The 57,671-nt window shown below is 73.7% G+C and carries 48 protein-coding genes and 2 pseudogenes; 39 read left to right on the top strand and 11 right to left on the bottom strand.

Going from position 1 to position 57,671, the window contains the following annotated elements; genetic code table 11:
- The first annotated feature begins 434 nt into the window (after positions 1-434).
- The 5 genes from IE286_RS21360 (at position 435) to IE286_RS21340 (ending at position 7,079) form a co-directional block, all read left to right on the top strand.
- Positions 435-1,526 carry a quaternary amine ABC transporter ATP-binding protein gene (locus IE286_RS21360; RefSeq protein WP_189798380.1) on the top strand — a complete coding sequence of 364 codons (1,092 nt, stop codon included), beginning with the start codon at positions 435-437 and terminating at the stop codon, positions 1,524-1,526.
- The gene (locus IE286_RS21355) at positions 1,519-4,137 is read left to right on the top strand and encodes an ABC transporter permease/substrate binding protein (RefSeq protein WP_189798379.1); all 2,619 of its coding nucleotides are present in this window, start codon (positions 1,519-1,521) and stop codon (positions 4,135-4,137) included. The genes IE286_RS21360 and IE286_RS21355 overlap by 8 nt, the downstream gene beginning before the upstream one ends.
- A 574-nt stretch (positions 4,138-4,711) precedes the next feature.
- On the top strand, positions 4,712-5,278 hold the full coding sequence (locus tag IE286_RS21350; RefSeq protein ID WP_125499172.1) for a helix-turn-helix domain-containing protein: 567 nt from the start codon (positions 4,712-4,714) through the stop codon (positions 5,276-5,278).
- Positions 5,278-5,997 (top strand): helical backbone metal receptor, encoded by a 720-nt coding sequence (locus IE286_RS21345; RefSeq protein WP_189798378.1) that lies wholly within the window; start codon positions 5,278-5,280, stop codon positions 5,995-5,997. The genes IE286_RS21350 and IE286_RS21345 overlap by 1 nt, the downstream gene beginning before the upstream one ends.
- A gap of 41 nt (positions 5,998-6,038) precedes the next feature.
- Entirely contained in the window at positions 6,039-7,079 is a 1,041-nt protein-coding gene (locus tag IE286_RS21340) for a LysR family transcriptional regulator (protein ID WP_267969278.1), read from the top strand.
- Positions 7,080-7,092: 13 nt separating this feature from the next.
- Here the strand turns inward: IE286_RS21340 and IE286_RS21335 are convergent, their stop codons facing one another.
- Together IE286_RS21335 and IE286_RS21330 are read right to left on the bottom strand one after the other, a co-directional pair.
- Entirely contained in the window at positions 7,093-7,899 is an 807-nt protein-coding gene (locus tag IE286_RS21335) for a gamma-glutamyl-gamma-aminobutyrate hydrolase family protein (RefSeq protein ID WP_189798377.1), read from the bottom strand.
- Between the two features lie 191 nt (positions 7,900-8,090).
- Complete coding sequence (locus tag IE286_RS21330) at positions 8,091-9,293, bottom strand: amino acid deaminase/aldolase (protein ID WP_189798376.1); 1,203 nt, start codon at positions 9,291-9,293, stop codon at positions 8,091-8,093.
- 397 nt (positions 9,294-9,690) lie between these two features.
- Here IE286_RS21330 and IE286_RS27335 point away from each other — a divergent pair, with 397 nt between their 5' ends.
- From IE286_RS27335 to IE286_RS21315, 3 genes are all read left to right on the top strand, one after another.
- On the top strand, positions 9,691-11,133 hold the full coding sequence (locus IE286_RS27335) for a hypothetical protein (protein ID WP_229863257.1): 1,443 nt from the start codon (positions 9,691-9,693) through the stop codon (positions 11,131-11,133).
- Positions 11,130-12,317: a type VII secretion-associated serine protease mycosin gene (gene mycP / locus IE286_RS21320; protein ID WP_189798375.1), complete on the top strand. Its 1,188-nt coding sequence runs from the start codon at positions 11,130-11,132 to the stop codon at positions 12,315-12,317. Before IE286_RS27335 ends, mycP begins: the two co-directional genes overlap by 4 nt.
- Before the next feature lie 62 nt (positions 12,318-12,379).
- Positions 12,380-13,117 carry an SseB family protein gene (locus IE286_RS21315; protein WP_189798374.1) on the top strand — a complete coding sequence of 246 codons (738 nt, stop codon included), beginning with the start codon at positions 12,380-12,382 and terminating at the stop codon, positions 13,115-13,117.
- Positions 13,118-13,193: 76 nt separating this feature from the next.
- Here IE286_RS21315 and IE286_RS21310 read toward each other — a convergent pair whose 3' ends face one another.
- Entirely contained in the window at positions 13,194-13,550 is a 357-nt protein-coding gene (locus IE286_RS21310; RefSeq protein WP_189798373.1) for a DUF1844 domain-containing protein, read from the bottom strand.
- Positions 13,551-13,913: 363 nt separating this feature from the next.
- On the opposite strand from IE286_RS21310, the gene infC reads away from it, so the two are divergent.
- From infC to IE286_RS21270, 8 genes are all read left to right on the top strand, one after another.
- Positions 13,914-14,543, top strand: coding sequence for a translation initiation factor IF-3 (gene infC / locus IE286_RS21305; protein WP_125499425.1), 630 nt, complete (start codon positions 13,914-13,916; stop codon positions 14,541-14,543).
- A 113-nt stretch (positions 14,544-14,656) separates the two neighbouring features.
- Entirely contained in the window at positions 14,657-14,851 is a 195-nt protein-coding gene (gene rpmI / locus IE286_RS21300) for a 50S ribosomal protein L35 (RefSeq protein ID WP_189798372.1), read from the top strand.
- Between the two features lie 110 nt (positions 14,852-14,961).
- The gene (gene rplT, locus IE286_RS21295) at positions 14,962-15,345 is read left to right on the top strand and encodes a 50S ribosomal protein L20 (RefSeq protein WP_016642495.1); all 384 of its coding nucleotides are present in this window, start codon (positions 14,962-14,964) and stop codon (positions 15,343-15,345) included.
- A 217-nt stretch (positions 15,346-15,562) separates the two neighbouring features.
- Positions 15,563-16,441 (top strand): TrmH family RNA methyltransferase, encoded by an 879-nt coding sequence (locus tag IE286_RS21290; RefSeq protein WP_189798371.1) that lies wholly within the window; start codon positions 15,563-15,565, stop codon positions 16,439-16,441.
- A 66-nt stretch (positions 16,442-16,507) separates the two neighbouring features.
- Positions 16,508-17,665: a sensor histidine kinase gene (locus IE286_RS21285; RefSeq protein WP_189798370.1), complete on the top strand. Its 1,158-nt coding sequence runs from the start codon at positions 16,508-16,510 to the stop codon at positions 17,663-17,665.
- Positions 17,666-17,814: 149 nt separating this feature from the next.
- Positions 17,815-18,933, top strand: coding sequence for a phenylalanine--tRNA ligase subunit alpha (gene pheS / locus IE286_RS21280; protein WP_189798369.1), 1,119 nt, complete (start codon positions 17,815-17,817; stop codon positions 18,931-18,933).
- Positions 18,933-21,437: a phenylalanine--tRNA ligase subunit beta gene (gene pheT / locus IE286_RS21275; RefSeq protein ID WP_189798368.1), complete on the top strand. Its 2,505-nt coding sequence runs from the start codon at positions 18,933-18,935 to the stop codon at positions 21,435-21,437. The genes pheS and pheT overlap by 1 nt, the downstream gene beginning before the upstream one ends.
- 322 nt (positions 21,438-21,759) lie before the next feature.
- On the top strand, positions 21,760-23,100 hold the full coding sequence (locus tag IE286_RS21270; protein ID WP_189798367.1) for an NsdA family TPR-like regulatory protein: 1,341 nt from the start codon (positions 21,760-21,762) through the stop codon (positions 23,098-23,100).
- Between the two features lie 90 nt (positions 23,101-23,190).
- Here the strand turns inward: IE286_RS21270 and IE286_RS21265 are convergent, their stop codons facing one another.
- On the bottom strand, positions 23,191-24,051 hold the full coding sequence (locus IE286_RS21265) for a 3-hydroxybutyryl-CoA dehydrogenase (protein ID WP_189798366.1): 861 nt from the start codon (positions 24,049-24,051) through the stop codon (positions 23,191-23,193).
- A gap of 179 nt (positions 24,052-24,230) precedes the next feature.
- On the opposite strand from IE286_RS21265, the gene IE286_RS21260 reads away from it, so the two are divergent.
- Complete coding sequence (locus IE286_RS21260; RefSeq protein ID WP_189798365.1) at positions 24,231-25,469, top strand: glycoside hydrolase family 10-like protein; 1,239 nt, start codon at positions 24,231-24,233, stop codon at positions 25,467-25,469.
- A 71-nt stretch (positions 25,470-25,540) separates the two neighbouring features.
- Here the strand turns inward: IE286_RS21260 and IE286_RS21255 are convergent, their stop codons facing one another.
- The 3 genes and pseudogenes from IE286_RS21255 to IE286_RS21245 all read right to left on the bottom strand — a co-directional run bounded on the left by IE286_RS21255 (position 25,541) and on the right by IE286_RS21245 (position 26,584).
- The gene (locus tag IE286_RS21255; protein ID WP_189798364.1) at positions 25,541-25,747 is read right to left on the bottom strand and encodes a DUF1918 domain-containing protein; all 207 of its coding nucleotides are present in this window, start codon (positions 25,745-25,747) and stop codon (positions 25,541-25,543) included.
- A 125-nt stretch (positions 25,748-25,872) separates the two neighbouring features.
- Positions 25,873-26,055 (bottom strand): annotated as a pseudogene (locus tag IE286_RS21250) (EamA family transporter); the annotation flags it as partial.
- Positions 26,056-26,140: 85 nt separating this feature from the next.
- The gene (locus IE286_RS21245; RefSeq protein WP_189798363.1) at positions 26,141-26,584 is read right to left on the bottom strand and encodes a DUF6314 family protein; all 444 of its coding nucleotides are present in this window, start codon (positions 26,582-26,584) and stop codon (positions 26,141-26,143) included.
- 561 nt (positions 26,585-27,145) lie between these two features.
- Between IE286_RS21245 and IE286_RS21240 the strand changes: the two genes are divergently transcribed.
- The 11 genes from IE286_RS21240 to IE286_RS21190 all read left to right on the top strand — a co-directional run bounded on the left by IE286_RS21240 (position 27,146) and on the right by IE286_RS21190 (position 40,150).
- Positions 27,146-29,791: a YfhO family protein gene (locus IE286_RS21240; RefSeq protein ID WP_189798362.1), complete on the top strand. Its 2,646-nt coding sequence runs from the start codon at positions 27,146-27,148 to the stop codon at positions 29,789-29,791.
- Between the two features lie 27 nt (positions 29,792-29,818).
- Complete coding sequence (locus tag IE286_RS21235; RefSeq protein ID WP_189798361.1) at positions 29,819-30,769, top strand: glycosyltransferase family 2 protein; 951 nt, start codon at positions 29,819-29,821, stop codon at positions 30,767-30,769.
- Positions 30,769-31,179 (top strand): GtrA family protein, encoded by a 411-nt coding sequence (locus IE286_RS21230; RefSeq protein ID WP_189798360.1) that lies wholly within the window; start codon positions 30,769-30,771, stop codon positions 31,177-31,179. Before IE286_RS21235 ends, IE286_RS21230 begins: the two co-directional genes overlap by 1 nt.
- A gap of 134 nt (positions 31,180-31,313) precedes the next feature.
- Positions 31,314-32,342, top strand: coding sequence for an N-acetyl-gamma-glutamyl-phosphate reductase (argC, locus tag IE286_RS21225; RefSeq protein ID WP_189798359.1), 1,029 nt, complete (start codon positions 31,314-31,316; stop codon positions 32,340-32,342).
- Complete coding sequence (gene argJ / locus IE286_RS21220) at positions 32,339-33,490, top strand: bifunctional glutamate N-acetyltransferase/amino-acid acetyltransferase ArgJ (protein WP_189798358.1); 1,152 nt, start codon at positions 32,339-32,341, stop codon at positions 33,488-33,490. The genes argC and argJ overlap by 4 nt, the downstream gene beginning before the upstream one ends.
- The gene (gene argB / locus IE286_RS21215; RefSeq protein ID WP_189798357.1) at positions 33,487-34,395 is read left to right on the top strand and encodes an acetylglutamate kinase; all 909 of its coding nucleotides are present in this window, start codon (positions 33,487-33,489) and stop codon (positions 34,393-34,395) included. The genes argJ and argB overlap by 4 nt, the downstream gene beginning before the upstream one ends.
- Positions 34,392-35,594, top strand: coding sequence for an acetylornithine transaminase (locus IE286_RS21210; RefSeq protein WP_189798356.1), 1,203 nt, complete (start codon positions 34,392-34,394; stop codon positions 35,592-35,594). Before argB ends, IE286_RS21210 begins: the two co-directional genes overlap by 4 nt.
- Positions 35,595-35,613: 19 nt before the next feature.
- On the top strand, positions 35,614-36,156 hold the full coding sequence (locus IE286_RS21205) for an arginine repressor (RefSeq protein WP_189798355.1): 543 nt from the start codon (positions 35,614-35,616) through the stop codon (positions 36,154-36,156).
- 220 nt (positions 36,157-36,376) lie between these two features.
- Positions 36,377-37,570, top strand: a complete 1,194-nt coding sequence (locus tag IE286_RS21200) for an argininosuccinate synthase (RefSeq protein ID WP_189798354.1) — start codon at positions 36,377-36,379, stop codon at positions 37,568-37,570.
- Between the two features lie 124 nt (positions 37,571-37,694).
- Positions 37,695-39,122: an argininosuccinate lyase gene (gene argH, locus IE286_RS21195; protein ID WP_189798353.1), complete on the top strand. Its 1,428-nt coding sequence runs from the start codon at positions 37,695-37,697 to the stop codon at positions 39,120-39,122.
- Between the two features lie 56 nt (positions 39,123-39,178).
- Positions 39,179-40,150 carry an aldo/keto reductase gene (locus tag IE286_RS21190; protein WP_189798352.1) on the top strand — a complete coding sequence of 324 codons (972 nt, stop codon included), beginning with the start codon at positions 39,179-39,181 and terminating at the stop codon, positions 40,148-40,150.
- A gap of 126 nt (positions 40,151-40,276) precedes the next feature.
- Here IE286_RS21190 and IE286_RS21185 read toward each other — a convergent pair whose 3' ends face one another.
- The gene (locus IE286_RS21185) at positions 40,277-40,948 is read right to left on the bottom strand and encodes a lysophospholipid acyltransferase family protein (RefSeq protein ID WP_189798351.1); all 672 of its coding nucleotides are present in this window, start codon (positions 40,946-40,948) and stop codon (positions 40,277-40,279) included.
- 335 nt (positions 40,949-41,283) lie between these two features.
- On the opposite strand from IE286_RS21185, the gene IE286_RS21180 reads away from it, so the two are divergent.
- The 3 genes from IE286_RS21180 (at position 41,284) to IE286_RS21170 (ending at position 43,716) form a co-directional block, all read left to right on the top strand.
- A complete protein-coding gene (locus tag IE286_RS21180) occupies positions 41,284-42,525 on the top strand; it encodes a glycerophosphodiester phosphodiesterase (protein WP_189798350.1) in 1,242 nt (413 codons plus the stop codon).
- 141 nt (positions 42,526-42,666) lie between these two features.
- Entirely contained in the window at positions 42,667-43,173 is a 507-nt protein-coding gene (locus IE286_RS21175) for an RNA polymerase sigma factor (protein WP_189798349.1), read from the top strand.
- 45 nt (positions 43,174-43,218) lie between these two features.
- Positions 43,219-43,716: a GNAT family N-acetyltransferase gene (locus IE286_RS21170; RefSeq protein WP_189798348.1), complete on the top strand. Its 498-nt coding sequence runs from the start codon at positions 43,219-43,221 to the stop codon at positions 43,714-43,716.
- A gap of 82 nt (positions 43,717-43,798) precedes the next feature.
- On the opposite strand, the gene IE286_RS21165 is transcribed toward IE286_RS21170, so the two are convergent.
- Positions 43,799-44,176 carry a hypothetical protein gene (locus IE286_RS21165; protein ID WP_189798399.1) on the bottom strand — a complete coding sequence of 126 codons (378 nt, stop codon included), beginning with the start codon at positions 44,174-44,176 and terminating at the stop codon, positions 43,799-43,801.
- A gap of 100 nt (positions 44,177-44,276) precedes the next feature.
- Positions 44,277-44,636 (bottom strand): hypothetical protein, encoded by a 360-nt coding sequence (locus tag IE286_RS21160; RefSeq protein WP_189798347.1) that lies wholly within the window; start codon positions 44,634-44,636, stop codon positions 44,277-44,279.
- A 595-nt stretch (positions 44,637-45,231) separates the two neighbouring features.
- On the opposite strand from IE286_RS21160, the gene IE286_RS21155 reads away from it, so the two are divergent.
- The 8 genes from IE286_RS21155 to IE286_RS21120 all read left to right on the top strand — a co-directional run bounded on the left by IE286_RS21155 (position 45,232) and on the right by IE286_RS21120 (position 57,375).
- On the top strand, positions 45,232-46,284 hold the full coding sequence (locus tag IE286_RS21155; protein ID WP_189798346.1) for a methionine ABC transporter ATP-binding protein: 1,053 nt from the start codon (positions 45,232-45,234) through the stop codon (positions 46,282-46,284).
- Positions 46,281-47,048 carry a methionine ABC transporter permease gene (locus tag IE286_RS21150; RefSeq protein ID WP_189798345.1) on the top strand — a complete coding sequence of 256 codons (768 nt, stop codon included), beginning with the start codon at positions 46,281-46,283 and terminating at the stop codon, positions 47,046-47,048. The genes IE286_RS21155 and IE286_RS21150 overlap by 4 nt, the downstream gene beginning before the upstream one ends.
- Before the next feature lie 83 nt (positions 47,049-47,131).
- Positions 47,132-47,968 (top strand): MetQ/NlpA family ABC transporter substrate-binding protein, encoded by an 837-nt coding sequence (locus IE286_RS21145; RefSeq protein WP_189798344.1) that lies wholly within the window; start codon positions 47,132-47,134, stop codon positions 47,966-47,968.
- A gap of 159 nt (positions 47,969-48,127) precedes the next feature.
- Positions 48,128-48,766, top strand: coding sequence for a GNAT family N-acetyltransferase (locus IE286_RS21140; RefSeq protein ID WP_189798343.1), 639 nt, complete (start codon positions 48,128-48,130; stop codon positions 48,764-48,766).
- A 132-nt stretch (positions 48,767-48,898) separates the two neighbouring features.
- The gene (cbiE, locus tag IE286_RS21135; RefSeq protein WP_189798342.1) at positions 48,899-50,110 is read left to right on the top strand and encodes a precorrin-6y C5,15-methyltransferase (decarboxylating) subunit CbiE; all 1,212 of its coding nucleotides are present in this window, start codon (positions 48,899-48,901) and stop codon (positions 50,108-50,110) included.
- Between the two features lie 362 nt (positions 50,111-50,472).
- The gene (gene cobT, locus IE286_RS21130; protein ID WP_189798341.1) at positions 50,473-55,092 is read left to right on the top strand and encodes a nicotinate-nucleotide--dimethylbenzimidazole phosphoribosyltransferase; all 4,620 of its coding nucleotides are present in this window, start codon (positions 50,473-50,475) and stop codon (positions 55,090-55,092) included.
- 145 nt (positions 55,093-55,237) lie between these two features.
- Positions 55,238-56,470: a uroporphyrinogen-III C-methyltransferase gene (gene cobA / locus IE286_RS21125; RefSeq protein ID WP_189798340.1), complete on the top strand. Its 1,233-nt coding sequence runs from the start codon at positions 55,238-55,240 to the stop codon at positions 56,468-56,470.
- 86 nt (positions 56,471-56,556) lie between these two features.
- A complete protein-coding gene (locus tag IE286_RS21120) occupies positions 56,557-57,375 on the top strand; it encodes a TrmH family RNA methyltransferase (protein WP_189798339.1) in 819 nt (272 codons plus the stop codon).
- Here IE286_RS21120 and IE286_RS27330 read toward each other — a convergent pair.
- Positions 57,342-57,671: pseudogene (locus IE286_RS27330) on the bottom strand (hypothetical protein); the annotation flags it as partial. The gene IE286_RS21120 and the pseudogene IE286_RS27330 overlap by 34 nt on opposite strands.

Genomic DNA, 57,671 nt, shown 5'->3' with positions numbered 1-57,671 from the left:
GCGCGTGCCCCGGCCGAGGGCGGCGAGGCGGCGCAGGCCGCCGCCGGCGCGCCGGCGGTCGTCCCCGACGCCGCGGACGTCGGACGTCCGCACGCGTGGCACGAGGTGCACACCGTGACCGCCGTGCTCGTGCGACGCGGCGCGAAGGAGGCGCGGCAGCTCGTCTCAGCACCGCGGATGTACGGGATGGACGACCGGCGCATCCGTCGGCACGTGCGAAGCTCGTCACTCTGAGTGACAGGAAGAGTGGCGCACGGTACCCCTGTGATGGCCGGTCGGCGCCTGCATGGCCGAAAACATGTGAGGTGGACCACCTTCGCGTTTGCGTCGAATGCGGTTGGGCAGGCGCGGCGACGACCGAGAGTGGTTGCGTAATTCAACTGTTACCCAGCCTTCGCGTCGTCGTGTCCTTGTTCCCTAGGTGAGAGGTACGTGTGTCACCGTTGCTAGAAGCCGAGCACCTGTTCAAGGTGTTCGGCAGACGACCGGACGAGGCGGTCGAGAAGCTGCGGCAGGGAGCCGACCGCGACGATCTGCGCGCCGACGGCACCACGGCTGCCGTGATCGACGCCTCGTTCACCGTGGACCCCGGCCAGATCTTCGTCGTGATGGGGCTGTCCGGCTCCGGCAAGTCGACCCTGCTGCGCATGCTCAACGGGCTGCTCGTGCCCACCGCCGGCCACGTCCGGTTCGCCGGGCAGGACCTGACCGCGCTCACCGACCGCGAGCTGCGCACGGTCCGCTCCCAGAAGATCAGCATGGTGTTCCAGCACTTCGCGCTCTTCCCGCACCGCAGCGTCCGCGACAACGCCGCCTACGGCCTGGAAGTGCAGGGCGTGCCCCGCGCCGAGCGCGAACGCCGCGCCGACGAGGCGCTCGCCCTGTGCGGCCTGGCCGGCTGGGAGAAGTCCTGGCCCGACGAGCTGTCCGGCGGCATGCAGCAGCGCGTCGGCCTGGCCCGCGCCCTGGCCACCGACGCGGACCTGCTGCTGATGGACGAGTCCTTCAGCGCCCTGGACCCGCTGATCCGCCGTGACATGCAGGACCAGCTGCTCCAGCTGCAGAAGACCCTCAAAAAGACCATCGTGTTCATCACGCACGACCTCAACGAGGCCATGCGTCTGGGCGACCGCATCGCCGTCATGCGCGACGGCCGCATCGTGCAGACCGGCACCGCCGAGGACATCCTGCTGCGCCCGGCCAACGACTACGTCGCCTCCTTCACCCAGGACGTCGACCGCTCCCGGGTGCTGACCGCGGAGGCGGTCATGGACCGCGACGTGCGCGGCGACGAGGCCGACTGCGGCTGCGAGACCGCGACGCCCGACACGCCGTTCGCCGAACTGTGCGCGATCTGCGCCCGGCTCAGCCACCCCGTCGCTGTCGTCGGCCCCGACCGCAGCGTCGTCGGGGTCGTCCCGCGGCAGCGGCTGCTCGGCTTCCTCGGCGACGAGCCGGCCGGCACGCCCGCCGCCTGCGACGCCCGGCGGGACAAGGGCGGCGAGAAGGAGGTCGCCCATGCCTAGGATCCCGCTCGGCGACTGGGTCAACACCGCCGTCGACTGGCTGCTGGACCACGTGTCCTGGCTGTTCGACTTCTTCAAGACCGTCTTCACCGGCGCCTACGACGGTATCGACGCCGTCCTGCAGGCACCCGAGCCGCTGCTGCTCGCCGGCATCTTCGCCGTGCTCGCCTGGTGGCTGCGCGGGGTGCTCGCCGGTGTGCTGTCCTTCGTGGGGTTCGCGTTCATCGACTCCATGGAGCTGTGGTCGGACGCGATGGTCACCCTGTCGCTCGTCCTGGTCGCCACGATCATCGCGCTGGTGATCTCGGTGCCGGTCGGCATCTGGGCGGCCCGCTCCAGCCGGGTCAGCACCGTGGTCCGGCCGATCCTGGACTTCATGCAGACGCTGCCGGCGATGATCTACCTCATCCCGGCCATCCTGTTCTTCGGCACCGGCGCCTCCGCAGGCATCGTCGCCACGCTGATCTTCGCGCTCGCGCCCGGTGTGCGCATGACCGAGCTGGGCATCCGGCAGGTCGACCGGGAGCTGGTGGAGGCCGCCGAGGCGTTCGGCACCACGCCCCGCAACGCCCTGCTGCGGGTCCAGCTGCCGCTGGCGCTGCCCACCGTCATGGCCGGCGTCAACCAGGTGATCATGCTCGGTCTGTCCATGGCCGCGATCGCCGGCATGGTCGGCACCGGCGGCCTGGGCGGCGACGTCAACGAGGCCATCGGCCAGCTCGACGTCGGCCTCGGCTCCGAGGCGGGCGTCGCCATCGTGATCCTCGCGATCTACCTGGACCGCATGACCGGCGCCCTGGGCGACCAGGTCTCCCCGCTCGGCCGCCGCGTCGCCGCCAAGGCGCAGGCGCTGAAGCGCATGAAGATCTGGTCCTACCGGCTGCGGCCGCAGGTCGCCGTGATCGGTGTCGTCGTCCTCGCGCTGGTCGCCGGCGGCATGGGCCTGTTCGGCGGCGGTGGCGGCTCGGCCACGACCGCCTCCGGCGGGCAGGACGTCGGCAAGGGCAAGAAGATCAGCATCGGCTACATCCCCTGGGACGAGGGCGTGGCCTCCACCTTCCTGTGGAAGGAGATCCTCGAACGGCGCGGCTACCAGGTCGACGCCCGGCAGTTCGACGCCGGCCCGCTGTACACCGCGCTCGCCCAGGGCAGCATCGACTTCGAGACCGACTCCTGGCTGCCGACCACCCACGCCCAGTACTGGAAGAAGTACGGCGATCAGCTCGACGACCTCGGCTCCTGGTACGGCCCGACCTCCCTGGAACTGACCGTCCCGGCCTACATGAAGGACGTCGACTCCCTGGAGGACCTCAAGGGCAAGGCCTCCCTGTTCGGCGGGAGGATCACCGGTATCGAGTCCAGCGCCGGCGAGATGGCCCTGCTCAAGAGCAAGGTGCTGAAGGACTACGGCCTGGACGAGGGGTACAAGGTCGTCGACAGCTCCACGCCGGCGATGCTGGCCGAGCTCAAGCGCGCCTACAGCAAGAAGGAACCGATCGTCGTCACCCTCTGGTCGCCGCACTGGGCCTACAGCGACTACCAGCTGAAGAAGCTGAAGGACCCCAAGGGCGCCTGGGGCAAGGGCGACGCCGTGCACACCCTGGCCCGCAAGGGCTTCGCCGGCGACGACCCGGTCGTGGCCGGCTGGCTGAAGAACTTCAAGCTGGACGAGAAGCAGCTCACCAGCTTGGAGGCGGAGATCAACAAGGCCGGCAAGGGCCGTCAGCAGGAGGCCGTGCGCACCTGGCTGAAGGACAACCCCGGCATGGTCGACAAGCTGGCCCCGGTCTCCGGCGGCTCCACCGCCGCGCCGGCCGAGGCCGAGCGCGCACTGAACGTGGCCTGGTTCCCCTGGGACGAGGACATCGCCGTCACCCACCTGTGGAAGGCCGTGCTGGAGCGCCGCGGCTACCGGCTGAACCTGAAGCAGATGGACGTCGGCCCCGTCTACACCGGCCTGGCCGGCGGGGACATCGACCTCAACTTCGACGCGTGGCTGCCGTATGCGCAGAGCAACTACTGGGACAAGAACAAGGACCGGCTCACCGACCTCGGGACCTGGTACCAGCCCACCTCGCTGGAGATCGCCGTGCCGTCCTACGTCAAGGACGTGAAGTCCCTGGAGGACCTCAAGGGCAAGTCGGACCTGTTCGGCGGGAAGATCATCGGCATCGAGGCCGGCACCGGTGAGATGAACCTGCTGAAGACCAAGGTCCTGCCCGGCTACGGCCTGGACGAGGAGTACAAGGTCGTCGACGGCTCCACCCCCGCCATGCTCGCCGAGCTGAAGCGCGCCTACGCCAAGCACCAGCCCGTGGCCGTGGTGCTGTGGTCGCCGCACTGGGCGTACAGCCGCTACGACCTGACCAAGCTGACGGACGACAAGAAGCTGTTCGGCGAGGGCAACACCATCCGGACCGTCTCCAGCAAGGCGTTCCCCGAGCAGTACCCGCAGCTCACCCGGTGGATCAAGAACTTCCGGATGAGCGAGGAGGAGCTGGGCAGCCTGGAGAGCGAGATCAACGCGCGCGGTCAGGGCCACGAGGACGAGGCGGTCACCGCCTGGCTGAAGCAGCACCCGGACGTGGAGCAGCGCATGACCACGGGCTGACCCCACGGGCGTGCTCCGGTCGGGTTCCGGCCACCGGACGACCGCCACCGCATCACCGCCCGAGGGGGCGGGCCCCGCCGCAGGACACGGCACGGGGCCCGCCCCCTCGCGCATCGCGCAAGGCCGCCGGGGCGTCGCCGCATGGGCCGGGGGAACATCCGGGGCCCGTACGTCGTTGGTTCTGCCACCCTGCGGTCACAACGGCGGAATCCGGCCGACCACGAAGAGCCACCCTCCGCCGGTCACCGTCCGCCGTCCGGCGGCACCTGTCCGGCGCTTCCGGCCGGCGCGCGGACCCCGCAGGGCGCGGCGGTCGAGCGCGGTAGGGCGCCGGTCCCCCTCGCACCGCGACCGCGCGCCCCCGCCGCCCGGCCGGTCACGCCCGCCGGGCAGCCGTCCGGCCGCCGTGGAACCATGCGGCCGGCACGTCCTGGGTCGCAACCGGTTGCACGGGCGGCATGAAACTGTTTGCCGAACATGCGTAGGGTGCAGAGAAGTCAACAGGGGGCCTGCGTCCCCACGCAGGCCGGCGGGCACAGCAGGCGGACGACGAGCGAGGGAGGGAACCGGACCGATGGGCGACCACAAGGAACAGTCCCTCCGCGTGGGCGCGGCCGTGCGGCGCCGCCGCCGCGCGCTCTCCCTCACCCTCGCCGTCGTGGCCGAGCGCAGCGGTCTGTCGGTGCCCTTCCTCAGCCAGGTCGAGAACGACCGGGCCCGGCCCAGCCAGACCTCCCTGGAGAAGATCGCCGACGCCCTGCGGACCACCGCGGTGGAGCTGCTGGCGGCGGCCGATCCGGCGTGCAGCGTGGACGTCGTGCGGGCCGAGGACACCGGGCCGGCGCCGACGCCGCGGGTGCGGTCCCTGGTGCGCGGACACCATCAGCTGCACGCCTCCGAGTTCACCGGTGAGCACGAGGCCGGCCGCGAGTTCCAGCACCGCAACGACGAACTGATGTACGTCGCCGACGGCGCGGTCGAGATCGAGGCGGAGGGCCGCGCCTACCGGCTGGCGCGCGGCGACACCATGTACCTGACCGGCGGGGTGCGACACCGCTGGCGGGCCACCGTGCCGGAGACCCGGGTGGTCGTGGTCGCGGTGGCCGAGCACATCGAGGCGGTGCGGGACCGGAGGCGCTGATGCGCGTCGTGTCCCTGGTGCCGTCGCTCACCGAGGCGATCGCCGTGACCCTGCCCGGAGTCCTCGTCGGCGCCACCGACTGGTGCACCCGTCCCGCGGACCTCGGCGTGACGCGGGTGGGCGGCACCAAGAACCCGGCGGTCGACCGCGTCGTCGCCCTCGCCCCGGACCTGGTCGTCGCCAACGAGGAGGAGAACCGGGCACCGGATCTCGACGCGCTGCGCACGGCCGGGCTTCGCGTGCTGGTGACCGAGGTGCGCAGCCTGCCGCAGGCGTTCACGGAGCTGGCCCGGGTGCTGGCCGCCTGCGGAGCGGACCGCAGGCCCCGCTGGCTCGACGAGGCTGAAGCGGCCTGGGCGGCCCTGCCGGCCCCCGCTAGGCGCAGGACGGCGGTGGTGCCGGTGTGGCGGCGGCCGTGGACGGTGCTCGGCCGGGACACCTTCGCCGGCGACCTGCTGGCCCGGCTCGGCGTCCACCACGTCCACGCTCGGCACCCCGAGCGCTACCCCCGCATCCCCCTGCGGGAGCTGCTCACGTCCGGCGCGGAACTCGTGGTGCTGCCGGACGAGCCGTACCGCTTCACCGCGGACGACGGGCCCGAGGCGTTCCCGGACCTGCCGTGCGCGCTCGTCAGCGGGCGGCATCTGACCTGGTACGGGCCGTCGCTGGTCCGGGCGCCCGAGGTGCTGGGCCGGGCGCTGCGGGCGGCGCACCGCTGACCGGGCCGCGCGACGGCGCCCCTGCCGCATAAGCTGGGCTTATGGCAAGGCCCAGCCCCGAGCAGCGTGCCGCGGACCGCGGCACCGGCACCGCGGGGTCGGGCGGCGACGCGGCCGGCGCACGCCGGACGGGTGCCGCGGCCTCCGGCGACGGCACGGGCACGTCCCGTCACACCGGCGGTGTGCTGGCGCACCGGGTGCCGGACCTGGGCGCGCTGGAGCTGCTGCTGGCGGTGGCCCGGCGGGGCAGCCTGGGCGCCGCCGCCCGGGACCTCGGCATCACCCAGCCGGCCGCCAGCAGCCGGATCCGCTCCATGGAACGACAGCTCGGGCTGGCCCTGGTGGACCGCTCCCCGCGCGGCTCCCGGCTGACGGACGCGGGCGCACTGGTCACGGACTGGGCGCGGCGGGTCGTGGAGGCCGCCGAGGCCTTCGACGCCGGCGCGCAGGCGCTGCGGGACCGGCGGGACTCCCGGCTGCGGGTCGCGGCGAGCATGACGATCGCCGAATACCTGCTGCCCGGCTGGCTGATCGCCCTGCGCGCCCGCCGTCCGGACACCGCGGTCTCCCTGCACGCCGGGAACTCGGCGGAGGTCGCCGAACGGCTGCTGACCGGCGCGGCCGACCTGGGCTTCGTGGAGGGCCTGACCGTGCCCGCCGGCCTGGACTCTGCCGTGATCGGCCACGACCGGCTGATCGTGGTGACCGCTCCCGGACACCCCTGGAGCCGCCGGCGGCGGCCGCTGTGGGCGGCGGAACTGGCCGCCACCCCGCTGATCCTGCGGGAGAAGGGCTCCGGCACCCGGCAGGTGCTGGACGCGGCGCTGGGCGGCCTGGCCCGTCCGCTGCTGGAGCTGTCCTCGACGACCGCGGTGAAGGCCTCCGCGGTCAGCGGGGCGGGCCCGGCGGTGCTGAGCGAACTCGCCGTGGGGGAGGAGCTGTCGATGCGCCGCCTGGTCACCGTGCCCGTGGAGGGCGTCGCCCTGCGGCGCGCCCTGCGTGCCGTCTGGCCCGCCGGTCACCGGCCCGCCGGACCGGCCCGGGACCTGCTGGCGCTCACACGGTGCGGCACGCCCGCCTGAGCGGCGGCGGCGCTCAGTCCTCGAACGGTCGACGCGATGCGCCGGCTCGGAGGGTGTCCGCGGATGCGCCCGCCCCCGCCGGGCCGGCGGACGGCCCGCCCGGGGAGCCGTCGCCGTCCGTCCGGCCGCCCTCGCCCGCCGCGACGACCAGGGCCCGCATCACCCGCAGGTCCCCGCCCATCTCCGGATGCCACTGCACACCCAGCACCCAGGGGCCGTCGCATGCCGGCTCCACGGCCTCCACGGTGCCGTCCGCCGCGTGCGCCGAGGCGATCAGGCCGGCGCCGAGACGGCCGACGGCCTGGTGGTGGTACGTCGGCACCACCGTCTCCTCCGGGACGGCGGCCGCGCAACGGGTGCCGGGCACCGGCCGGACCGGATGGCCGCCGAAGACCCCGGGGGCGGATCCCCCGTGCCCGTCGAGGTGCTGGACCAGCGTGCCGCCCAGGGCGACGTTCAGCAGCTGCATGCCCCGGCAGATGCCCAGCAGCGGCAGCCGCGCGGCCAGGGCGGCCTCGATCAGGGCGAGTTCCCAGGCGTCCCGGGCCCGGTCCGGCGGCCCGGTGCGCGGGTCGGGCACGGCGCCGTAACGGGCCGGTTCGACGTCCGGGCCGCCCGCGATCACCAGCCCGTCCAGGACCGCCACGGTCCGCGCGGCCCGCTCGGGCGCGTCCGGGGGCAGCAGCACGGCCAGTCCGCCCGCCCGCTGCACCAGCCGCGGATAGGCGGCCGGCAGCAGCGCGGCCTCCAGCCGCCACACCCCCCAGCGGGTGTCCGCCTCCAGATAAGTGCTCACGCCGATCAACGGTGGTACGGCCATGCTCCGCTCTCCCTGCTCCGCCAGCCCGCATCTGTCCGCATCCGCCACCGGGGAAACCCGGGCCCCGCAGCAAACCCGGTCCCCGCCGGGACAGCCCGCCGCGGCGAAAGCACCCTGCCGCACCGCTCAGGCCCGGCGTCCGCCGCGGCCGGCCCGTTACACGGGACGCGCCCGTCACACGGGTGCGCCCGTCACAGGAACGTTCGGCCCTCGCCCCGGTAGGTGGGCACGCTCCGGGTCACCCGGTCGCCCTCGACCAGGTGCAGCGTGTCGAACCGCTCGCACAGCTCGCCGGCCTTCGCGTGCCGGAACCACACCTTGTCGCCGATCAGCAGGTCGTCGGCGGCCGGGCCGAGCAGCGGCGTCTGCACCTCGCCTGGACCCTCCTGCCGGTCGTAGCGCAGTCCCTCGGGCAGATACGGCACCGGCAGCCGGTCCGCCCCGGCAGGGCCGGACGCCGGGTAGCCCCCGCCGAGCACCGTCACCACGCCGACCCCCGGCCGCCGGACCACCGGCAGCGCGAACAGCGCGGCCGGACGGCCCCGGAACGAACGGTAGGTGTCGAACAGCCGCGGCACGAACAGGCCGGATCCCGCGGCGATCTCGGTCACGGCGTCCTCCGCGGCGGTGTACTGCACGCTGCCCGTGCCGCCGCCGTTGACGAACTCCAGCTCCGGCGCCACCGCTCGGACCGCCCGCACCACCGCCGCCCGCCGCTCGGCCAGTTCCCGCCGGGCGGCCGCCTGCATCAGCCGGACCGCGCGCGACCGCACCGGGCGTCCCGGCACCGCGTCCCCCACCCCGGCGATGTGCCCCTCATACGCCATCAGCCCCACCAGCCGGAACCCCGGACGCCGCATCACCGCACGGGCCAGCTCGGCGACCTGAGCGGGGGAGTGCAGCGGGGAGCGGCGCGCCCCGATGCGGATCCGCCCCCCGAGCAGCTTCAGCGAGGTGTCCAACTCCAGGCACACGCGCACCACTTCACGTCCGCCCGCCCGGGCGGCGTCGATCAGGGCGAGCTGCGCGGGGTCGTCCACCATCACCGTGACGGCGGCGGCGAGCTTCGGATCGGCGGTCAGTTCGGCGAAGGCGGCCCGGTCCGCGGACGGATAGGCGAGCAGCACGTCGTCGAACCCGCACCGGGCCAGCCACAGTGCCTCGGCGAGCGTGAACGCCATGACGCCCGCGAACCCGTCCCGGGCCAGGACCCGTTCGAGCAGGGCCCGGCAGCGCACGGACTTGCTGGCCACCCGTACCGGCTTCCCGCCGGCCCGGCGCACCAGGTCCTCGGCGTTGGCGTCGAACGCCTCCAGGTCGACGATGGCCAGCGGGGCGTCGAGCGCGGCGGTGGCGCGGTCGTAGCGGGCCCGGTCGGCGGCACGTGCGGTCATACAGGCCTCCTTCGTGGACACCCCGGTCTCCCGGCCGGTAAGGAGCCGTCGCCGGGCGGGGCTCGGGGCGGCCGGCCGTGCGACGGCCGAGGATCTCGACGGGCGTCCCCCCGGACGGGGAGGGAGTCAAGGCGGCAGCCTGCCAGACGAGAACACCGCAGGGTAGGGGGACGTTCCGGGCAGATGCCCCCGGGGCACGGTCCGGGTTCCCGCCGGCGCCCCATCAGCCCGTAGAGTGACGCGCACGTACGGCGGAACCCCTCCGTGCCGCGTCCGTGAGCGGGGATGGCGCTTCGCGTGTACGGGTATGCGTGCCCGGTGACGGCCCGTCGGCTCCGGGCGGGGTGACGGCGACGGCCGCGCACGAGGAGCGGCCGCACGAGGAAACGGGGGGTGCATGAGCACGGAAGCGCGTCACGCGCCCCTGCCCCCGCACCCGCCCCGCGTCCCGTCCTCTGCCACCGGCCCCGCAGCCGTCCCGCAGCCCCCGGCCGGGAACAGGCCCGGGCAGCAGCCCGGCCGTAGCCCGGGTCCGGGCGCGTCCCCGGCCGCCGCCGACCGCGCCGAGGACCCGCCGCCCGCCGCCGGCTCGGCAGGGCGAGGGGCGTCGGCGTCCTCCGCATCCGCCACCGGGCCGGCCGGCGAGTCCGCCCCGGCCTCCCGGACGGACGGCCGCGCCGCCGGGGAGGACCGGGCCACGCACGAGCGTCCCCGTTTCCCCGGCGCCCGGCACACCCCCGGCCCGGCGACCCCGCCCCCGCCGCCCGCCTCGGCCCGGTTCCCCGACGCGCCGCCCACGGTCGGACGGCACCCGTCCGCGCCCGCACCGGCCCCGGCCGCCCGTCCCGGCGGCAGCGCGGACGGCGCGGGCGCCGAGAGCGACACGGAGACCACGACGCGGCTGCGTCCCGTCTCCGCCCGACGCCCCGCCGGACCCGGCGACTCCCGCACCCCGCACCCCGCCCCGCCGCCCTCCGGCGCCGCCCGCGCCTGGAACGCCCCGAGCGCCCCGGGCGCCGCACGGCCCGTCGTCTCCCTGGGGCTGCCCGAGGGATACGACGCACGCGGGCGCGGACGCGCCCTCGCCGCGGGCACCGGCGCCCGGACCGCGGCGGCCGCCGTCTGCCTCGTCCTCGGCATCGGCCTGATCGGCGGAGCGGTCACCGGCAGCTGGCTCACCGACGACTCCGGCAGCGCACGCACCGGCACCTTCGCCACCGCCCGAACGCTCTGGCACAGCGTCCCCGTCGACACCCTCTTCCCGCCCACCGTCCAGGGACCCGGCGCCGGACCCGGCGGGGCCGACCGCACCTGGACCCGTGTCGCCGTCGCGCCCGACAGCGACTGCGCCGACGCCTTCGACCCGCTGCTGCGCCGGGCCCTCGCCCCGGTCGGCTGCACCCGTCTGCTGCGCGCCACCTACACCGACGCCACCCAGACCTACGTCACCACCGTGGGCCTGCTGTTCACCAAGGCCGACGCCGCCACCATGAAGTCCCTGGCCACCCGGTTCGGCACCGAGGACCTGGCCCGCCGCGCCGACCTCATGCCGCGCCCCTACGCCGCCCCCGGCACCGTCGCCGCCTCGTTCGGAGACCGGCAGCGCGCCAGCTGGACCGTCTCCGTGCCCACCGATCTGCCCGTGGTCGTCTACGCCGTCTCCGGCTGGGCCGACGGCCGCGTCGTCGACACCCCGCAGCCCGCCGCCGAGGCGACACGGGCGGGGGCCACCTCGGCACCCGCCCAGGCCGGACTGGGCGACGAGGCCCAGGGCCTGGCCGGCCGCATCGAGAAGGCCCTGCGCACCACCGTCACCACGGCCACGGAGAAGCACTCGTGAGACATGCCCTCAGCCGCAGGCGTGCGGCCCTGAGCGTGCTGCTCGCCGCCGCCGTCGCCTTCGTGCCGTCCACGCCCGCGCACGCCGACGGCATCCGGGCCAAGCAGTGGGCCCTGGACGTGCTGCACACCCAGGAGGCGTGGCGAACCACCCAGGGTGACGGCGTCACCGTCGCCGTGCTGGACACCGGTGTCGACGCCGACCATCCCGACCTGGCCGGCAACGTGCTGCCCGGCAAGGACCTCGTCGGCTTCGGCGCCCGGCGCGGCGACGGCACCTGGGCCCGCCACGGCACCGCCATGGCCGGCATCATCGCCGGCCACGGCCACGGCGCCGGCCACGCCGACGGCGTGATGGGCCTCGCCCCGCAGGCGAAGATCCTGCCCGTCCGCGTGATCCTGGAGGACGACGACCCCGCCCGGGCCCGGGCCCGCAGCACCCGGGGCGGCGCCCTCGCCGAGGGCATCCGCTGGGCCGCCGACCATGGCGCCGACGTCATCAACCTCTCCCTCGGCGACGACTCGGCCGCCGCCCACCCGGACGCCGGCGAGGACGAGGCCGTCCAGTACGCGCTGCGCAAGGGCGCCGTCGTGGTGGCCTCGGCCGGCAACGGCGGCGAGAAGGGCGACCACGTCTCCTACCCGGCCGCCTACCCCGGGGTCATCGCGGTGACCGCCGTCGACCGCTACGGCACCCGGGCCTCCTTCTCCACCCGCAGCTGGTACGCCTCCGTCTGCGCGCCCGGCGTGGACATCGTCATCGCCGACCCGGACCGCAAGTACTACGAGGGCTGGGGCACGAGCGCCGCCTCCGCCTTCGTCTCCGGCGCCGTCGCCCTCGTCAAGGCCGCCCATCCCGGCCTGACCCCCGCCCAGATCAAGAAGCTTCTGCAGGACACGGCCCGCGACGCGCCCGCCGGCGGCCGCGACGACTCCCGCGGGTACGGCCTGATCGACCCGGCCGCCGCCCTGCGCGCCGCGGACCGCATCCGGCCCGGGGACCAGCACGTGGCGGCCTACGGCGACCGGTACTTCGGCTCCGGGCCCGACAAGGACGGGGCGGACGGCACCGCCGCCGGGTGGGCCGGCCCGCTCGCCGGCGGCACCGGGGGCGTGCTGCTGGTCGTCGCCGCGGTGCTGTGGCGCGGCCGCCGCACCCGCCGGGACCCCGCGGGCCTGCCCTAGGCCGGGTCCGGGTGCGGGGGGAGCCGTGAAGGCCGCGCACGGCCCCGGATAGGGTCGTCACCGTGGCGAACAAGAACATTCCCGACCCCGGCTTCCCCGACGACGACGGCTCCGCCGACCCCCGGCTGAGCGCCGCGCTCGCCGCCTGGGCCGAGGACCGCACCGCCGTGGACCCGGTGCTGGAGGCGCTCAGGGGCGCCCGGCTGCTCGTGCCGGTGGTGGCCGTCCTCGGCGAGGCGGAGGAGGACGAGCGGGGGCTGCGCCGCGAGAAGACCAGCGAGATGGCCGTGCCGACGCTGAAGGCGGGCAACCGCACCGCCCTGCCGGTCTTCACCTCCACCGACGCCCTGGCCCGCTGGGACCCGGCGGCCCGCCCCGTCGCGGTGCGCGTGCACCAGGCCCTTCAGGCCGCCGCGCACGAGAAGGCGGACACCGTGGTGCTGGACCTGGCCGGGCCGGTGCCCTTCGAACTGACCGGGGCCGCGCTGTTCGCGCTCGCCGAGGGACGCACCACCGCCGACCCGCTCGCCGACCCGGCGGTCGTCGAGGCCGTACGGCAGGCGGTGGCCGCCGAGCCGGCCGTGCTGCGCGCCCATCTCGGCCCCGGTAAGGCCGACGGCACCCTCGCCCTCGTCCTCGACCCGGACGCGGCCGCCGCACCGGCCGCCGCGGCCCGAGCCGTCGCCGAACGGCTGGCCGCCAGCGACACACTCAGGGCCCGCCTGGTGCGCGGCCTCGACCTGGCACTGCTGCCGGCCGGAGCCACGCCGCCGGGCGAGCCCCTGTACGTGCGGGCCTGACCCCGGACGGGGCCGGGCGGCGAAGGACCAGAAGAAGGATCAGCGCACCGAGGACGCCGGAGGCGCGAGCGGCCGATCAGCCGAAGACCGGGCCGGTGTACTTCTCGCCCGGCCCCTGGCCCGGCTCGTCCGGCACCAGCGACGCCTCGCGGAAGGCCAGCTGCAGCGACTTCAGGCCGTCGCGCAGCGGTGCCGCGTGGAAGGTGCTGATCTCGGGCGCGGCCGCGTCCAGCAGTCCGGCCAGCGCGGTCACCAGCTTGCGGGCCTCGTCCAGGTCCTTGTGCACGTCGCCCTCCTCGGTCAGACCGAGCTTCACCGCGGCGGCGCTCATCAGGTTGACGGCGACCGTCACGATCACCTCGACGGCGGGGACCTCGGCGATGTCCCGGGTCATCGCGTCGAAGTCGGGAGTCTTGGGAGGGGTCTCACTCATGACCCACACGATAGGTGGTCCCGGTCCTCGCGCCTCGGTTGGCCCTTGTCCGGCGGCCGGTGCTAATCTGGACAGCGACCGGCCGGACACGCACGTGCTCGGCCCACAAGTGGAGGCTCCGAACTCCCACCTGACCGTCCTCCGGGACGGCGGGTCACCCGGTCAGGCGGAATCCGTCGCTCCTGGTGGAGCACGAACCGCCCGAAGCGCGCCCCGCGGCCATCGCGGCGGTGCTCCGGCAGTCAGGAGCCCCGCCTGTGATCGTCCGGGGCATTTTTTCTGCTTCGGCGCGGTTAGGTCTATCGAACACAGACGTCCGCGGCAGTCCGCCAGACCGTCGCGTGGTGCTACCGAGGAGGATCCATCAGCGCCGAGCCCCGCATCAACGACCGGATTCGCGTTCCCGAGGTGCGACTTGTCGGTCCCAGTGGCGAGCAGGTCGGCATCGTGCCGCTCGCGAAGGCACTGGAGCTTGCCCAGGAGTACGACCTCGACCTGGTCGAGGTCGCGGCGAACGCCCGTCCGCCCGTGTGCAAGCTCATGGACTACGGGAAGTTCAAGTACGAGTCGGCCATGAAGGCCCGTGAGGCGCGCAAGAACCAGGCGCACACGGTCATCAAGGAGATGAAGCTCCGGCCGAAGATCGACCCGCACGACTACGACACCAAGAAGGGTCACGTCGTCCGGTTCCTCAAGCAGGGCGACAAGGTCAAGATCACGATCATGTTCCGTGGCCGCGAGCAGTCCCGCCCCGAGCTGGGCTACCGGCTGCTGCAGCGGCTCGCGGAGGACGTCCAGGACCTCGGCTTCGTGGAGTCGAACCCGAAGCAGGACGGGCGCAACATGATCATGGTTCTCGGTCCGCACAAGAAGAAGACCGAGGCGATGGCCGAGGCGCGCCAGGCACAGGAGGCCCGCAAGGCCGGGCGTCAGGGCCGTGGCGCGGCGGCCTCCCAGCGGGAGGCGGCGTCCGGGGAGCCTGCCGAGGCGTGATCCCGGGACACGCGCGTCCCAGGATGTAACCGAAACAAGAGAGCGACGCTCGCACGTGCCCGGTTCTTCGCGACCGGGCACTGGAGCGCCACCGACGAGGAGAGAACGGCGCTATGCCGAAGAACAAGACGCACAGCGGTGCCAGCAAGCGCTTCAAGGTCACCGGCTCCGGCAAGGTGCTGCGTGAGCGCGCCGGCAAGCGCCACCTGCTCGAGCACAAGCCGTCCCGTCTGACGCGTCGCCTCACCGGCAACGCCGAGATGGCCCCGGCCGACGCCAAGAAGATCAAGAAGCTTCTCGGCAAGTGACGAAGCGGCGCCGCGATCCCTGATCGCCCGCGCCGTCCGTCAGACCCGGGACCCAATCGTTTCCGGGCCGTGTGCAGATCTCCACGGCCCCGCTACAAGGAGTCAATCAAGTGGCACGCGTCAAGCGGGCGGTCAACGCCCACAAGAAGCGCCGGGCGATCCTCGAGCAGGCTTCCGGCTACCGCGGTCAGCGTTCCCGCCTGTACCGCAAGGCCAAGGAGCAGGTCACCCACTCGCTGGTCTACAACTACAACGACCGCAAGAAGCGCAAGGGTGACTTCCGTCAGCTGTGGATCCAGCGCATCAACGCCGCTGCCCGCGCCAACGGCATCACCTACAACCGCTTCATCCAGGGTCTGAAGGCCGCCAACATCGAGGTGGACCGCAAGATCCTGGCCGAGCTGGCCGTCAACGACGCGAACGCGTTCGCCGCGCTGGTCGAGGTGGCCCAGAAGGCGCTGCCGAGCGACGTCAACGCGCCGAAGGCCGCGTGACGACGCCGCACCGGCTCTAGGGACTGCCGTCGGCCCACGTCCCCCGCGGACGGCCGGGCCGGCGGCAGGACCCGCACCGATGTGACGATGCGGACCCGTGGGCTTCGTGCCCGCGGGTCCGTCGTGTTGTGTGCTCCCGGCGGTCCCGGACACCGCCCCAGTCCGCCGCCGGCGGCGACCGCCGTCGCGGCGGAGTCGAGTTGAGGTGACTTTGTCGATGCCCCCCGTCAGCTTCGAGCTGATCTCCCCGCGTTCCTCCCGCGTCAGCGCCGCGCGACGGCTGGCCAAGCGCAACGTCCGGGGCAAGGACCGGCTGTTCCTCGCCGAGGGCCCGCAGGCCGTGCGGGAGGCCGCCGGGCACCGGGCGGCGGACGGCACCCCCTCGCTCGTCGAGCTGTTCACCACCGTGGAGGCCGCCGAGCGGCACGCCGCCATCGTCCGCCGGGCCCGCCGCGCCGGCGTCCGCGTCCACCTCGCCGCCGAGGAGGTGATCGCGGACATCTCCACCACCGTCACCCCGCAGGGCCTCGTCGGCGTCTGCCGGTTCCTCGACACCCCGTTCGAGACGATTCTCACCTCCCGGCCCCGCCTGGTCGCCGTCCTCGCCCACGTGCGCGACCCCGGCAACGCTGGGACGGTGCTGCGCTGCGCCGACGCCGCCGGAGCCGACGCCGTCGTCCTCACCGACGCCTCCGTGGACCTGTACAACCCCAAGGCCGTCCGCGCCTCCGTCGGCTCCCTGTTCCACCTGCCGGTCGCCGTGAACGTCCCCGTGGAGCGCGCCGTGTCCGGCCTCAGGGACGCCGGGGTACGGATCCTCGCCGCCGACGGCGCCGGCGCGCACGACCTCGACGACGAGCTGGACAAGGGCACCATGGGCGGCCCCACCGCCTGGGTGTTCGGCAACGAGGCCTGGGGCCTGCCGGAGGAGACCCGTGCCCTGGCCGACGCCGTCGTCCGTGTGCCGATCCACGGAAAGGCCGAGAGCCTCAACCTCGCCACCGCCGCCGCCGTCTGCCTCTACGCCTCCGCCCGCGCCCAGCGCGCCGAAGGAGGGTGCCGCCACGGCTCGTCCCCGCGCGGCACCGCTCCGTGACGACGCCAGGCGCTAGTAGGGTGGCCAGCTCGGGGGTAGGCCCTGTGCAGGAGGTGGGGTACGGGGATGAGCGTCGGCACCAGCGGCACTCCGGGCGCACAGGACGCGCGGCGGCTGCCCGCGCCCCGCGGCGCCGGTGACACGTCAGGAGGAGTCGTCGCTCCGGACGAACTGCCCGACGGGCTCGTGATCGCCGACGAGCACGGCAGCGTCGTCTGCTTCAACGCCGCCGCCGCCCGCATCACCGCCGTCCCCGCCGACCGGGCCCTGGGGCGCCCGCTGGAGGCGGTGCTGCCGCTGGAGGATCTGGAGGGGCGGCGCTGGTGGCAGCTGACCGACCCCTATGGCGGACTGGCCATCCGCACCGGCCAGCCCGAACGCAACCTGCTCCTGCCCGGCGGCCGCGAGGTGCTGGTCTCCGCCCGCTACGTCCGCGACCGGCCCACCGGAGAGGTCCGCCGTGTCGTCGTCAGCCTGCGCGACACCGAGGCCCGGCGCCGCACCGAACGCAGCCACGCCGAGCTGATCGCCACCGTCGCGCACGAGCTGCGCTCCCCGCTGACCAGCGTCAAAGGCTTCACCGCCACCCTGCTGGCCAAGTGGGAGCGCTTCACCGACGACCAGAAACGGCTGATGCTCGAGACCGTCGACGCCGACGCCGACCGGGTCACCCGGCTCATCGCCGAACTGCTCGACATCTCCCGCATCGACTCCGGCCGGCTGGAGGTGCGCCGCCAGCTCGTCGACATAGCGGCCGCCGTCAGCCGGCACGTCCAGGCGTACGTCGCCGCCGGCCAGCCCGCCGACCGGTTCCTCGTCCGCACCGAGCAGCCGCTGCCCGAGCTGTGGGCCGACCCCGACAAGATCGACCAGGTGCTCAGCAACCTCATCGAAAATGCGGTGCGGCACGGCGAGGGAACCGTCACCATCGACATCACACCCGCCGCGTCCCTCCGGGAGGGGGAGCACGCCGCGGGCACCGAGCACACCGCCACGTCGGTCACCGTCAGCGACGAGGGGCCCGGCATCCCGGAGGAGTCCATGAGCCGCGTCTTCACCCGCTTCTGGCGGGGCAGCAAGCGCGGCGGCACCGGCCTCGGGCTCTACATCGTCAAGGGCATCGTCGAGGCGCACGGCGGAACCATCACCGTCGGACGCGCGCCCGGCGGCGGCGCACAGTTCCGATTTACCCTGCCCGTGGGGACCCCGGCCCACCTGCTGTGAGCACCCGGCCGAGGACCCACGGGCGCATCCGTTTTCCCCGGCCCCGTTAGACTCGGCCTTTGGCACCTTCGTGTCCCACCACTGGAGACGGAATGTCCATGAGTCGGTGACGGGGACGTCCAGCCAGCCAATCGGAAGCACGGGAAGAGATGTCGGCACCCAATAAGTCGTACGACCCTGTCGAGGTCGAGGCGTTGAAACCGGAAGAGATCGAGCGCATGCGGGACGAGGCGCTCGCCGCGTTCGCCGCCGCGACCTCCCTCGACGCCCTCCACGAGGCGAAGGTCGCCCACACCGGCCCGGCCTCCCCGCTGGCCCTCGCCAACCGCGAGATCGGCGCCCTGCCCCCGCACGCCCGGGCGGAAGCCGGCAAGCGCGTCGGCATGGCCCGCGGCGCGGTGAACAAGGCGCTCGCCGCCCGCCAGGCCGAGCTGGAGGCCGAGCGCGACGCCCGGGTGCTGGTCGAGGAGGCCGTCGACGTCACCCTGCCGTACGACCGGGTGCCCGCCGGTGCCCGTCACCCGCTGACCACCATGATGGAGCGGGTCGCGGACGTCTTCGTCGCCATGGGCTACGAGATCGCCGAGGGTCCCGAGGCCGAGGCGGAGTGGTTCAACTTCGACGCCCTCAACATCGCGCCCGACCACCCGGCGCGCACCATGCAGGACACGTTCTTCGTCCAGGGCGGCAAGGGCGAGGACAGCGGCGTCGTGCTGCGCACCCACACCTCGCCGGTGCAGGCCCGCACCCTGCTGGAGCGCAAGCCGCCGGTCTACGTGGTCTGCCCCGGCCGCGTCTACCGCACCGACGAGCTGGACGCCACGCACACCCCCGTCTTCCACCAGATCGAGCTGCTGGCCGTCGACGAGGGCCTGACCATGGCCGACCTCAAGGGCACCCTGGACCACATGGTCCAGTCCCTGTTCGGCCCGGACATGAAGACCCGGCTGCGTCCGAACTACTTCCCCTTCACCGAGCCGAGCGCCGAGATGGACATGCTCTGCTACGTGTGCCGGGGCGCCTCCGTCGGCGACCCCGACCGGCCCTGCCGTACCTGCTCCTCCGAAGGCTGGATCGAGCTGGGCGGCTGCGGCATGGTCAACCCGCGGGTGCTCACCGCCTGCGGCGTCGACCCGGAGAAGTACAGCGGCTTCGCCTTCGGGTTCGGCATCGAGCGGATGCTGATGTTCCGCCACAACGTCGAGGACATGCGAGACATGGTCGAGGGTGACGTCCGGTTCACCCGGCCGTTCGGGATGGAGATCTGATGCGGGTCCCGCTTTCTTGGCTGCGGGAATACGTCGACCTGCCGGCGACGGAGACCGGGCGCGACGTGCAGGCCAAGCTCATTTCGGCAGGCCTGGAGGTCGAGACCGTCGAACAGCTCGGCGCCGACCTCAAGGGGCCGCTGGTCGTCGGCCAGGTGCTGACCATCGAGGAGCTGGAGGGCTTCAAGAAGCCGATCCGCTTCTGCACCGTCGACGTCGGCCAGGCCAACGGCACCGGCGAGCCGCAGGAGATCGTCTGCGGCGCCCGCAACTTCTCCGTCGGCGACAAGGTCGTCGTGGTCCTGCCCGGCGGTGTGCTGCCCGGCGGCTTCGAGATCTCCTCGCGCAAGACCTACGGCCGGATGTCGCACGGCATGATCTGCTCCTCCGAGGAGCTGGGCATGGGCGACGACGGCGGCCACGGCATCATCGTGCTGCCGCCCGAGCACGAGGTCGGCACCGACGCCATCGAGCTGCTGCAGCTCGTCGACGAGGTGCTGGACATCGCCGTCACCCCCGACCGCGGCTACTGCCTGTCGATGCGCGGCGTCGCCCGCGAGGCCGCCATCGCCTACGGCCGCCCGCTGCTCGACCCGGCGCTGCTCGACGTGCCCGCGCCGAACGCCTTCGGGCACCCGGTGCAGATCGCCGACCCGCACGGGTGCGACCGTTTCACCGCCCGCACCGTCACCGGCATCGACCCCGAGGCCCGCACCCCGATCTGGATGCGGCGCCGCCTGCAGAAGGCCGGCATGCGCCCGATCTCGCTGCCCGTCGACATCACCAACTACGTGATGCTGGAGATGGGCCAGCCCCTGCACGCCTACGACCGCACCCGCATCCAGGGCGCGATCGGCGTGCGCCGGGCCGAGCGCGGCGAGAAGCTGACCACGCTCGACGGCGTCACCCGGGAGCTGTCCGCCGAGGACCTCGTCATCACCGACGAGCGCGGCCCCATCGGACTCGCCGGCGTCATGGGCGGCGCCCACACCGAGATCGACGACAGCGAGGGCACCACCACCGAGGTCGTCATCGAGGCCGCCCACTTCGACCCGGTCTCCGTCGCCCGCACCGCCCGCCGGCACAAACTGTCCTCCGAGGCCTCCCGCCGCTTCGAGCGCGGCGTCGACCCGCAGGCCGCCTCCGCCGCCGCCCAGCGCTGCGTGGACCTGCTGGTGCTGCTCGCCGGCGGCACCGCCGAGGCCGGGGTCACCGAGGTCGTCGCGCCATCCGCGCCGCGCACCATCACCATCCCGGCCGACCACCCCGACAAGGTCGCGGGCGTCACCTACGGCCGGGAGACCGTGGTGCGGCGCCTGCAGCAGATCGGCTGCGACGTCTACGGCCAGGACGAGCTGATCGTCACCGTGCCGTCCTGGCGGCCGGACCTGACCGACCCCAACGACCTGGCCGAAGAGGTCATCCGCCTGGAGGGCTACGAGAACCTGCCCTCCCGGCTGCCCAGGCCCCTGCCCGGCCGCGGCCTGACCGACCGGCAGCGGCTGCACCGCCGCGTCGGCCGCGCCCTGGCCGGCGCCGGCTACGTCGAGGCGCCGACCTACCCGTTCCTCGGCCAGGCGGTCCTCGACCAGCTCGGCCTGGAGGCGGACGACCCGCGCCGCACCGTGGTCACCCTCGTCAACCCGCTCTCCGACGAGGAGCCCGGCCTGCGCACCACGCTGCTGCCGGGCCTGCTCGGCGCGCTGCGCCGCAACGACGGGCGCGGCAGCCACGACCTGGCGCTGTTCGAGACCGGCTCGGTCTTCCTGCCCACCGGCGCCGAGCAGACCGCCGAGCGGCTGCCCGTCGACCGCCGGCCCACCGACGAGCAGCTCGCCGCGCTGGACGCCGCACTGCCCGACCAGCCGCGCCGGGCCGCCGTGGTGCTCGCCGGCGCCCGGGAGCAGACCGGCTGGTGGGGCAAGGGCCGCCCGTCCGACTGGGCCGACGCCATCGAGGCGGCGCGCCTGGTGGCCCGCGAGGCCGGCGTGGACCTGACCGTGCGCGCCGACCAGTACGCCCCCTGGCACCCGGGCCGCTGCGCCGCGTTGTACGCCGAGGTGGACGGCACCGAGACCCTGGTCGGCCATGCCGGCGAGCTGCACCCGCGCGTGGTGAAGGCGATGCACCTGCCGGAGCGGACCTGTGCCATGGAGGTCGACCTCGACCTGCTGGAGCGGGCCGGGCAGGGCCTGGTGCGGGCGCCGCGGATCTCCACGTTCCCGGTCGCCACCCAGGACGTCGCCCTGGTCGTGGACCGCTCCGTCCCGGCCGCCGACGTCGAGGCGGCGCTGCGCGAGGGCGCCGGCGACCTGCTGGAGTCCATCCGCCTGTTCGATCTGTACGAGAACGCCGAGCAGCTCGGTGAGGGCCGCCGGTCGCTGGCGTACGCGCTGCGGTTCCGCGCCCCCGACCGCACGCTCACGGTCGACGAGGCCTCCGCCGCCCGCGACGCCGCGGTGGCGCTGGCCGCCGAGCGGACCGGAGCGGTGCTGCGCGGCTAGTCGCCGCGCGAAGGCAGACGACGAGAGGTCCGCGTCCCTGAAGGGCGCGGACCTCTCGCGTTGCCGGTGCCGTGGCCGTCCGCCCCGCCGCGGCGTGCCGGGCAGGCGGCGGGGCGGACGCCGCGGGCCGGGGCCGCCACAGTGTCACGAGGGGGAGCCGGCGGCCCCGGCCGCCTCCTTGACGAGGCACCCCAGTCAACCGGACGGCGGCGCCGGGCACCAGCGCGCACACCGTACGCGTGCAAGTGCCGCGTTCACACCCCGTGTGAAGCGTGTCGCACTACGCTGTCGGCACGAGCCCGAGGCACCCGGGGGGCCCGACATGCAGCCGAACACTCTGCTGGACGCCGTCCTGGCCGAGGCCGGCATGTCGCACGCCGGTCTGGCCGCCCACGTCAACGCGGCGGGACGGGCGCGCGGCCTGCGGCTGAGGTACGAACACACCGCCGTCGCCCGGTGGCTGAAGGGGCAGCGGCCGCGCGGGCAGGTGCCCGACCTTATCTGCGAGGTGCTGACCGCACGGCTGCGCCGGCCCGTCACCCTCGACGACATCGGCCTGGGCGTGTCCGGCGAGCCGGCCGGTGCGCACACCGGATCGCTGTCCGGGTTCGTCGAGCGCGCCACCGCCCTGTGGCGCTGCGACGAGCAGCAGCGCCCCGGCGTCCTCGCCGTGCCCGCGGTCACCGGCACCCCGGCGGTGATGCCGGTGTGGGAGTGGGAGAACCCGCCGGAGGACGCCGACGTCTCCCGCGAGGGACGGCACCGGGTCACCGACGCCGACATCGCGCTGCTGCGCGCCGCCCGCACGCACTACGAGCAGATGTACCGCAAGACCGGCGGGGTGGCGACCCGCGGCCGCGTCGTGGGCTTCCTCAACGCCGAGGCCGCGCCGCTGCTGCGCGGCGGCTACGGCGACGCCACCGGCAGGCTGCTGCACCGGGCCACCGCTGCCCTGGTGGCGATCGCGGGGATCTGCGCCTACGACTCCGACGCGCACGGCCTGGCCCAGCGCTACTTCCACCAGGCGCTGCGGCTCGCCAAGGCCAGCGGCGACCGCGCCCTGGGGGCCTACGTGATCGCGCTGCTGGTCAACCAGTCGCTGTTCCTGCGCGAGCACCGGCAGGCCGTCGCCTTCGCCGAGGCCGCGCTGCGTGCCGCCGGAGCGGACCTCACCCCGGCGCTCGCCTCCGACCTGCACGCCATGCAGGCCAAGGCGTACGCCCGGCTCGGCGACGGAGCGAACGCCCGGTCGTGCATCCGGCGGGCCGAGGACGCCGCCGCCCGCATCCGGCGCGGCAGCGAACCGGAGGAGACCGGCTACGTCCAGCCCGGCCTGATCGACGTGCAGGTGGCGGAGGCGCTGCTCAGTCTGGGCGATCTGCGGGCCGCGAGGGAGCACGCGGCGGCCGCCGCGGACCGTCCGGCGCACGACCGGGGCCGGGTGCACCGGCTGGCCCTGCTCAGCACGATCGAACTGCGCCGCGGCAACGCCGACACGGCGGTCGCCACGGCCGTGCGGATGGCGGAGCAGGCCCGCGGCATGGAGTCCCGGCGGGTGCGGGACCGGCTGCGCACGGTGCGCGAGCAGCTGGTGCGCAGCGGCTGCGCCGGCACCGCGGAGGCGGCCGAACTCATCGACGGCGCCCTGCGGGTGCCGATGTGACAGGGCCGCCGATGCGACGCGGCCGCCCCGCACCGGGCGGCGGCCCTGTCACCGCCGGTGTCTCAGCCGTGGGTGCGAGACAGCTGTGTCTCAGCCGTAGGTGTAGAAACCCGACCCGGTCTTGCGGCCCAGCCGGCCCGCGTCGACCATGCGCTGCAGCAGCGGGGGAGCGGCGTACAGCGGCTCCTTGTACTCCTCGTACATGCTCTGGGCGACGGAGGCGACCGTGTCCAGGCCGATCAGGTCGGCGAGCTTCAGGGGGCCCATCGGGTGGGCGCAGCCCAGCTCCATGCCGTTGTCGATGTCCTCACGGCTGGCGATGCCCGACTCGAACATCCGGATCGCGGAGAGCAGGTAGGGGATCAGCAGCGCGTTGACCACGAAGCCGGAGCGGTCCTGGGCGCGGATCGCGTGCTTGCCCAGCACCTTCTCGGCGAACAGCTGCGCCCGGCTCAGCGTGCCCTCGGACGTGGTGAGCGCCGGGATCAGCTCGACCAGCTTCTGCACCGGGGCCGGATTGAAGAAGTGGATGCCGATGACCTGGTCCGGGCGCGCGGTGGCGACGGCCAGCTTGACCAGCGGGATCGAGGAGGTGTTGGAGGCCAGGATCGCGTCCGGCCGGGCCACCACCTGGTCCAGCACCTGGAAGATCTCGGTCTTGACCTGCTCGTTCTCCACCACGGCCTCGATCACCAGGTCGCGGTCGGCGAACTCGCCGAGGTCGGTGGTGAAGCTCAGGCGCGCCTGTGCCGCCTGCAGCTCCTCCTCGGTGATCTTGCCTCGCTCGTGCGCCTTGGCCAGGGAGTTGAACAGCCGGGTCCGGCCGATCTCCAGAGCCTCACCGGTGGTCTCGGCGACCCTCACGTCCAGTCCGGCCCGGGCGCACACCTCGGCGATGCCCGAACCCATCTGGCCGCAGCCCACCACTCCGACGCGTTCGATGTCGGTCACATCGTCCCTTTCCGTTGTTGCGGCGCTGATCTACGGCGTGGCAGGCGGCCGTGGTGAGGTGCCTGCTCCGATCGTGCACGTTACCCCCGTGGCGCCCGGGATCCATCGTCCGGGTCGTGCAAGCTGGGCCGCGACACGAACCGTGACGGGACGGATCCGGGGCGCACCGGGGGTGACGGATGGGACGGGTGACGCGGCGGGCGTTCGCTGTGGCGGCGCTGTCGACGCTGGCCATGACGCCGGGAACCGCGGCGGCGCCCTGGCCGTCGGGCGGGCCGGCGCGGGCCGCCGGGACCGAGATGCGCGGCATGTGGCTGGCGAGTGTGAACAACCGGGACTGGCCCTCGCGCCCCGGGCTGAGCGCCGAGCGCCAGCGCGCGGAGCTGCGCGCGCTGCTCGACGCCGCGGTGCGCCGCCGGCTCACCACGGTGATGTTCCAGGTCCGGCCGACGGCCGACGCGCTGTGGCCTTCCCCGTACGAGCCCTGGTCGCAGTACCTGACCGGCACCCAGGGCCGGGATCCCGGCTGGGACCCGCTGGGGGAGGCCGTGACCGAGGCCCACGCCCGCGGCCTTCAGCTGCACGCCTGGTTCAACCCGTACCGGGTGGCACTGCACGACGACCCGTCCCGGCTGGCCGCCTCGCACCCGGCCCGCCGGCATCCCGACTGGGTGGTGCCCTACGCCGGGCAGCTGTACTACAACCCGGGGCTGCCCGAAGTGCGGGAGTTCGTGCAGCGGGCGATGCTCGACGCGGTGCGCCGCTACCCGGTGGACGGCGTCCACTTCGACGACTACTTCTACCCCTATCCGGTGGCCGGCCAAGTGTTCGACGACGCCGCCGCCCACCGGCGTCATGGTGCGGGCTTCGCGAGCAAGGCGGACTGGCGGCGGGACAACATCGACCGGCTGGTGCGTGAGACGGCCGCCGCCGTCCGGCGGATCCGGCCCGACGCCCGGTTCGGGATCAGCCCGTTCGGCGTGTGGCGCAACGCCTCCGCCGACCCGCGCGGCTCGGCCACCCGGGCGGGCGTGCAGACGTACGACGACCTGTACGCGGACACCCGCACCTGGGTGCGCGAGGGCTGGGTGGACTATGTCGTTCCGCAGCTGTACTGGTCCATCGGTCACCCGGCCGCCGACTACGCCGTGCTGCTGCCGTGGTGGGCCGAGGTGGCGCGCGGCAGCCGTACGCGGCTGTACGTGGGGGAGGCGCTGTACCGGGCGGGGGACGCGACCCAGGGCGCGGCCTGGCGTGACCCCGACGAGCTGTCCCGCCATCTGACGCTGGCGAAGACGTATCCGCGGGTGCGCGGCCACGTCTTCTTCGCGTCCAAGGAGGTCGCCGACGATCCGGCCGGGGCGATGGCGCGCGTGGTCGCCGACCACTACCCGCAGCCGGCCGAGCCCCCGTTGTGATCCGACGCCGCGGGCACCCGGGGCCCGCCCTGCGGGTGCAGCTCCGGTACCCCGGTCCGCGGCGCTCGTCGTCAGTAGTGCTGCTTCTGGCGTTCTTCCTTGTGCCGGACCTGGCAGTCCGGACCGGGGGACATCACGGCCTCGTGCCCGTCCGGGAAGCGGACGCGGTAGGGCGGGTTGCCCTCCTGACCCATGACCTCGATGATTTCGCTGACCTGGTCGTGCTGTCCGACCACCCTGCCGTGCTGGACGAGCTTGTCGCCCACGGTTGCGCGCATCTGCGGGGCCTCCTCACCACAAGCGAAGCAGTGGTCGTCCTCTTCCGAGTCTACGGCGCGGAGCGCGGCCGGAACCGGTCGGGCGGCCGGGCCGTGTGTGCGGTCGGCACCGGTGAACGCGCCGGTCAGCCGCGCGCCCGCTGGGTGACGGCGATGCGGACGAGCACGGCGACGGCCGTCAGCGGGGCGGCCGCGTCCGGTGCTCGCCGAGCAGCAGCACCGACGAGACCAGTGTGAGCAGGGGCTGGGCGAGCTGCAACTGGCCGGCCTTGGGGATGCCCGGCCGCCGTGCCCCGGAACCGGACGACACCATCAGCGCACCTCGGTCCTCACGGGGAGTCGGTCGGGGGACTCGGTCTTCACGGGGACTCGGTTGTCCTGATACTTCGGGCCTCAGGCCTCACGGCTGTAGTCCGTGACGAGCAGCAGGTCCTTCGCCGGGCCGCGTACGCGCCACACCGTGCGCCAGTGGTCGGCGTCGCGCACGGTGAACTCGCCGCGGTAGAGGTCGGCCGCGCACGGGTGGTCGGCGACGTGCCGGCCCGAGGTCAGGTCCAGGTCGTGGAAGGGCCGCCCGTCGGCGAACCGGACGTCGGCCGTGCCCGGCGCGCGGCCCGGCAGGAACCGCAGCGTCCGCGTCGCCGGGCGCGCCACGCCCTGCCAGGTGAAGGTGCCCGACTCCTCGTGCAGCAGCCCCGCGCCGTCCAGCGGCCCGAAGACGGTCACGCCGGTGAACTCGCCCTCGTCCCCGGTCCCGAGATCCCGCACCGTCCGCGCCACCCGCCACCGCCCGGCCAAGTGGGCCAGGACGTCGGGCACCGGCCAGAACTCGCCCACCGCTGCCGCCTTTCGTCTCCTCGTGTGCGCGCCCACCCCATGGACGGGTGTGCGCACCCTTCCCATCTTGCCTATCTTGCCGTTCGACAGGCTGCCCGATGTCCGATGCTCCGAACGCCCCGTGCCCGCGGCCCGGGCGCCGCCGAGGCCGACGGCCGGCGAGGGCGACCGTGCCGGCGACCTGGCGCCCGACGCCGTGAACACCGAGACAGCCACCCCGGTCGCAGCGATGACCTCCACCGTCACCGGATCACCGACCGGTTCACCCGTACCTTCCCGACGCACTCGATCACACCTTTCCTGCGGATAGCGCCGAAGCGTTCTTGACGCCCGTTTCATTTCCCGGTCACGCACCGGACGTGCTCCGTTTCCCAGCAGGGAGACGGGGCACGCCCGTATCCGCAGGCGCGCGGAATTCGTCATGTGCGATTCGCCCGTCGTTCACCGACGGCACAACCATCCGGAAATGCCCCCGCCTAGGTTGGCGATCACCGCGGCGCGGGGGACCGAGACCTCGAACAGGCGCCGCGGAATCGGACATGCGCTGGGGGCCCGCCGAGAATGGATCGCTCAATCCTGCGGAGCAGACCGCGGCCGGCCGCCGCCCTGCTCGCCGCGGTGATCACCACCACCGCGTTCTGCGCGGCCGACGCCGTCGCCCGCAGCTACCCCTTCGGCCCGCGCACCCGCGCCGTCAACGATCTGGGCAACCAGTACGTGCCGTTCCACGCCCACCTGTGGGACCTGCTGCACGGCCGGGCCGACGGCGGCCTGCTCGTCAACTGGCAGTCCGGGTACGGCTCCAGCTTCCTGCCGGACTTCGGCACCTACCTCAGCAGCCCCTTCGCGCTGCTCGTGGCCCTCTTCCCGCGGGACGAGATCGACCTCGCGGTGTACGTCGTGACAGTGTCGAAGACCGCCTGCGCCGGCGCCGCGATGGCCGGGGTGCTGCTGCGGCTGCGGCCCGGCCGCTGGTGGGCGGCCGGACTGCTGGGCGCCGCGTACGCCCTGTGCGGCTGGTCGCTGACCGATGCCTCGTACAACCCGATGTGGCTCGACGGGCTCATCGCCCTGCCCCTGCTGTGCCTGGTCGGCGAGTGGACGCTGGCCGGACGGCACCGGCTGCTCGGCGTGCTGGTCGTCGCGCTCGCCTGGATCGCCAACTTCTACACCGCCTACATGGCCACCCTCGGCGCCGGCCTGGTGCTGCTGCTGCGGCTGTGGCTCACCGGGCCGGCGCGCCGCCGGGCGCTCGCCACGGCGGCCCGGGCCGCGGTCACCGTCGCCCTCGGCGTGGGCCTGGCCGCACCACTGGTCGCCGTCATCTACGTCGGCACCCGGCACGCCTACCCCGGCAGGGTCACGCACTTCGCGCCGGTGGGCACCGACGACCTGCTCGCCCGCCTGCTGCCCACCACGTACGGCTTCGGCTCGCCCGCCCTCTACGTCGGCACCACGGCCCTGCTGCTCGCTCTCGCCCTGCCCTTCCACCGGGCGGCGCCCCGGCGGGTGCGGGCCGGCTGGAGCGTGCTCGTCGTCGCTGTGCTCCTGTCGATGCAGTGGACGCCGACCCACCTGGCCTGGCACGCCTTCGCCACCCCCAACGGCAGCCCGTACCGCCAGGCGTTCGTGCTGTGCGCCCTGCTGGTCATCGCCGCCTGGCACTGCCTGTCCTACGGCCCGCCCGGACTGCGCGCCCTGGGTCCGGCGGCCGGGCTGCTCGCGCTGATCGCCGCCGTGGCGAGCCGCAGCGCCCTGGTGCGCTCCGTCGCCTGGCCGGTGCTGCTGCTCGCCGCCGCGTGTGCCCTGGCCGGGCTCGCTCTGCTCGCCCGCACGGGACGGCCGCGGACGGTGCCCGGCCGGCGGCGTACCGCGCCGGCCGTCGTGGCCGCGGTGCTGCTCGTGGGCGCCCAGCTCGGCGAGGCCACCGCCACCTCGGCCGTCGCCACCCGGCTGCGCCTGGACCACCTGGACGACTACGCCCCCTGGGGCACCCGGCAGCAGCGCCAGGCGGACGCGATCGCCCGGGCCGACGGCTGGCCGGACTACCGCACCGACCCGGGCCGGGAACAGACCGTGGGCAACGACCCGCTCATGGTCGGCGGCCAGGGCGCCCAGTACTACAGCAGCCTCACCGCCGACGTGCTCAGCCGCACCCTCACCGCCCTCGGGGACGGCTGGACCTCCCGCGGCCGGAACCTGCAGAGCCTGGACAACGCCGTCACCGACGCGATCTTCTCCGTCGGTGCCCGGGTGCACTCCCCGCCGGACGCGCACCAGTGGTGGAACCCGCAGGACCACAGTCCGCCGACCGTGTCCCGGCAGGACGTGCCGCCCCTGGTCACCGTGCGGCCGGCCCGGGCGGACGCGCACACCACCGTCTCCGCCTTCGGCCCCTCGCCGTACCGCAACCAGGAGCTGCTGCTGGGCACCCGCGTCTACACCGTGCCCCGCCTCACCGCGAGCCCGGCGACCGGCCGGCAGCCGCGGCCGGGCGACGACGGGACGGTCCTGCGCGTCGCGGCCCCCGAGCGGGGGACCACCGCGCCCGGGCCGTCGCTCACCGCCCGGTGCGCGCCCGGCAGCCAGGTCTACCTGTGGGCTCCGCACTACTCCGGCACCGCCCGCCTCACCGGCACTCCCGCCTCCGGCCCGATCGGCAGGTTCACCGCCGATCCGGCCAAACGCGCCGCGATGCAGCCGCTCGGCACCGTCCCGGCCTCCGGATCGGTGCGGATCGAACTGGCCCCCACCCGGGCCGGCACCGTCCCGGACGGCGCGGTCGGCTGCCTGGACACCGCCCGGCTGCACGCCGCCGTGCAGCACCTGAAGGCCACCGGCGCCACGAAGGTGAGCGTCTCCGACGGCACCGTCCGCGCCCAGCTGCCGGCCGGCAGCACGGGCACCGCCGTCGTCGCCGCGCCCCGCATCGCCGGCTGGCGGTGTGCCGCGGGCGACGCCCCGGCCGCACCCGCCGGGCAGTACTACGGCCTGATCGCCGTCCCCCTGGACGGCTCCGCGACCAGCATCACCTGCACCTTCCACCCGCCCGGCCTGCGGCTCGGCGCTGCGGCCGGGGGCGCCTCGCTGCTGATCCTCGCCCTGCTCGGCGCCGTCGGCGCCGTGCGCCGACGCCGCAGCGCGCACCGGCCCGCGCCGCACCCCTCGACCACACACCCGCGCGAGCGCACACCCAGCGCTCTCTGACCGCGCCTTCGGGGAGAAACCACCGCCATGCTCATCTCGATCGTCGCGCCCTGCTACAACGAGGAAGACGTCATCGAACGCTTCCACGCCGAGGTCCAGAAGGTCGCCGACGTCCTGCTGCCGCTCGGCCACGACATGGAGTTCGTGTACGTCGACGACGGCAGCCGCGACCGCACCCTCGCCCTGCTGCAGCAGCTCGCCGACCGCGACGGGCGCGTGCGCTATGTCTCCTTCAGCCGCAACTTCGGCAAGGAGGCCGCGCTGCTGGCCGGGCTGCGGCACGCCTCCGGCGACTCGGTGGTCGTCATGGACGCGGACCTGCAGCACCCGCCGGAGCTGATCCCGCGCATGGTCGAACTGCGCGGCGAGGGCTACGACCAGGTCCTCGCCCGGCGCAGCAGGCGCGGCGACCGCATCACCCGCACCCTCACCGCCCGCCTGTACTACCGGCTGGTCAACCGGCTCGTCGACGTCGAACTGGTGGACGGGGTAGGCGATTTCCGGCTGCTGTCGCGGCGCGTGGTGGACGCGGTGCTGGCCCTGACCGAGTACAACCGGTTCTCCAAGGGCCTGTTCGCCTGGGTCGGTTTCCCCAGCACCACCTTCGAGTACGAGAACGCCACGCGTGAGCACGGCCGCAGCTCCTGGACGCTGAAGTCACTGCTCAACTACGGCATCGACGGGGTGCTGTCGTTCAACAACCGGCCGTTGCGCGCCGCCCTGCACCTGGGCATGGGCCTGCTGCTGTGCGCCGGGGTGTACACCGCGTGGATCGTGGTGGCCGCCCTCCTCAACGGCGTGCAGACCCCCGGCTATGTCACCATCATCACCGCCGTCACCGCGCTCGCGGGGGTGCAGATGGTGATGCTCGGCGTCATCGGGGAGTACACCGGCCGGATCTACTACGAGGTCAAAGGCCGTCCGCACTTCCTGGTGAAGGCGACCAACGTGGAACGGACGAAAGACCTCATTCCCTGATGCGTACCGCGATGACCCGCCCGATGCCGCGGCAGATCGTCACCTTCGCCGTGGTCGGTGTCATCAACACCGGCACGTACTACGGCCTTTATCTGGTGCTCCTGCTGCGCCTTCCCTATCTCCTCGCGCACGTGCTCGCGTTTCTCCTCAGCATGACCGGGTCGTTCTTCCTCAATGCGCGTTTCACCTACCGGACGCGGCCGACCCTGCGGAAATTCCTGCTGTTCCCGCTGACGAACGCCGCGAATTTCCTCATCACCACGGCGGGTGTGTACGTGATCGTCGACGTGCTGCACGCCGGAAGCCGCTTCGCGCCCCTGATCGCCTCGGCCGCGGCGATCCCGGTGACCTTCGTCCTCTCCCGCTGGATCATGCTGCCCAAGGCCGACCCCGCCGAGGAAGCCGCCTGAGCGGCGCCGAGAGGAGAGGTGAACGGCGCCGAGGCCGTACGGCCGTACGAACGGCACCAGGAAGCCGGTCCTGTGCACGACATTGCATAAACGTGCATCGATACGTATAGTCATGCCATCGAGGAGGAGGGTTCATGGCTGTACGTGCGGCGGTCGCCGGAGCGAGTGGATACGCGGGCGGAGAGGTGCTGCGACTGCTGCTCGGGCACCCCGAGGTCGAGATCGGCACCCTGACCGGCAACTCCCACGCCGGCCGGCGGCTAGGCGAGCTGCAGCCGCACCTGCTGCCGCTCGCGGACCGGGTGCTCGACGAGACCACGCCCGAGGCGCTCGCCGGACACGACGTCGTCTTCCTCGCCCTGCCGCACGGACACTCCGCGGCGGTCGCCGAGCAGCTCGGCCCCGACGTCCTCGTCGTCGACCTCGGCGCCGACTTCCGGCTGCGGAACCCGGCCGACTGGGAGCGCTTCTACGGCTCCCCGCACGCCGGCACCTGGCCCTACGGCCTGCCCGAACTGCCGGGCGCCCGCGCCGCGCTGGAGGGGTCCAAGCGCATCGCGGTGCCCGGCTGCTACCCCACCGCCGCCTCCCTCGCCCTGGCTCCGGCGTACGCCGCGTCCCTGATCGAGCCCGAGGCCGTGATCGTCGCCGCCTCCGGCACCTCCGGCGCGGGCAAGTCGCCCAAGCCCCATCTGCTGGGCAGCGAGGTCATGGGCTCGATGTCCCCCTACGGCGTCGGCGGCGGCCACCGGCACACGCCCGAGATGATCCAGAACCTCAGCGCCGCGGCCGGCGAGCCGGTCACCGTCTCCTTCACCCCCACCCTCGCGCCGATGTCCCGCGGCATCCTCGCCACCTGCAGCGCGCGTGCCCGCGACGGCGTCACCGCCGACGCCGTGCGCGCCGCCTACGCCAAGGCCTACGCGGACGAGCCGTTCGTGCACCTGCTGCCCGAGGGGCAGTGGCCGGCCACCGCCGCCGTGTACGGCTCCAACGCGGTGCAGCTCCAGGTGGCCTACGACCCGGCCGCGCACCGCGTCGTCGCGATCAGCGCCATCGACAACCTGACCAAGGGCACCGCCGGCGGTGCCGTGCAGAGCATGAACATCGCCCTGGGGCTCCCCGAGGAGACCGGGCTTTCCACGATCGGAGTCGCACCGTGAGCGTCACGGCAGCCAAGGGATTCCAGGCGGCGGGCATCGCTGCCGGGATCAAGGACAACGGCAACCCGGACCTGGCCCTCGTGGTCAACACCGGCCGCCGCCGCGCCGCCGCGGGCGTTTTCACCTCCAACCGGGTCAAGGCCGCGCCGGTGTTGTGGTCCGAGCAGGTGCTCAAGACGGGCCGGCTCACCGCGGTGGTCCTCAACTCCGGCGGCGCCAACGCCTGCACCGGCCCCAAGGGCTTCCAGGACACCCACGCCACCGCCGAGAAGGCGGCCGAGGTGCTCGGCGTCGGCGCCGTCGAGGTCGCCGTCTGCTCCACCGGGCTGATCGGCGTGCCGCTGCCGATGGACAAGGTCCTGCCCGGTGTGGAGACGGCCGCCGCGGCCCTGAGCGAGCACGGCGGCGAGAAGGCCGCCATCGCCATCAAGACCACCGACACCGTGCACAAGACGGCCGTCGTCACCCAGGACGGCTTCACCGTCGGCGGCATGGCCAAGGGCGCGGGCATGCTCGCCCCGGGCCTGGCCACCATGCTGGTCGTGCTCACCACGGACGCCGACGTCGACAGCGAGATCCTGGACCGGGCGCTGCGCGCCGCCACCCGGGTCACCTTCGACCGCGTCGACTCCGACGGCTGCATGTCCACCAACGACACCGTGCTGCTGCTCGCGTCCGGCGAGAGCGGCATCACCCCCGAGTACGCCGAGTTCGCCGAGGCCGTGCGGGCCGTGTGCGACGACCTCGGCCGGCAGCTGATCCGGGACGCCGAGGGCGCCAGCAAGGACATCAGGGTCGAGGTGATCAACGCCGCGAGCGAGGCGGACGCCGTGGAGGTGGGCCGCTCCATCGCCCGCAACAACCTGCTCAAGTGCGCCGTCCACGGCGAGGACCCCAACTGGGGGCGGGTGCTGTCCGCGATCGGCACCACCAGCGCCGTCTTCGAACCCGACCGCTTGAACGTCGCCATCAACGGCGTATGGGTCTGCAAGAACGGCTCGGTCGGCGAGGATCGGGAGAAGGTCGACATGCGCTACCGCGAGGTGCACATCGTCGCCGACCTCGCCGCCGGGTCCGAGACCGCCACCATCTGGACCAACGACCTCACCGCCGACTACGTCCACGAGAACAGCGCCTACTCCTCATGACCACCACCCGTAAACACACGGCACTGCCCAAGGCGAAGATCCTCATCGAGGCGCTGCCCTGGCTGACCCGGCACCACGGCAAGATCGTCGTCATCAAGTTCGGCGGCAACGCCATGGTCGACGAGGACCTCAAGGCCGCCTTCGCCCAGGACGTGGTGTTCCTGCGGCACGCCGGCCTCAAGCCCGTCGTGGTGCACGGCGGCGGCCCGCAGATCAGCGCCGCCCTGGACCGGCACGGCATCGTCAGCGAGTTCAAGGCGGGCCTGCGCGTCACCACCGAGGACGCCATGGACGTCGTCCGGATGGTGCTGGCCGGGCAGGTGCAGCGGGAGTTGGTCGGGCTGCTCAACCAGCACGGCCCGTTCGCCGTCGGCCTCACCGGCGAGGACGCGCACACCATGACCGCCACCAAGCACACCCCCGAGATCGACGGCGCACCGGTCGACATCGGACGGGTCGGCGAGATCACGCGGATCGACACCGGCGCGATCGAGGCGCTGCTCGCCGACGGCCGCATCCCGGTGGTCTCCTCGATCGCCCGTTCCGAGGACGACGGACATGTCTACAACGTCAATGCTGATACGGCGGCTGCGGCACTCGCTGCGGCACTGGGCGCCGAGACCCTCATGGTCCTCACCGACGTCGAGGGCCTCTACGAGGACTGGCCGGACTCCGACGAGGTGATCAGCCGCCTCACCGCGAGCGAGCTGGAAAAACTGCTGCCGGAGCTGTCCAGCGGGATGGTGCCCAAGATGGAGGGCTGCCTGCACGCCGTGCGGGGCGGAGTGAAGACGGCCCGCGTCATCGACGGCCGGGTCCCGCACTCGATCCTGCTGGAGATCTTCACCGACGAGGGCATCGGCACCATGGTCGTGCCCGACGACGACACCGAGGGGGAGTCGTGACCGACCGGGACACGAGTGCCGGCCAGGACCTGACCGCGCGCTGGCAGGGCGCGCTGATGAACACCTACGGCACGCCCCGGCTGCCCCTGGTGCGCGGCGAGGGGGCCCGGCTGTGGGGCGCCGACGGCAAGGAGTACCTCGATTTCGTGGGCGGCATCGCCGTCAACGCGCTCGGCCACGCCCACCCGGCCGTCGTCGAGGCGGTGACCCGGCAGATCTCCACCCTCGGGCACGTCTCCAACCTGTTCATCGCCGAGCCGCCCGTCGCGCTCGCCGAGCGGCTGCTGCAGCTGTTCGGCCGGGACGGCCGGGTGTTCTTCTGCAATTCCGGTGCCGAGGCCAACGAGGGCGCGTTCAAGATCGGCCGGCTCACCGGCCGCCGCCACATGGTCGCCACTCAGGGCGGCTTCCACGGCCGCACCATGGGCGCGCTCGCGCTGACCGGGCAGCCCGGCAAGCAGGAGCCGTTCCTGCCGCTGCCCGGCGAGATCACCCACGTCCCCTACGGCGACGCACAGGCGCTGGCCGCCGCGGTCACCGAGGAGACCGCCCTGGTGATCATCGAGCCGATCCAGGGCGAGAACGGCGTGGTGCCGCCGCCCCCCGGCTACCTCAAGGCCGCCCGCGCGATCACGGCCGCCACCGGCGCCCTGCTCGTCCTGGACGAGGTGCAGACCGGCGTGGGCCGCACCGGGCACTGGTTCGCCTACCAGGCCCACGAGGGCGTGCTCCCGGACGTCGTCACGCTCGCCAAGGGACTCGGCGGCGGCCTGCCGCTCGGCGCCACCGTCGCCTTCGGCCGCGCCGCCGGCCTGATGGGGCCCGGCCAGCACGGCACCACCTTCGGCGGCAACCCGGTGGCCTGCGCCGCCGGACTGGCCGTGCTGGACACCATCGAGGCCGAGGGACTGCTGGAGAACGTCAAGCGCCAGGGCGAACGGCTGCGCGAGGGCGTGACGGCGCTGGGGCACCCGCTGGTCTCCCGCGTCCGGGGTGCGGGACTGCTCCTGGGTATCGTGCTCACCGGGCCGCACGCGCCGACGGTGCAGCAGGCGGCCCAGGATGCCGGTTTCCTGGTGAACGCGCCCGCCCCCGACGTCGTCCGGCTGATGCCGCCGCTGAACCTCGGCGACGACGCGGTGGACGCCTTCCTCGGAGCCCTGCCCGGCATTCTGGACAAGGCCGTAGGGGACGGATGAGCCGGAGACTGAGACGACGATGAGCCAGGCGCAGGACAACGGGAACGCCACCGCCGGGCCGGCCGTGCCGCACACCCGCACCGCACGCCACCGCCGGATCGTGGACATCCTCAACCGGCAGCCGGTGCGCTCGCAGAGCCAGCTGGCCAAGCTGCTCGCCGACGACGGGCTGAGCGTCACCCAGGCGACACTCTCCCGCGACCTGGACGAGCTGAACGCGGTGAAGATCCGCAACACCGACGGCGACCTCATCTACGCGGTGCCCAGCGAGGGCGGCTTCCGCACCCCGCGCGCGCCGCTGGGGGAGTCCGCCAAGGAGGAGCGGATGCGGCGGCTCTCGCAGGAGCTGCTGATCTCCGCGGAGGCCTCGGCCAACCTCGTGGTGCTGCGGACCCCGCCGGGAGCCGCGCAGTTCCTCGCCTCGGCCATCGACCAGGCCGAGCTGCACGACATCCTGGGCACCATCGCCGGCGACGACACCGTGCTGCTGATCAGCCGGGACCCGGCCGGAGGGCAGCCTCTGGCCGACCATCTGCTGCGGCTGGCGCAGAACGCACACTGAGCCCCGGGAAACGGAAGACAGGCGGCCCGGCCGGCCGGGCTTCACGCGCGGGCGGGCGTACCGAGAGCGGTACGCCCGCCCGCGCGTTTTCCGTGGTCCGAGCCGTCCGTTCGCCCGCCGCGCCGTCCCGTGCGCCGACGCGTCACCGGCGCGGATTGACGAACCATGCAGAGTTCTGCATACTCATGCATGTCAGCGAATGCAGTGTGAGGAGAAACCCGTGACCGAGCGCGTCGTACTCGCCTACTCAGGCGGTCTGGACACCTCCGTCGCCATCGGCTGGATCGCCGAGGAGACGGGCGCCGAGGTCATCGCCGTTGCGGTCGACGTCGGCCAGGGCGGCGAGGACCTGGACGTCATCCGCAAGCGCGCGCTCGCCTGCGGTGCCGTGGAGGCCGAGGTCGCCGACGCCAAGGACGAGTTCGCCGACGAGTACTGCCTCCCGGCGATCAAGGCCAACGCCCTCTACATGGACCGCTACCCGCTGGTCTCCGCGCTGTCCCGGCCGGCCATCGTCAAGCACCTGGTCGCCGCCGCCAAGAAGCACGGCGCCACCACCGTCGCCCACGGCTGCACCGGCAAGGGCAACGACCAGGTCCGCTTCGAGGCCGGCATCGTCGCCCTCGCCCCCGACCTGAAGTGCATCGCCCCGGTCCGCGACTACGCCATGACCCGCGACAAGGCGATCGCCTTCTGCGAGGCCAAGGGCCTGCCCATCGCGACCACCAAGAAGTCCCCGTACTCGATCGACCAGAACGTCTTCGGCCGGGCCATCGAGACCGGTTTCCTGGAGGACATCTGGAACGCCCCGATCGAGGACATCTACGAGTACACCTCCAACCCGGCCACCCCGCGCGAGCCGGATGAGGTGATCATCACCTTCGACAAGGGCGTCCCGGTCGCCATCGACGGCAAGCCCGTCACCGTCCTCCAGGCCGTCCAGCAGCTCAACGAGCGCGCCGGTGCCCAGGGCGTGGGCCGGATCGACATGGTCGAGGACCGTCTCGTCGGCATCAAGTCCCGCGAGGTCTACGAGGCGCCCGGCGCCATCGCCCTGATCACCGCCCACCAGGAGCTGGAGAACGTCACCGTCGAGCGCGAGCTGGCCCGCTACAAGCGGCAGGTCGAGCAGCGCTGGGGCGAACTGGTCTACGACGGCCAGTGGTTCTCCCCGCTCAAGCGCGCCCTGGACGGCTTCATCGAGGAGGCCAACGAGCACGTCTCCGGCGACATCCGGATGACCCTGCACGGCGGCCGCGCGGTCGTCACCGGCCGGCGCTCCGAGCAGTCCCTGTACGACTTCAACCTGGCCACCTACGACACGGGCGACACCTTCGACCAGTCCGCCGCCAAGGGCTTCATCGACATCTACAGCCTGTCGTCCAAGATCGCGGCCAAGCGCGACCTCGCCTGACCCGCGCATCCCCCGTGCCCGGCTACGGGGTTCCCCCTCACGGCACAGCCTGACAGCCGCCTCCTCGCCTGCGAACAGACGGGGAGGCGGCGGCACATCCGCACCTTTCCTAGGAGTGACCCGAGTGAGCAGCAACAGCGGTGACGTACGGCTCTGGGGCGGCCGCTTCGCCGACGGACCCGCCGAGGCCCTGGCGAAGCTGTCCGCGTCCGTCCACTTCGACTGGCGGCTCGCCCCCTACGACATCGCCGGCTCACGCGCCCACGCGCGGGTGCTGCACACGGCGGGGCTCCTCACCGAGGACGAGCTGACGAGGATGCTCGACGGGCTCGACCGGCTCGAGGCCGACGTCGCCTCCGGCGCGTTCACCGGCACCGTCGCCGACGAGGACGTCCACACCGCCCTCGAACGGGGCCTGCTGGAGCGCCTCGGCCCCGAGCTGGGCGGCAAGCTGCGCGCCGGCCGCTCCCGCAACGACCAGATCGCCACCCTGTTCCGGATGTACCTGCGCGACCACGCCCGGATCATCGGCGGACTGATCGCGGACCTGCAGGACGCCCTGATCGGGCTGGCCGAGGCCCACCCGGACGTGGCCATGCCCGGCCGCACCCACCTCCAGCACGCCCAGCCGGTGCTCTTCGCCCACCACGTCCTCGCCCATGTGCAGGCGCTGTCCCGGGACGCCGAGCGGCTGCGCCAGTGGGACGAGCGCACCGCCGTGTCCCCGTACGGCTCCGGCGCCCTGGCCGGCTCCTCCCTCGGCCTGGACCCGGAGGCCGTGGCCCGGGACCTCGGCTTCGAACGCGGCAGCGTCGGCAACTCCATCGACGGCACCGCCTCCCGGGACTTCGTCGCGGAGTTCGCCTTCATCACCGCGATGATCGGCGTGGACGTCTCACGGATCGCCGAGGAGATCATCATCTGGAACACCAAGGAGTTCGGCTTCGTCACCCTGCACGACGCCTTCTCCACCGGCTCGTCGATCATGCCGCAGAAGAAGAACCCGGACATCGCCGAGCTGGCGCGCGGCAAGTCCGGCCGGCTGATCGGCAACCTGACCGGCCTGATGGCCACCCTGAAGGCGCTGCCGCTGGCCTACAACCGTGACCTGCAGGAGGACAAGGAGCCGGTCTTCGACTCCTGCGACCAGCTGGAGGTGCTGCTGCCCGCCTTCACCGGGATGATCGCCACGCTGACCGTGCACCGCGAGCGCATGGAGGAGCTCGCCCCGGCCGGTTTCTCCCTCGCCACCGACATCGCGGAGTGGCTGGTCAAACAGGGCGTGCCGTTCCGGGTCGCGCACGAGGTGGCCGGCGAGTGCGTCAAGGTCGCCGAGGCCGAGGGCAAGGAACTGGACGAGCTGACCGACGAGCAGTTCGCGAAGATCTCCGCCCATCTCACGCCCGAGGTCCGCACCGTCCTCGACGTGCCCGGTGCCCTGGCTTCCCGCGACGGCCGCGGCGGCACCGCACCCAGCGCGGTCGCCGTGCAGCTCGCGGAGGTCAAGGCGGACGTGGCCGCCCAGCACGCGTGGGCCGACGCGAAGAAGTGACGCCCGGGCACGGCGGGTTACCGTGGGGCACACGTGTGAACCGAACGGAGCCCGCCATGCCCTTCGCCCGACTCGCCGCAGCCGCCACCCCCACCAGCCGACTCGGACTCGGCCTCGCCGCCGTCGGGCGCCCCGGATACATCAACCTCGGCCGGGACCGTGACCTTCCGGCCGAGCGCACCGTCGACGCCCTGCGCGCCCGCACCCACGAGCTGCTGGACGCCGCCTACGCGCAGGGCGTCCGCTACATCGACGCGGCCCGCTCCTACGGCCGCGCCGAGGAGTTCCTCGCCGACTGGCTGCGCGCCCGCCCCGAGTACGACGACGTGGTGATCGGCAGCAAGTGGGGCTACACCTACACCGCGAACTGGACCACCGACGCCGAACGGCACGAGGTCAAGGACCACAGCCTGGCCACCTACGAGCGGCAGCGCGCCGAGACCGCCGCCCTGCTCGGCGACCGGCTCGACCTGTACCAGATCCACTCGGTGACCCCGGACAGCCCGGCCCTGACCGACCGGGCGCTGCACGCCCGCCTCGCCGAGGCGGCCGGACAGGGTCTCACCATCGGTTTCTCCACCAGTGGTCCCGCCCAGGCCGACGCGATCCGCGCCGCCCTGGAGGTCACCGTGGACGGCGCGCCGCTGTTCCGCACCGTGCAGTCCACCTACAACGCCCTGGAGACCTCCGCGGGCGACGCGCTCGCCGAGGCGCACGACGCCGGGCTCACCGTGATCGTCAAGGAGGGCATGGCCAACGGGCACCTGGCCGGGCCGCACGCGCCCGAGGCCCTCCGGGCCGTCGCCCGGGAGACCGGCCACAGCTGCGACGCGGTCGCGCTGGCGCTGATCCTCAGCCGCCCGTGGGCCGGGGTCGTCCTCTCCGGTGCGGCGACCGTCCCCCAGCTGACGTCCAATCTGAGCGCCGCCGCCGTTGCCCTGGACGACGACCGGCTCGACCGTCTCGCCCGTCTCGCCGAGGACCCCCGCGACTACTGGGCGCGGCGCGGACAGCTGCCCTGGCACTGACCCGCACGCGCCGGCCCCGCGTTCCGTACGGATCCTCGTCCCGGTGCACGTGTGGTCCCGTCCGCGACGCGCACGCCCCGGACGGGACCACGATCGACAGCCGGCCCGGCCCGGACCGGGAAGACCTCAGGCAGCCTTGGCCTTGGTGGCGTACATGTCCACGTACTCCTGGCCGGACAGCCGCATGACCTCCGCCATCACCGAGTCGGTCACGGCCCGCAGCACATAGCGGTCGCGGTCCATGCCCTCGTAGCGGGAGAACTCCATGGGCTTGCCGAAGCGGACGGTGACCTGGCACGGCCGCGGCATGCCCGCACCGCCCGGCTGGATCTTGTCCGTGCCGATCATGGCGAACGGCACCACCGGGGCGCCGGTCATCAGCGTCAGCCGCGCGATGCCGGTGCGGCCCCGGTACAGGCGGCCGTCGGGGGAGCGGGTGCCCTCGGGGTAGATGCCGAAGACCTTGCCCTCCTCCAGGATCCGGCGGCCCGTCATCAGCGCCGCCACACCGCCCTTGCCGCCGTCGCGGTCGACCGGGATCATGCCGACGCCGGTGAAGAACCATGCCATCAGCCGGCCCTTGAGCCCCTTGCCGGTGACGTACTCGTCCTTGCCGATGAAGAAGACCTGACGGTCGCAGACCAGCGGCAGGATCATCGAGTCGATGAACGTCAGATGGTTGCCGGCCAGGATGACCGGACCGTCACCGGGGATGTGCTCCGCGCCCTCCACCCGAGGCCGGAACATCAGGCGCAGGACCGGGCCGAGTACTGCCTTCAGGAGCGCGAAGCGGGACAACTGGCCCTCCGGTGTCCAGGATTCCTTATGAGTCTGTGCAGGTGAGGACGATACTCGGGGCACGGGCCTTCGTGCACGTCGGGCGCACCGGCTCTCACTCACGGTTGACGTGCGCTCACCTGCGCATCGACACCGTCCTACGATGCCGGACCGTTCCGGCGCTGTGACGGAGATTACGTGCCGTCCCCCGTCCTGGCCGCGCCCGTCCGCGGCGGCGGGCTGCCGTCCGTGCGACACCGGCACGCGGCCTGCTGTTCGGCGCGCTGTCTCCCGGATGTCATGCCCACGCACCTACGATCGCCCCGCACGGACGACACGAGTGGCAGGAGGCGGTCATGGCAGCGCAGCAGCCGCAGGAGCACACCGGGACGCACGAGGCCGGCGGTGACAGGGTGACAGGACGGGCCGGCCGCGGATCCGGCGCGACGGGGCGCCGGGCGCTGCTGGGCGCCGCGGTGCTCGGGGCCTCCGCCGCCGTCCTCGGCGTGCCCGGCACGGCCGCGGCCGCCGGCCGGGAGAGCGCGGCCGGCCACCGGGGCGGCGGGCTGGCGAGCCTGCCCGTCCCGACGGTCATCGGCCACCGCGGCGCCAGCGGCTACCGGCCCGAGCACACCTTCGGCTCCTACCAGCTCGCCCTGGACATGGGCGCCCACATCGTCGAGGCCGGCGACCTGGTGCCCACCAAGGACGGCCACCTGGTGTGCCGGCACGAGCCGGAGATCGGCGGCACCACGGACGTCGCCGACCACCCCGAGTTCGCCGACCGGAAGACCACCAAGAACCTCGACGGGGTGCCCACCACCGGCTGGTTCACCGAGGACTTCACCCTCGACGAACTGAAGACCCTGCGCGCCGTCGAACGCGTCCCCGGCAACCGCCCGCACAACACCCTCTACAACGGCCGCTGGGAGATCCCCACCTTCGAAGAGGTCCTGGCGTGGCAGGACGAGCAGACCCGCACGCGGGGCCGGCAGGTGTGGATCTACCCGGAGCTGAAGCACCCGACCTACTTCCGCGCCCAGGGCATCGACCTGGAGAAGCAGGTGGCTGCCGTGCTGCGCCGGCACGGCAAGGACAAGAAGAACTCGCCGGTGATCCTGCAGTCCTTCGAGCCGACCGCCATCCAGCGGATGCGCAGGCTCGTGGGCAACCCGCTCGTCGTGCTGCTGGACGCCGCCGGCACCCGCCCCTACGACTTCGTCGCCACCGGTGACCCGCGCACCGTCGACGACCTCGTCACCCCCGCCGGACTGAAGGAGATCGCCGGCTACGCCCAGGGCATCGGCCCGACCGTGGACCTGATCATCCCCAAGGACGCCGACGGCAACCTCACCGAGCCCAGCACCCTGGTCCGTGACGCGCACGCCGCGGGGCTGATCCTGCACCCGTACACGGTCCGCGACGAGAACCCGTTCCTGCCGCCGGCCCTGCGCAAGGGGAGCGACCCGGACGCCTACGGCGACGTGTTCCGTCTCTTCCAGGCGTACTTCGCCACCGGCATCGACGGCATCTTCACCGACAACCCCGACACCGGCCTGCTCGCGCGGGAGGACTTCCTCGCCCGCCGGGGCGCCTGACGCGGCTCCGGTACCGCCCGGCGTCCCGGCCGCCGGAGCCGCACCGCACCGGCGTCAACCAGCCGCTCGGTTCGCCCCACACGGGGGTGAACCGGCGGTCGTCCGGGCAACCCGGGCCGGGACGGGGGCGTCGTGCCGCATATGACGCACGACATGCTCGCCGCCCTGCGCCCCCTGCTCCGCGCCGAGGCCTGCGCCGAGGCGCACGCCGCCGGAGCGGAGCCGGGCGACCTGGAGCAGGCGGTCTGGCTGCGCCTGCTGGAGCGCCTTGAGGCGGACGGTCCGCCGCGCGACCCGCACAGCTGGGTGCGCAAGGCCGTCCGCTTCGAGGCTCGCCGCACCCGACGCACCGTCAGCGTCGAACGCCCCTACGGCCAGGAGCCCGCCGACGACGGCGAACGCGGCCCCGAGCAGATGGTCCTGGCCGCCGCCCGCCGCCACGCCCTGCGCCGGGCGGTGCGCCGGCTGCCGGGCCGCTGCCCGCGTCTGCTGGAGGCGCTGCTGTCGCCCCGGGACCTCACATACCGGGAAATCGCACGGGAGTTGGGTATCTCACAGGGCAGTCTCGGTCCGGAACGTTCCCGATGTCTGGGATGTCTGCGACGTTTGCTGTCGTCGGAGGTTGCGGCCCGCGAAGTGCGGGGATAGGAGTGAGGGACGACCGGTGATCAGGTGAGCGGGAGGCGTGCGCACATGGGCATGAGCGTGACCATCTCTGCGGCGACCGAACAGGACGCGGAGCAGATCTTGAAGCTGCAGTACCTCAGCTTCCAGTCCGAGGCCGCGCTGTACGGGAACTACCGCATCGACCCGCTGGTCCAGACCCTGGACTCGGTGCGCGAGGAGGTCGCACGGGACTGCGTGATCGTGGCCCGGCTCGGCGAGGAGGTCGTCGGCTCGGTACGCGGACGCGTGGGCGAGGACGGTGCCGCCGTCATCGGCAAGCTGTGCGTCCACCCGCGCCTGCAGGGGCACGGCATCGGCGCCCGGCTGCTGCGCGCCGTCGAGACCGCGCTGACCGAGAAGCACGGCGCCACCCGCTTCCGGCTGCACACCGGGCACCGCAGCGAGAACAACCTGCGTCTGTACCGGCGGGTGGGCTACGAGACGGTGGGCACCGACCAGGGCACCGACGGAGTGCCCATGATCGTCCTGGAGAAGCCGGCCGGCAGCTACGCCGCGACGGCGTGAGCCCCGCCCGCGGGCACGCAGCGTGCGTCCGCGGGCGGAGTGGCAGCTGACGGCCGTGGCCCGGTGCGCCGGGCCCGGCGGCTCAGGAGGCGTCCGGCTGCCGCGTGCGCGAGGCGCGCAGCCAGTACAGCGCCGACAGCGGCAGCAGCACCGGGATGAAGATGTATCCCATGCCGTAGTCCGACCACACGGTCGCGTCCGGGAACGCGGACGGCTCCACCAGCGTCCAGGTCCCGACCGTCAGCACGCCCACCAGCTCGGCGGCGCAGCACACCAGCGCCGCCCTGCGGGCCCGCTCGCCGCCGCGCACCAGCGTGTAGGTGATGAAGCCGTACACGACGCCGGCGAGCGCCGACAGCGAGTAGGCGAGCGGAGCGCGGTCGAAGCCGGTGGCGATCTGGTACACCGAGCGGGACACCGCGCCGACCACCATCACGCCGTACAGCCACACCAGCAGCATGCCGGGCCCGCTGATCAGCCGGGTGCGCGCCGGCCTGCCCGCGGGCTCGTCCCGCACCGTGTTCTCGTCCTGCGCCGTGTTCTGACGCACGGAGGCCATCTCAACCGCCCCAGATGTCGTAGAGCCTAACTTCCAGGACCGCCAGCACGATCCCGCCCGCCGCGGCGGTCACCGAGCCCCAGCGCGTCCGCTCGGCCAGCGACATGAACCCGGCCGCCGGGATGCAGGCGAAGGCGCCCAGCAGATACGCCACGAAGATCGTCGTTCCCTGGTCCGGCTTGTCGCCCCGTGCCAGCGCCACGACCCCGATCACGAGCTGGACCAGGGCCAGCAGAAGGACCACGGCCATGCCGATGAAGTGCCAGTCCTTCGTCGGCTGGTCACGGAAGGCCGCCCAGCCGCACCACAGGGCGAGCAGCAACGCGGCGACGCCGGTCACCAGCGTCAGGGCATCAAGCATGCTGAGACCCTAGTACGGCCCAAAGGCCGCACCGCGCCCGCCCCGGCCCCCGCCACGGCCCCGGCGCCCGGTCGGGGCCGTGGCGTTGGACACATTCCGCGGGCCCGGGCGCCCGTTCCGGATCTCCGGCCGCTGCCTGCGTGCCCCGGCGCGGCCACGAGGGTCCTGGTCAGAGCGGTACCGCTGCCCGCCCCGCCCGCGTCCCCGGGTGTCCGCCGCTGTCCACGATACGGACAGCGGTACCGGGGCCGCGGCGGCGGTCTGGTTTACTGATCGCATGACCACGACGAGCTGCCGCACCCCTGCGACCGAGGCGACCGTGCCGCCCGGTGCTCGTTGTCTGTGTCCTGTGCGTCGAATGTGTGCCGTCTAGAGGGCCCCTGCACCATCTGAGCCTCGCGCCCCGAAGCGAGCGCCCGCTCCGGACCGCGCCGTGCCGCCCGGCACCCGCGGCCGAGCCCTTCCAGGACGCGCACGTCTCCGCCCGCCTTCCGCGCCGTCGCGGACACCGTGCTGCGCTCTGTTCGCACCCGACCCTGCACGCCGTGCCCGGCGCCCACGACGCGCCGCGCACTCGACAGTGACGGAAACCCACGTGATCACCACATCGGGCCTCACCAAGGTCTACCGCTCGCGAGGCCGCGAGGTCACCGCCCTCGACGGCGTCGACCTGCACGTCCGCGAAGGCGAGGTGTACGGCGTCATCGGCCAGTCCGGCGCCGGCAAGTCCTCGCTCATCCGCTGCATCAATCTCCTGGAGCGCCCCACCTCCGGCACGGTCACCGTCGCCGGACAGGACCTGACCGCGCTCGCCGGGCGCGGGCCGCGGGCCGGCAAGGAACTGCGGCGGGCGCGCAGCCGGATCGGCATGGTCTTCCAGCACTTCAACCTGCTGTCCTCGCGCACCGTCCAGGACAACGTCGAGCTGCCGCTGGAGATCCTCGGCGTGTCCGGACGGCAGCGGTCCCGCCGGGCGCTGGAACTGCTCGACCTGGTCGGCCTCGCCGACAAGGCCCGCGCCTACCCCGCCCAGCTCTCCGGCGGCCAGAAGCAGCGGGTCGGCATCGCCCGCGCCCTGGCCGGCGACCCCAAGGTCCTGCTGTCCGACGAGGCCACCAGCGCCCTCGACCCGGAGACCACCCGCTCCATCCTGCAGCTGCTGCGCGACCTGAACCGGCAGCTCGGCCTCACCGTCCTGCTCATCACGCACGAGATGGACGTGGTCAAGTCGATCTGCGACTCGGCCGCCCTCATGGACAAGGGCCGCATCGTCGAGTCCGGCACGGTGAGCGAACTGCTCGCCACCCCCGGCTCCCAGCTGGCCGCCGCCCTGTTCCCGGTCGGCGGCGAGGCCTCGGCCGAGGACCGCACCGTCATCGACGTCACCTTCCACGGCGAGGCCGCCACCCAGCCCGTCATCTCGCAGCTGTCCCGCACCTACAACGTCGACGTGTCCATCCTCGGCGCCGCCGTCGACACCGTCGGCGGCCTGCAGGTCGGCCGGATGCGCATCGAACTGCCCGGCCGCTACGAGGACAACGTCGTGCCCGTCGGCTTCCTGCGCGAGCAGGGCCTGCAGATCGACGTCGTCGAGCCGGAGAAGGCACCGCGGGCGAAGAGCCCGCTGGTCAAGGAGGGTGTCAAGTGACCTGGTCCGAGATGCAGCCGCTGCTGTCCCAGGCGTGCTGGGACACCCTCTACATGGTCGGCTGGTCCACGCTCATCGCCGTCGTCGGCGGCCTGCCGCTCGGCGTCCTGCTCGTGCTGACCGACAAGGGCGGCCTGCTGCAGAACGTCGTCGCCAACAAGGTGATCGGGCAGGTGGTGAACATCGCCCGCTCCATGCCGTTCATCATCCTCATGGTCGCCCTGATGAGCTTCACCCGCTGGGTCACGGGCACCACCATCGGCCGCGAGGCCGCCATCGTGCCGCTGGCCATCGGCGCCATCCCGTTCTTCGCCCGCCTGGTCGAGACGGCCGTGCGCGAGGTCGACGCCGGACTCGTCGAGGCCGTGCAGGCCATGGGCGGCAACACCTGGACCGTGGTGCGCAAGGTCCTCGTCCCCGAGGCGCTGCCCTCGCTGATCTCGTCGGCCACCACCACCGTCGTCGCCCTCATCGGCTACTCGGCGATGGCCGGCACGGTCGGCGCCGGCGGCCTCGGCGACATCGCCATCCGTTACGGCTACCAGCGCTTCGAGACCGAACTGATGTGGATCACCGTGGCGATCCTCGCCGTGGTCATCTCCGTCATCCAGTTCGCCGGCGACTTCGCCGCCCGCTCCCTGCACCGCCGCGGCGGCCGCTCCGGCCCGGCGCCGAAGCTGCGGCTGCTCAAGGCCGAGAAGCCGGCCGCGGCCGGCACGCCCGGGCCCGCCGAGGTGAACACCGAGGTGAGCAAGGTCGCCTGAGACCGCGCGGCCGCCCGGCCACCCCGCCAAGGATTCCCCGTCGACCCCTGACGGGGCGCATCACCCTAGGAAAGGCACTTTTCGTGCGTAACACCGCCAAGATCACCGCCACCGTCCTGGCCGCCGGAGCCCTCACCCTCGGGCTCACCGCCTGCGGCTCGGGCTCCGACTCCGGCAGCAAGGACGCCGACGCCCCGCTGACGGTCGCCGCCACCCCCACCCCGCAGGGCGAGATCCTCACCTACGTCAAGGACCACCTGGCCCAGAAGGCCGGTCTCAAGCTTCAGATCAAGGAGTTCACGGACTACGTGACTCCCAACACCGCCGTCCAGCAGGGCCAGGTCGACGCCAACTACTTCCAGCACAAGCCGTACCTGGACGACTTCAACAAGAAGAACGGCACCGACATCGTGCCCGTCCCCGGCGGCACCGTGCACCTGGAGCCGCTCGGCGTCTACTCCAAGAGCCTCAAGAAGCTCGGCGACCTGAAGAAGGGCGCCACCATCGCCCTGCCCAACGACACCACCAACGAGGCCCGGGCCCTGAAGCTGCTCGAGGCCAACGGCGTCATCAAGCTCAAGGCCGGCGCCGGCTACGAGGCCACCCCCAAGGACGTCACCTCCAACCCCAAGGACGTGAAGTTCAAGGAGCTGGAGGCGGCCCAGCTGCCGCGCTCCCTCAGCGACGTCGACGCCGCGGTGATCAACGGCAACTACGCCCTGGAGGCCAAGCTCAGCCCCGCCAAGGACGCCCTGGCCGCCGAGTCCGCCCAGGGCAACCCGTACGCCAACTTCCTCGCCGTGAAGAAGGGCAACGAGAACGACCCGCGGGTGAAGAAGCTCGCCGAGCTGCTCACCTCGCCCGAGGTGAAGAAGTTCATCGAGGACAAGTACGACGGGGCGGTCGTCCCCGCGTTCTGACCGGCCCGCCCCTTCTCCGGCCGCACGCCCGCGCCCACCGCACAAGGTCCGCTCCCTGCCGCAGGAGCGGACCCCGTGGTGCGCCGGGGGGCCGTGATGCTGCATGCTGGGCAGTTCGACAGGTCCTGACGGTATTTTCCGAAGGTTACGGAGCGGCGCATGACGAGCACCTTCCCCACCATCTCCATCAGCACGGAGCGGTTGGTGCTGCGTCCTTTCGAGCAGGACGACGTCTCCGCGCTCGCCGAGATGATGAACGACGAGCAGGTCGTCGCCTGGACCGACGTCCCGCAGCCCTTCACCGAGGACGAGGCCCGCCGCTGGATCACCGAGCACGCCCCCGCCGCACGGGCCGCGGGCCGCGGACTCGACCTCGCGGTCACGGAGTTCCTCACCCAGCGCCTGGTCGGCCTCGTCCGGCTGACCCGGACCGACTGGCGGGTGCGCGCCACCGAGCTGTCGTACATCGTCGCCCCCTGGGCACGCGGCGAGGGCTACGCCTCCGAGGCGGCGCTGGCCACCGCCCGGTGGCTGTTCACCGACCAGAAGTTCGAGCGGATCGAGCTGCGCACCGCCGCCGGGAACACCGCGGCCCAGCAGGTCGCCCAGAAGATCGGCTGCGTCAGCGAGGGCGTGCTGCGCAACGCCTGCATAGCGCATGTGCGCGCCGAGGACGGCACCTGGAGCGACGTGCGCACCGACCACATCGTGTGGAGCCTGCTGCCGGAGGACCTCGACGGCACGGGCGGGGACCTCGCCGCCGGCGGCGATTTCGCACCGTTCCCGGACTGGCACTGACGGGGCGGACGCCACCGCCCGTGCGACGGGCGCCCCGGCGCGCGCCGCACGGGGACACCGGGTACTCTCACGGAGCCCGCCTGCGGGCGTCCGCACCTGACGACCTGCGACATCCCCTGGAGACTGACGACGATGGCCGACCGGGTCACGGTGATCGGCTGGGACGGTTCGCCGCTGACCGAGGCGGCACGCGGCGCGCTCGGCGCCGCCACCCTGGTGGCGGGCGCGGCCCACCATCTGGCGCTGCCCGAGGTGCCGCCCACCGCCGAGCGGATCCGTCTCGGCAGCGTGGCCCTCGCCGCCCGCCGCATCGCCGCCCACCGCGGCACCGCCGTCGTGCTCGCCGACGGCGACCCCGGCTTCTTCGGTGTCGTGCGGAGCCTGCGCGCACCGGAGTTCGGCCTGGAGGTCGAGGTCGTCCCCGCCGTCTCCTCGGTGGCCGCCGCCTTCTCCCGCGCCGGCATGCCCTGGGACGACGCCCAGGTGGTCGTCGCCCACAAACGCACCCTGCGCCGCGCGGTGAACGTCTGCCGCGCCCACACCAAGGTCGCCGTGCTCACCGCGCCCGGCGCCGGACCCGCAGAACTCGGTCTGCTGCTCGAGGGTGTTCACCGCACCTTCGTCATCTGCGAGGAGCTGGGCACCGAACGCGAACAGGTCACCGTCGTCACCTCCGACAAGGCCGCCGACCACACCTGGCGGGACCCCAACGTCGTCATCGTCGTCGGCGGCCGGCCCGGCGCGGCCGAGGGCACCGGCTGGATCGCCGGCCGCGACCCGTCCGCCGCTCCCCGCGGCTGGACCCAGCCGGCCCAGGCCTACGGAGGGCACCTCGGCGAGGGGGAGACGGACCTGCTCCGGGCGGCCCAACTGGCCCGCCTCGGGCCGCGGGTGGGTGACCTGGTGTGGGACATCGGCTGCGGCAGCGGGGCGTTCGCGACGGAGGCCGCGCTCGGCGGTGCCGCCGTCATCGCCGTCGACAGCGACCTGCGGGCCTGCGTCCGCACCGAGGAAGCGGCCCGGCGCTTCGGCGTGCAGCTCCAGGTGGTGCACGGCCGCGCCCCGCACATCCTGGAGAACCTGCCCGAACCGGACGTGGTGCGCGTCGGCGGCGGTTCGGCCGCCGTCGTCTCCGCGGTCGCCGACCGGCGCCCCCAGCGCATCGTCACCCACGCGGCCACCCGCGACGTCGCCGAACGCGTCGGCCGCGACCTGACCGAGCACGGCTACCAGGTCGAGTGCGCCCTGCTGCAGTCCGTCCGGCTCGACACCCGCGCCTGGACGGAGACCGAACGCAGCGTCGCGTTCCTGCTCAGCGGAGTCCTGCCGGACCGTGCCCCGTGATCGGATCGTCCTACCGCTCGGGGTAGGCTGGCCGATCGTCGTACCGCACCGGTCGGACCGGGACTTCGTTCGTCCTTGTGCGGCAATGTCCCGAACCGCGCTCGCGGTGCGGCGGGTGTGGTACGGCGGAACCGGCAAGGACGCGTGACGTGGCGCAGTCCACAGCGGAGCGCGGCCGACGACGCTGACACCGCGGCCGGTCGACCGCGACAATGCCACTGAATGGCTTTGTCGCCTTTTGCGGGCGGGTCGCTCGTGCCGCAGGGCACGGACGCTCGTTCATCACTGGGGGGCGGGGCGGTCGGTGCGCCGTTCCCGGTGAGCTGGTCGTAGAAGCACTAACCGATGGGCGAGGGGTACGCATGACGGACACCGGCCAGGTCCCGGGCGAGGGGCTGCCGGAGAGCGCGGGCAGGGTGGAGCAGCCGGGCGTTCCCGCACACGGCGCGTACACCTACCTCTCCGAGTCTCCCGCCGAGGACCAGGACCTGCTGCTGCCGGGTCAGCAGGGCGCGTGGGGCAACGAGGTGCCCCCGCCGGCCCCGGAGCCGGTCGTCGAGGCCGTGCACCAGCCGGGCCCGCACGAGACGAACGGGCGGGACAGCGGCTCGGTCGACCTCAGCGGCGTGCTGCACCCGGACCCGGGCGCCACGCCGCACGCGGGCACCCCGGTGGCGCCCCCGCGGCGCCCCCTCCACCTCGGTCCGCCGATCCCCGACACCTCCGCCAGCCCGGTCCGCTCCCTCGCCGACCGTGGCCCGGCGAACCCGCCGTACCGCCCCGCCTACGGGCCGGCGGCCCACCACCCGGAGCACTTGGACGCCGCACAGCGTGAGGCGGCCGTGCCGGGTACGGCCCCGCACGGCACGGTCCCGCAGGGCGCCGCGGTCTGGGGTGCCCAGGCCGCCGCGGCCCCGGGCACGGCGGCCGCGCCGGCGGTCGGTGCACAGGCCCCGGCTGCGGAAACGGTTGTTCCGGACGGACAGCACGGTGTGCCGCACGCTGGTCCCGGTGCCGTGCACCCGGGCGCCGGGCAGGCCGCCGCCGCTCCGGCGGCGCCGCAGGAGGCGCCGTCCGTGCCGGCCGCGGGCGAGCAGGTCGGACCGGCGCAGGCCGCCGTGGCCCGGCTCGCGACCCAGGCGGGTGCCGTCTACGGCCCGGAGGCCGAGCAGGTCTCGCAGGCGCCGGCCGCCGCCCCCGCCGGAGAACAGCAGCCGCAGGCCGTCCCGGTCGCCGAGGCCGCGCAGACCGCCCCGGCCGCTCCCGTGGCCGAACCGGCGGTTCCGGCCGGCCGGACGGTGGAGCCCGGACAGGCGGTCCAGGCGGCGGTTGCCGCCGGGCAGGCGGCCGAGGCCGCGCAGGCCGACGGCCAGGCGGAGGGCGCCGAGGCCCCCGTCCCCGCCGCCGCGCCGGTGGACGCCCCGGGGCAGGTGGACCCGACGGCTTCGGCCGGTGAGGCCGCCGAGGCCGTGCCCGGCCAGGTCACCGATCCCGCGCCGGAGGGCGCCGCGCAGCCGGAGGGCGCCGCCGAGCAGCCCGCGGAGGGCCAGGCCCAGGACGCACAGCCTCAGGACGCACAGCCTCAGGGTGCCGTCCAGGCTGCCCAGGAGGCGCAGACTCAGGGGGCGGAGCAGGCTCCTGAGAGTGCGGCGGCTGCCGAGGCGGGCGAGACGGCTCCCGCGGCCGAGCACGACCCGCAGCAGGCACAGGCCCCGCAGGGCGAGCCCATCCCTGCCGCCGCCCCAGCTGAGGCTTCTGACATCGCGTCCGCCCCCGAGGCCGTCGCTGCTCCGGCTGCTGAGGGCGCGGCCACTGCCGAGGGTGCGGCCACTGCCGAGGGTGCGGCCACTGCCGAGGGTGCGGCCATTGTTGAGGGTGCGGCCATTGTTGAGGGTGCGGCCGCCGAGGGCGCGGCCCCTGCTGAGGGTGCCCCGGTCGCCGAAGGCGCCCCCGCCGGCGAGGAGACGCCGGCCGGCGAGGGCGCTCCCGCGTCCACCCCTGCCGAGGACGCTCCCGCCGCCGAGGGCACCCCTGTCGCCCAGGCGGCCGCCGACGGCGCGCCCGCGCCTGCCGCCGCTCCCGAAGCCCCTGCCGACCCCGCGGTCGCCCAGGAGACTGCCGCCGCCCCGGCCCCGGCGCCCTCCGCCGAGCCCGCCGCGCCGCAGCGGCCCGAGGCAGCCCGACCGCAGCCCGCCACGCCGGACCAGACCCCGGATCAGGCCGAGCCCGCCGCTTCGGACCAGGCGACCGGTGCTGATCAGGTCCAGACAGCGGGCCAGGAGGCCCAGGCCGGGAATCCGGCCGGCAGCGACGCCGAGGGCGCCGCCGCACCGCGGGATGCCGCGGAGCCCGCCTCCCCCGCCGAGGAGGCACCGCGGCCGGAGCCCGCTGTCCGGGCCGCCGGACAGCAGCCGGAGGCCGCCCCTGCCACCGAGGCGACCGCAGCCCCCGAACCGGCCGCCGCCCCGGCTCCCCAGGCCGCCGAGGCGCCGGAGGCTCAGCCTGCCGAGGTGCAGCCGGCTGAAGCGGGGCCCGCCGAAGCACCGGAGGCCCAGCAGACTGAGGATCAGCCCTCCCAGGCGCCGGACGTTCCGTCCGCCGAAGCACAGTCGGCCGAAGCTCAGCCTGCCGAAGCCGAGCCCGCCGATGCGGAGCCCGTCGCCGAGACGCCGGAGCCTCAGCCCTCTGACGCCCCGTCGGCCGAAGCACAGCCTGCCGAGGCCGAGCCCGCCGAGGCGTCGGACGTTCTGTCCGCCGAAGCCGAGCCCGCCGAGGCGCAGGGCACCGAGGACCGGCCTGTCGATGCCCAGCCGGCCCAGACCCCCGACCCGCAGCAGGCCGGCGCGCCCGCGGACGCCTCCTCGGCCGCCGCGACCGCCGCCGGAGCGCCGCTGCCCGGCAACGTCCCGGCCGAGCCTCGGCCCGGCATGCCCGTCGGGCAGTTCGTGCCGGTCGAGGGCTCGGTGCCGGCACCCCCGCACCTGGCCCCCACGGCTTCGCGGCCGCCCGCCGCTCCCGCGCACCCGGCGCCCGCGCAGGAAGCTCCCGCCCCGGGCGGCGACAGCGACGCGGCCGCCGTCGCACCCGTCCAGCAGCCCGGTGCCGAGGCGGCGCCCGCCGCGGCCACCTCGGAGGCGGCGCAGGCCCCGGCCACCCCGGACGCAACCCGGGCCGGAGCCCAGGACGAGATGCGCGACGAAGCCCAGGAGGCGGCCCCCGCCGCACCCGCGTCCGTGCCGCAGCCCAGCGGGCCGGCCGCGCCCGGCTACGACGAGGCCGTGCGCGAGGCCGTGCTCAAGGTGATGCGCGAACGCCGCGACATCCGCAACGGCTTCCGCAGCGACCCGATCCCGCACGAGGTGCTGCTGCGGGTCCTGGAGGCCGCGCACACCGCGCCCAGCGTCGGCCACTCCCAGCCGTGGGACTTCGTCGTCATCCGCTCCGAGGAGACCCGCAGGGCGATGCACGAGCTGGCGATGCGCCAGCGCGAGGCCTACGCCAAGTCGCTGCCCAAGGGGCGGGCGAAGCAGTTCAAGGACCTGAAGATCGAGGCCATCCTCGAAACCCCGGTCAACATCGTCGTCACCGCCGACCCGACCCGCGGCGGCCGCCACACCCTCGGCCGGCACACCCAGCCGCAGATGGCGCCGTACTCCGCCGCGCTCGCCGTGGAGAACCTGTGGCTGGCCGCCCGCGCCGAGGGCCTCGGCGTCGGCTGGGTCAGCTTCTTCGACGAGCGGGAGATGGTCCGCGCCCTCGGCCTGCCCGAGCACCTGCAGGTCATCGCCTACCTGTGCGTCGGGTACGTCGACGAATTCCCGGACGAGCCCGAACTGGTGCAGGCCGGCTGGTCCAAGCGCCGCCCGCTGTCCTGGGTGGTGCACGAGGAGACGTACGGCCGCCGCGCCCTGCCCGGAGAGGAACCCCACGACCTGCTTGCCGAGACCGTCGCGAAGATCCGCCCGCTGGACGCCAAGGCGCTCGGCGAGGCCTGGGAGCGACAGAAGCGGATGACCAAGCCGTCCGGCGCGCTCGGCCTGCTGGAGATCATCTCCGCGCAGCTGTGCGGCCTGTCCCGGCAGTGCCCGCCGCCCATCCCCGAGCCCGCCGCCGTGGCGGTCTTCGCCGGGGACCACGGCGTGCACGCCCAGGGCGTCACCCCGTGGCCGCAGGAGGTCACCGCGCAGATGGTGGCCAACATCCTCGGCGGGGGAGCGGTCTGCAACGCCTTCGCCACCCAGGTGGGCGCCGAGGTGTGCGTCGTCGACGTGGGCGTCGCCGCCGACCTGCCCGCCACGCCGGGCCTGCTGCCGCGCAAGATCCGGCGCGGCACGTCCGACATGACGACCGGGCCCGCGATGACCCGCGAGGAGGCCAAGCAGGCCATCGAGGTCGGCATCGAGACCGCCCGCGACCTGGTGGCGGCCGGCAACAAGGCGCTGCTGACCGGCGAGATGGGCATCGCCAACACCACGGCCTCCGCGGCCCTCATCTCCGTCTTCACCGGCGCCGACCCGGCCGTGGTCACCGGCCGCGGCACCGGCATCGACGACGAGACGCTGGCCCGCAAGACCGACGTGGTGCGCCGCGCGCTCGAACTGCACCGGCCCGACCCGGCAGACCCCATCGGGGTGCTCGCCGCGGTCGGCGGCCTGGAGCACGCCGCGATGGCCGGCCTGCTGCTCGGCGGTGCCTCGCTGCGCACCCCGGTGATCCTGGACGGGGTGAGCGCGGGCGCGGCGGCACTGGTGGCCCGCGCCATCGCCCCCGAGGTCCTGGCCGCCTGCATCGCCGGTCACCGCAGCGCCGAACCCGGGCACACCGCCGCGCTGAAGAAGCTCGGCCTGCGCCCGCTGGTCGACCTCGACCTGCGCCTCGGCGAGGGCACGGGCGCCCTGCTCGCGCTGCCGCTGGTGCAGTCCACGGCACGCGCCATGCACGAGGTGGCGACCTTCGACTCGGCGGGCATCGCCGAGAAGTAGCCGTCGCGCGGCGGGCGGTCCGGCCCGGTGTCCAGCCTCCGGACCGCCCGTGCCGCCCGCCCGCCGGCACCGTAAAATCCGCACGTCAGGGCCGCTCCGCAGGTGCAGCGGGCCCACCGCACAGCCGCTACAGGAGCCGTCCTTCATGGCCGAACACCCCGCGTATCCCGTAGGACTCCGTCTGACCGGCCGCCGTGTGGTCGTCCTCGGTGGCGGGCAGGTCGCCCAGCGGCGGCTTCCCGCGCTCGTCGCGGCCGGCGCGGACGTCGTGCTGGTCTCGCCGGAGACGACCCCGTCGGTCCAGGCCATGGCGGACGCCGGCGAGATCACCTGGACACGGCGCCGCTACCAGGACGGCGACCTCGCCGACGCCTGGTACGCGCTGATCGCCACCGACGACCCCGAGGCCAACGCCCGCGCCGGTGCCGAGGCGGAACGCCACCGCGTGTGGTGCGTCCGCGCCGACGACGCCGACGCCGCGACCGCCTGGACGCCGGCCACCGGGCACAGCGAGGGCGTCACCGTCGCCGTGCTCACCACCAGCGCACGCGGCCGCGACCCCCGGCACACCGCCGCCATCCGCGACGCGGTTGTCGAGGGACTGCGCGACGGCACCCTCGTCGCCCCGCACCACCGCACCCGCACCCCCGGCGTCGCCCTGGTCGGCGGCGGCCCCGGAGACCCCGACCTGATCACGGTCCGCGGCCGTCGGCTGCTGGCCGAGGCCGACGTGGTCGTCGCCGACCGTCTCGGCCCGCGCGACCTGCTCGCCGAGCTCCCGCCGCACGTCGAGGTGATCGACGCGGCCAAGATCCCCTACGGCCGTTCCATGGCGCAGGAGGCCATCAACAACGCCCTGATCGAGTACGCCCGGCAGGGCAAGTCGGTGGTCCGGCTCAAGGGCGGCGACCCGTTCGTCTTCGGGCGGGGCATGGAGGAGGTCCAGGCGCTCGCCGAGGCCGGCATCCCCTGCACGGTCGTGCCCGGCATCTCCAGCTCCATCTCCGTCCCGGGCGCGGCCGGCATCCCGGTCACCCACCGGGGTGTGGCCCACGAGTTCACCGTGGTCAGCGGCCATGTGGCCCCCGACGACGAGCGTTCCCTGGTGGACTGGACGTCCCTGGCCCGGCTCACCGGCACCCTGGTGATCCTCATGGGCGTGGACAAGATCGGCCGGATCGCCGAGACGCTGATCGCGCACGGCAAGTCCCCCGACACCCCCGTCGCCCTGGTCCAGGAGGGCACCACGGCGGCTCAGCGCCGCGTGGACGCCACCCTCGCCACGGTCGCCGAGGCCGTCCGTACCCAGGACGTCCGGCCGCCCGCGGTCGTCGTCGTCGGCGAGGTCGTCACCGTGGGCCCGCCCACCGCCCCCTGACCGGCGCCCGCCGCACCCCACGCCCGCCGACGCCGCCCCCGCAGCCGTCCGCAGCACGTCCCCGCACAGCAAGGCAGCAGCACCCCGTGGCCGAACTCATCACCGTCGAGGACCCCGACGACCCGCGCCTGCACGACTACACAGGCCTGACCGACGTGGAACTGCGCCGCCGGCGCGAACCCGCCGAGGGCCTGTTCATCGCCGAGGGCGAGAAGGTGGTCCGCCGCGCCCTGGACTCCGGGTACCGGATGCGCTCGATGCTGCTGACCCCGAAGTGGGCGGACGTCATGCGCGACGTCGTCGAGGCCGCCGAGGCCCCGGTCTACGTGGTGAGCCCCGCCGTGGCCGAACAGGTCACCGGCTACCACGTGCACCGCGGAGCCCTCGCCTCGATGTGCCGCAAGCCGCTGCCCGCGGCAGGCGAGGTGCTGCGCACGGCACGCCGGGTGGCGGTGATGGAGTCCGTCAACGACCACACCAACATCGGCGCCGTCTTCCGGTCGGCCGCCGCGCTCGGCATGGACGCGGTCCTGCTCTCCCCGGACTGCGCGGACCCGCTCTACCGGCGCAGCGTGAAGGTCTCCATGGGCGCGGTCTTCGCGGTGCCGTACGCCCGTCTCGACCCCTGGTTCGACGGCCTCGCCGCCGTCCGCGCGGCCGGTTTCACGCTCCTCGCCCTCACCCCCGGCGAGCAGGCCACACCGCTGGACGAGGCGGCCCCGCACCGGATGGAGCGGGTCGCGCTGATGCTCGGCGCCGAGGGGACGGGACTGTCCGCCAAGGCCATGGACGCCTCCGACCTGCGCGTCCGCATCCCCATGGCGCACGGCGTGGACTCCCTCAACGTGGGAGCCGCGGCCGCGGTCGCCTTCTACGCGGTGGCGACGGGCCGACCCGGGAGCTGATCCGGTCCGGTCGTCGGGGACCCCAGCGGATGCGCCGCCGAGGACGACGGGGGAGACGACGGCTGCCCGGTCGCGTGCTCGTGCGCGAGCCGCGTCGCTCCGGGCCCGCCGAGGCCGTGGGCGGGTCCCTGGCAGCCTTGCGCCGCCGCGATGCCGAGCGCGACCAGCAGCGTCACCACCACGAACACGAACAGCCGCTGCCGCAGCAGCCGCGGATTGGCGGGACGCCGGCCGGCCGCCGTGGGCCGGGGCGCGGGCCGGCGGGGGGCCTGGCGCGGGGCGGGCCGGCCGGTGCC

The organism is Streptomyces thermodiastaticus, from assembly GCF_014656135.1.
Taxonomy (GTDB): Bacteria; Actinomycetota; Actinomycetes; order Streptomycetales; family Streptomycetaceae; genus Streptomyces; species Streptomyces thermodiastaticus.
The sequence above is the reverse complement of the archived record's forward strand: the minus strand, read 5'-3'. Positions and strand labels throughout refer to the sequence as shown.

What these genes read in the sequence shown, in the direction of transcription:
- cobT (WP_189798341.1), top strand. Translation starts at nt 50,473, where the DNA reads ATGACGGACACCGGCCAGGTCCCGGGCGAGGGGCTGCCGGAGAGCGCG.
- pheT (WP_189798368.1), top strand. Translation starts at nt 18,933, where the DNA reads ATGCGGGTCCCGCTTTCTTGGCTGCGGGAATACGTCGACCTGCCGGCG.
- IE286_RS21240 (WP_189798362.1), top strand. Translation starts at nt 27,146, where the DNA reads ATGGATCGCTCAATCCTGCGGAGCAGACCGCGGCCGGCCGCCGCCCTG.
- IE286_RS21290 (WP_189798371.1), top strand. Translation starts at nt 15,563, where the DNA reads ATGCCCCCCGTCAGCTTCGAGCTGATCTCCCCGCGTTCCTCCCGCGTC.
- IE286_RS21160 (WP_189798347.1), bottom strand. Translation starts at nt 44,636, where the DNA reads ATGCTTGATGCCCTGACGCTGGTGACCGGCGTCGCCGCGTTGCTGCTC.
- IE286_RS21345 (WP_189798378.1), top strand. Translation starts at nt 5,278, where the DNA reads ATGCGCGTCGTGTCCCTGGTGCCGTCGCTCACCGAGGCGATCGCCGTG.
- IE286_RS21260 (WP_189798365.1), top strand. Translation starts at nt 24,231, where the DNA reads ATGGGACGGGTGACGCGGCGGGCGTTCGCTGTGGCGGCGCTGTCGACG.
- cbiE (WP_189798342.1), top strand. Translation starts at nt 48,899, where the DNA reads ATGGCCGACCGGGTCACGGTGATCGGCTGGGACGGTTCGCCGCTGACC.
- IE286_RS21205 (WP_189798355.1), top strand. Translation starts at nt 35,614, where the DNA reads ATGAGCCAGGCGCAGGACAACGGGAACGCCACCGCCGGGCCGGCCGTG.
- IE286_RS21180 (WP_189798350.1), top strand. Translation starts at nt 41,284, where the DNA reads ATGGCAGCGCAGCAGCCGCAGGAGCACACCGGGACGCACGAGGCCGGC.
- IE286_RS21140 (WP_189798343.1), top strand. Translation starts at nt 48,128, where the DNA reads ATGACGAGCACCTTCCCCACCATCTCCATCAGCACGGAGCGGTTGGTG.
- IE286_RS21340 (WP_267969278.1), top strand. Translation starts at nt 6,039, where the DNA reads ATGGCAAGGCCCAGCCCCGAGCAGCGTGCCGCGGACCGCGGCACCGGC.
- cobA (WP_189798340.1), top strand. Translation starts at nt 55,238, where the DNA reads ATGGCCGAACACCCCGCGTATCCCGTAGGACTCCGTCTGACCGGCCGC.
- IE286_RS21335 (WP_189798377.1), bottom strand. Translation starts at nt 7,899, where the DNA reads ATGGCCGTACCACCGTTGATCGGCGTGAGCACTTATCTGGAGGCGGAC.
- argC (WP_189798359.1), top strand. Translation starts at nt 31,314, where the DNA reads ATGGCTGTACGTGCGGCGGTCGCCGGAGCGAGTGGATACGCGGGCGGA.
- IE286_RS21255 (WP_189798364.1), bottom strand. Translation starts at nt 25,747, where the DNA reads ATGCGCGCAACCGTGGGCGACAAGCTCGTCCAGCACGGCAGGGTGGTC.
- IE286_RS21235 (WP_189798361.1), top strand. Translation starts at nt 29,819, where the DNA reads ATGCTCATCTCGATCGTCGCGCCCTGCTACAACGAGGAAGACGTCATC.
- argB (WP_189798357.1), top strand. Translation starts at nt 33,487, where the DNA reads ATGACCACCACCCGTAAACACACGGCACTGCCCAAGGCGAAGATCCTC.
- IE286_RS27335 (WP_229863257.1), top strand. Translation starts at nt 9,691, where the DNA reads ATGAGCACGGAAGCGCGTCACGCGCCCCTGCCCCCGCACCCGCCCCGC.
- IE286_RS21350 (WP_125499172.1), top strand. Translation starts at nt 4,712, where the DNA reads ATGGGCGACCACAAGGAACAGTCCCTCCGCGTGGGCGCGGCCGTGCGG.
- IE286_RS21175 (WP_189798349.1), top strand. Translation starts at nt 42,667, where the DNA reads ATGACGCACGACATGCTCGCCGCCCTGCGCCCCCTGCTCCGCGCCGAG.
- rpmI (WP_189798372.1), top strand. Translation starts at nt 14,657, where the DNA reads ATGCCGAAGAACAAGACGCACAGCGGTGCCAGCAAGCGCTTCAAGGTC.
- pheS (WP_189798369.1), top strand. Translation starts at nt 17,815, where the DNA reads ATGTCGGCACCCAATAAGTCGTACGACCCTGTCGAGGTCGAGGCGTTG.
- IE286_RS21285 (WP_189798370.1), top strand. Translation starts at nt 16,508, where the DNA reads ATGAGCGTCGGCACCAGCGGCACTCCGGGCGCACAGGACGCGCGGCGG.
- IE286_RS21190 (WP_189798352.1), top strand. Translation starts at nt 39,179, where the DNA reads ATGCCCTTCGCCCGACTCGCCGCAGCCGCCACCCCCACCAGCCGACTC.
- IE286_RS21170 (WP_189798348.1), top strand. Translation starts at nt 43,219, where the DNA reads ATGGGCATGAGCGTGACCATCTCTGCGGCGACCGAACAGGACGCGGAG.
- IE286_RS21165 (WP_189798399.1), bottom strand. Translation starts at nt 44,176, where the DNA reads ATGCTGCTGGTGTGGCTGTACGGCGTGATGGTGGTCGGCGCGGTGTCC.
- IE286_RS21330 (WP_189798376.1), bottom strand. Translation starts at nt 9,293, where the DNA reads ATGACCGCACGTGCCGCCGACCGGGCCCGCTACGACCGCGCCACCGCC.
- IE286_RS21355 (WP_189798379.1), top strand. Translation starts at nt 1,519, where the DNA reads ATGCCTAGGATCCCGCTCGGCGACTGGGTCAACACCGCCGTCGACTGG.
- IE286_RS21310 (WP_189798373.1), bottom strand. Translation starts at nt 13,550, where the DNA reads ATGAGTGAGACCCCTCCCAAGACTCCCGACTTCGACGCGATGACCCGG.
- IE286_RS21270 (WP_189798367.1), top strand. Translation starts at nt 21,760, where the DNA reads ATGCAGCCGAACACTCTGCTGGACGCCGTCCTGGCCGAGGCCGGCATG.
- IE286_RS21230 (WP_189798360.1), top strand. Translation starts at nt 30,769, where the DNA reads ATGCGTACCGCGATGACCCGCCCGATGCCGCGGCAGATCGTCACCTTC.